Annotated in this window: 25 protein-coding genes and 1 tRNA gene; 17 read left to right on the forward strand and 9 right to left on the reverse strand. The window is 71.0% G+C overall.

The window, feature by feature from the left end:
- Positions 1 to 347: 347 nt before the first annotated feature.
- Positions 348 to 2513, reverse strand: coding sequence for a UvrD-helicase domain-containing protein (locus tag AB0E83_RS11445; protein WP_362109058.1), 2166 nt, complete (start codon positions 2511 to 2513; stop codon positions 348 to 350).
- 86 nt (positions 2514 to 2599) lie between these two features.
- Here AB0E83_RS11445 and AB0E83_RS11450 point away from each other — a divergent pair, with 86 nt between their 5' ends.
- The 9 genes from AB0E83_RS11450 (at position 2600) to drmC (ending at position 22979) form a co-directional block, all read left to right on the forward strand.
- Positions 2600 to 3559 carry a serine/threonine-protein kinase gene (locus AB0E83_RS11450; protein WP_362109060.1) on the forward strand — a complete coding sequence of 320 codons (960 nt, stop codon included), beginning with the start codon at positions 2600 to 2602 and terminating at the stop codon, positions 3557 to 3559.
- 122 nt (positions 3560 to 3681) lie between these two features.
- Entirely contained in the window at positions 3682 to 5217 is a 1536-nt protein-coding gene (locus AB0E83_RS11455; protein ID WP_362109062.1) for a serine/threonine-protein kinase, read from the forward strand.
- A 189-nt stretch (positions 5218 to 5406) separates the two neighbouring features.
- Positions 5407 to 8685, forward strand: coding sequence for a DISARM system SNF2-like helicase DrmD (gene drmD, locus AB0E83_RS11460; protein ID WP_362109064.1), 3279 nt, complete (start codon positions 5407 to 5409; stop codon positions 8683 to 8685).
- Between the two features lie 35 nt (positions 8686 to 8720).
- Positions 8721 to 13013: a DNA methyltransferase gene (locus tag AB0E83_RS11465; RefSeq protein ID WP_362109066.1), complete on the forward strand. Its 4293-nt coding sequence runs from the start codon at positions 8721 to 8723 to the stop codon at positions 13011 to 13013.
- A gap of 43 nt (positions 13014 to 13056) precedes the next feature.
- Positions 13057 to 14691 (forward strand): hypothetical protein, encoded by a 1635-nt coding sequence (locus AB0E83_RS11470; protein WP_362109067.1) that lies wholly within the window; start codon positions 13057 to 13059, stop codon positions 14689 to 14691.
- A gap of 54 nt (positions 14692 to 14745) precedes the next feature.
- Positions 14746 to 16338 carry a hypothetical protein gene (locus AB0E83_RS11475; RefSeq protein ID WP_362109068.1) on the forward strand — a complete coding sequence of 531 codons (1593 nt, stop codon included), beginning with the start codon at positions 14746 to 14748 and terminating at the stop codon, positions 16336 to 16338.
- A 97-nt stretch (positions 16339 to 16435) separates the two neighbouring features.
- Positions 16436 to 20287, forward strand: coding sequence for a DISARM system helicase DrmA (gene drmA, locus AB0E83_RS11480; RefSeq protein ID WP_362109070.1), 3852 nt, complete (start codon positions 16436 to 16438; stop codon positions 20285 to 20287).
- Positions 20284 to 22197: a DUF1998 domain-containing protein gene (locus tag AB0E83_RS11485; protein ID WP_362109072.1), complete on the forward strand. Its 1914-nt coding sequence runs from the start codon at positions 20284 to 20286 to the stop codon at positions 22195 to 22197. The genes drmA and AB0E83_RS11485 overlap by 4 nt, the downstream gene beginning before the upstream one ends.
- Positions 22194 to 22979: a DISARM system phospholipase D-like protein DrmC gene (drmC, locus tag AB0E83_RS11490; protein WP_362109074.1), complete on the forward strand. Its 786-nt coding sequence runs from the start codon at positions 22194 to 22196 to the stop codon at positions 22977 to 22979. The genes AB0E83_RS11485 and drmC overlap by 4 nt, the downstream gene beginning before the upstream one ends.
- A gap of 68 nt (positions 22980 to 23047) precedes the next feature.
- Here the strand turns inward: drmC and AB0E83_RS11495 are convergent, their stop codons facing one another.
- The 4 genes from AB0E83_RS11495 to AB0E83_RS11510 all read right to left on the reverse strand — a co-directional run bounded on the left by AB0E83_RS11495 (position 23048) and on the right by AB0E83_RS11510 (position 32683).
- Complete coding sequence (locus AB0E83_RS11495) at positions 23048 to 26125, reverse strand: DUF3962 domain-containing protein (RefSeq protein WP_362109076.1); 3078 nt, start codon at positions 26123 to 26125, stop codon at positions 23048 to 23050.
- 42 nt (positions 26126 to 26167) lie between these two features.
- Entirely contained in the window at positions 26168 to 29845 is a 3678-nt protein-coding gene (locus tag AB0E83_RS11500) for a hypothetical protein (protein WP_362109078.1), read from the reverse strand.
- Positions 29838 to 30950: a hypothetical protein gene (locus AB0E83_RS11505; protein ID WP_362109102.1), complete on the reverse strand. Its 1113-nt coding sequence runs from the start codon at positions 30948 to 30950 to the stop codon at positions 29838 to 29840. The genes AB0E83_RS11500 and AB0E83_RS11505 overlap by 8 nt, the downstream gene beginning before the upstream one ends.
- 86 nt (positions 30951 to 31036) lie before the next feature.
- Positions 31037 to 32683, reverse strand: a complete 1647-nt coding sequence (locus tag AB0E83_RS11510; protein WP_362109104.1) for a PD-(D/E)XK nuclease family protein — start codon at positions 32681 to 32683, stop codon at positions 31037 to 31039.
- A 159-nt stretch (positions 32684 to 32842) separates the two neighbouring features.
- On the opposite strand from AB0E83_RS11510, the gene AB0E83_RS11515 reads away from it, so the two are divergent.
- Positions 32843 to 34366 carry a serine/threonine-protein kinase gene (locus AB0E83_RS11515; RefSeq protein WP_362109080.1) on the forward strand — a complete coding sequence of 508 codons (1524 nt, stop codon included), beginning with the start codon at positions 32843 to 32845 and terminating at the stop codon, positions 34364 to 34366.
- Between the two features lie 54 nt (positions 34367 to 34420).
- Here the strand turns inward: AB0E83_RS11515 and AB0E83_RS11520 are convergent, their stop codons facing one another.
- Together AB0E83_RS11520 and AB0E83_RS11525 are read right to left on the reverse strand one after the other, a co-directional pair.
- Positions 34421 to 36433 carry an N-6 DNA methylase gene (locus tag AB0E83_RS11520; RefSeq protein WP_362109082.1) on the reverse strand — a complete coding sequence of 671 codons (2013 nt, stop codon included), beginning with the start codon at positions 36431 to 36433 and terminating at the stop codon, positions 34421 to 34423.
- Between the two features lie 492 nt (positions 36434 to 36925).
- Positions 36926 to 36999: transfer RNA gene (locus AB0E83_RS11525), tRNA-Pro, on the reverse strand.
- Positions 37000 to 37104: 105 nt separating this feature from the next.
- Here AB0E83_RS11525 and AB0E83_RS11530 point away from each other — a divergent pair.
- The gene (locus tag AB0E83_RS11530; RefSeq protein WP_362109084.1) at positions 37105 to 37626 is read left to right on the forward strand and encodes a DUF309 domain-containing protein; all 522 of its coding nucleotides are present in this window, start codon (positions 37105 to 37107) and stop codon (positions 37624 to 37626) included.
- Here the strand turns inward: AB0E83_RS11530 and AB0E83_RS11535 are convergent.
- Both AB0E83_RS11535 and AB0E83_RS11540 read right to left on the reverse strand, forming a co-directional pair.
- Entirely contained in the window at positions 37623 to 37991 is a 369-nt protein-coding gene (locus AB0E83_RS11535; protein ID WP_362109086.1) for a DUF488 family protein, read from the reverse strand. The two genes, AB0E83_RS11530 and AB0E83_RS11535, sit on opposite strands and share 4 nt — an antisense overlap.
- Before the next feature lie 29 nt (positions 37992 to 38020).
- A complete protein-coding gene (locus tag AB0E83_RS11540) occupies positions 38021 to 38620 on the reverse strand; it encodes a TetR/AcrR family transcriptional regulator (protein ID WP_362109088.1) in 600 nt (199 codons plus the stop codon).
- Positions 38621 to 38809: 189 nt separating this feature from the next.
- On the opposite strand from AB0E83_RS11540, the gene AB0E83_RS11545 reads away from it, so the two are divergent.
- From AB0E83_RS11545 to AB0E83_RS11570, 6 genes are all read left to right on the forward strand, one after another.
- A complete protein-coding gene (locus AB0E83_RS11545) occupies positions 38810 to 39700 on the forward strand; it encodes a phosphatase PAP2 family protein (RefSeq protein WP_362109090.1) in 891 nt (296 codons plus the stop codon).
- Complete coding sequence (locus AB0E83_RS11550) at positions 39697 to 40794, forward strand: DMT family transporter (RefSeq protein ID WP_362109092.1); 1098 nt, start codon at positions 39697 to 39699, stop codon at positions 40792 to 40794. Before AB0E83_RS11545 ends, AB0E83_RS11550 begins: the two co-directional genes overlap by 4 nt.
- A gap of 106 nt (positions 40795 to 40900) precedes the next feature.
- The gene (locus tag AB0E83_RS11555) at positions 40901 to 41920 is read left to right on the forward strand and encodes an SPFH domain-containing protein (RefSeq protein ID WP_362109094.1); all 1020 of its coding nucleotides are present in this window, start codon (positions 40901 to 40903) and stop codon (positions 41918 to 41920) included.
- Positions 41917 to 42819 (forward strand): hypothetical protein, encoded by a 903-nt coding sequence (locus tag AB0E83_RS11560; RefSeq protein WP_362109096.1) that lies wholly within the window; start codon positions 41917 to 41919, stop codon positions 42817 to 42819. The genes AB0E83_RS11555 and AB0E83_RS11560 overlap by 4 nt, the downstream gene beginning before the upstream one ends.
- A gap of 983 nt (positions 42820 to 43802) precedes the next feature.
- Positions 43803 to 45497, forward strand: coding sequence for a S8 family serine peptidase (locus AB0E83_RS11565; protein ID WP_362109106.1), 1695 nt, complete (start codon positions 43803 to 43805; stop codon positions 45495 to 45497).
- Between the two features lie 223 nt (positions 45498 to 45720).
- Complete coding sequence (locus AB0E83_RS11570) at positions 45721 to 48711, forward strand: AAA family ATPase (protein WP_362109098.1); 2991 nt, start codon at positions 45721 to 45723, stop codon at positions 48709 to 48711.
- Positions 48712 to 48845 lie beyond the last annotated feature (134 nt).

Below are 48845 nucleotides of genomic sequence, written 5' to 3' on the forward strand. Positions count from 1 at the left end.
GGGGCCGTTTCAGATTCCTCTGAAACGGCCCCTCGACCCGCGACTTCGCAAAGTCGGGACGACAGGATTTGAACCTGCGACCCCTTGCCCCCAGGAGTGAGGGTTGGAAATATTTTCCAGATATAGAGGGATCAATCCGGACGCACATGGTGCACACAAAGGTCCGTCGTGCACCATGGCGCACACCGCGCGGCCCCCGACTGATCCCCACGAGCCCGGCGTCGCGCAAGCCACTCCCCCCGATCCCCGGGCATGGTCCCCCGCAGACACGACGGCCAGCCGCCGATGCACCGCCGACGACCATGGACTCCTCATCTCGACCCGATACGGGAAGCATCTTGCACAGCTCAGGGGTGATCGACTCTTTCAAGGAATCGGCTGGGCAATCCGTGGCACGAGACATGGAGTTCTTCTCGCGCTCGAGTGCAGGCCACGAAGAGGAGGCTCAGCTCCGAGGCCAGGTCTTCCCGGTACTGAAGGGGGTCCACCTCTGCGGGAGTGATCGCGGCACGCATCGGCACGATGCCTTCGGCGACACCCAGGACCGCGACACAGCGGAACTCGAGGCCCTTCATACGATGCATAGTGAAGATGCGGACCCCGGGTTCGTCGTCGGCCCGGTCCATGACAGCAGCCGGCACGCCGGCACGCCGCAGAGCGGCTTCGGCATCACGGCCGAGCTGTATGAAGCGCACGGCGACAGCTATGTCCTGCGGCGCGACTCCCGAATCGATCCAGTCCCGGATCCTGGCGACGGCCGCTTCTATCTCGGCCGGTTTCGTGCTGTGGATCTCCAAAGTGGGGCGCCTGCCGTGGAGGGCGGAGCGGTAGCCGGTGAGGGTCTCCTCGTCCGCAGCGTCCTCGGCGGCCGAAGGCCTGGCGGGAGGATCCGCCAGGGCGGTGGACCAGCGCAGGATTTCGTGGGTGGTGCGGTAGTTGATGCGCAAGCGGTGGGAGCGGCCGGTGACGTTGATACCGAGGGAACGCAGGGAGACACGGTTTCCGTAGATCCGCTGGTGGGAATCGCCCGCAATGAACAGGTCGTCGTTGCCCTCGGGCACCAGAGCACGCAGGAAGCGCCACTGAGCAGGGTGCAGATCCTGTGCTTCGTCGACGACGACGTGGCGGTACGGCGCGGCACTGCCATGGGAAGCAAGGAGACGGTGCGCCTCCGCACAGATCTGCAGGAAGGTCCATTCACCGGCCTGGCGCAGCTGCTGCTCGAAGGCGTCCACGGCTCGCCACACCTGGAGTCGTCTGGTGGGAGGCAGCGCGGTGCCGCGTCCCTGCCGAGACGCTTTGAGGTAGGCCTCGGGAGTGCGGATGTCCTGGGCCAGCACGATGTGGCGCCATTCCTGGTCGAAGAAGACGTCCGGCTGGGTCAGTCCGAGGCGGCCCGCAATGCGGGCCCAGCGGGCGGTGATCTCCTTCTGGTCGGTGAGGATCTTCAGCGGCCGGCCGCCACGGTGAGCACGGACCAGGTCGTACGCCAGGGAGTCGATGTTGGCGACAGTGATCTTCGCGCGGAGCCGGGGATCGGAAACGAGGAGCCCAAGGCTGCGTTCGAGATCGGCGGCGAGAGCACGGGTGTAGGTGGTGAGGAGGACAGCGCCGTCGGGGGCGTCCTGCGGCAGTCTCCGGGCCAGTTGGAGGGCGCGGTGCAGGGCGACCACCGTCTTACCAGTGCCCGGCCCTCCGGTGACCCTGACGGAGCCGCGGTAGGTCTCCTGGTAAGCGATGCGGTACTGGCTGGGATGGAGGAAGACCCGCCAGGCGTCGAAGGGACGTTCCAGGATGTCGCGCAGTTCGTCAGGTCCTGAGACGAGGGCGATGCGTCCGCGGGCGTGACGCATCGCCGTGCCGAAGGCGTCTTTCTCGCCGACGAGGGCCTCGGCCTCTTCGCAGGCCGCGGCCGCGGCGTGGGCCTGTACCACCTCGCTGTCGACCTGCTCCGGGGTCATCCCGCTGGCCAGACCGAAGAGCACGTCGTACTGCTGCTCGGGCAGGATGCGGCTCAAGGCCTCCAGATGATCCTCGTCCGGGATGAGCCGGACGATGGGGATGATCTCCTTCTCCACGCCGAGTGAGCGCAGCACCTTGTCCGGGTACTCCTCGACCGGGAAGAGCCGGGCGGGCTCCCGCCCCGCGAGCGTGCGGAGTTCTGCGGTCACGCGCTCCAGAGCCACGTCGTTGCGGATCTCGATGCCCTGACTGGCATCGTTGACCGAGGAACGATGGTGTGCCGCCCAGTCGTTGGCCTTGTCGTGTGGCAACACCTTCAGAAGCAGGTAGGTGTCGCCCTTCTCGGGCTTGAGGACGACACCGCGCCAGAAGTCGGTGATGCGGATGGTGCGGATGCTGGGGTCGCGCTGGTTGGTCAGCTTCTCCAGGTGGAGTCCGGCATGGGTGGCCGCCGCGAACTTCTCGAAGACTTCCGAGACTCGCTTCTGGACCTGTTTGTCCAACGTGACGAACTCCAGGAGGAAGTCTCGATGCATCCCCAGCTGTGCCACCGTGCTCCGGCCCCCGCTCCGCTTCCCAGCCACTCCCTCTCGGATAATCTCGATCACTGTACTGGCCCTCGGAGAGGAGCGAACAGGTGCGCCGAATCGAGAGCGGGTTGCGGCTGGGAGCCCGCTACGAACTCGTGCAGCCACTGGATTCGGGCTCCATGGGGCAGGTGTGGCGTGGACTCGATCTGCGGCTGAAGCGGCCGGTGGCGGTGAAGTTGGCCCTCCCCGGCCTGCCCGGCCATGGCTTCACCCCGGAGCAGGTCAGCCGGTTCGAACGCGAAGCCGAGGCCGCCGCAGGCCTGGACGCCGTCAACATCACGACGGTGTACGACGCCGGTACCGACGTCGGCGACGGGAGCGGGTCCCCACTGCACTGGCTGGTGATGCAGCTGGTGGACGGCGCCACCCTGGCGGACCTCCTCGCCGAGCAGGACGGCGGGCGGTTCGATCTACCCACCGCGACGGCGGTGGCGGCGCAGGTGTGTACGGCGCTCGCAGCGCTCCACAGCCGAGGGTTCGTGCACCGCGACCTGAAGCCGGAGAACGTGATGGTTCGCCGGGACGGGGTGGTCAAGGTGCTCGATTTCGGCCTGGTGAAGGTGCTGTCCGAGGCCGGTCCGCGGTTGACCGCGACGGGCGAGTGCCTGGGCAACCTGTGGTTCGCGTCGCCGGAGATGCTCCTCGGCTCCCGCGATCTGGACGGCCGCAGCGATTTGTATGCCGTCGGCTGTCTGCTCCACACCATGCTGGCCGGGGCCCCACCGTTCCCCTCGAAGGTGCCGATGGCCGTTTTCGAAGGACATACGGAGCTGCCGCCCCCGCCCCTCGCCCCTCTCGATGTCACGGTTCCGCAGGAAGTACAGGAGCTGGTGTCGGGGCTGCTGGCCAAGGATCGGGAGAAGCGGCCGGCGTCGGCCGCCGAGGTGTACCGGCTGCTGATGCCGTGGCTTCCACGTCCCGTGCCGGGAAGGGGGGAGGGGTGGTTCGACGAGGCGGAGGATCCACGCCGCCCCTATGCGCTGCCGCAGGCACCGTTCCCTCTGTGAACCCGTGGGAGCAGCCACCCGTCCGGGCTCGCGACTCAGTGTGACAGCGCGGGTACGAGCAGGCGACAATGCGGCCACCGGCATGAACGGGGTGGCCCGGGGCATCGGCGAGTGGAGCAGTGGTGGGGGAAGCGATCGACGGGCGGTATCGCCTGGGGGACATGCTCGGACAGGGCGGCATGGGCGCTGTGTGGCGTGCCCGGGATCTGCTGCTGGACCGGGATGTCGCGGTGAAGCGGTTGCTGCTGACCGGGTTGTCGGGAGACGACGAGGCCATGCAGCGCTTCGCCCGCGAGGCCAAGCTGACGGCTCGGATCGCACACCCTTCGGTGCCCGCTGTCCACGACTGGGGAACCGACGGCGGCCCGCACGCCCCGGGGCCGTACCTGGTGATGGAGCTGGTGCGGGGCAAGGACCTGCACCGCCTGCTCAAGGAGGGGCGCGGCTTCTCCGCCGCCGAGGCCGCCGACATCACCGTTCAGATCGCCGACGCGCTGGTCCACGCCCACCACCGCGATGTCGTGCACCGGGATCTGAAGCCGTCCAATGTGATGCTCACCGAGGACGGCCGGGTGAAGGTGATGGACTTCGGGATCGCCGCCGCCGTCCGGCCCGGTGCGAGCGACCCGCGGATCACCGGGACGGGCGGCATGCCCGGCACCCCAGGGTTCATCTCTCCCGAACAGATCCAGGGCGCACAGGCCACTCCGCGCAGCGATCTGTACGCGCTCGGCTGCCTGCTTTACGAGGTGCTCACCGGCAAGCCGCCCTTCACCGCCGAGAGCCCCTGGTCCCTGATGTCCCTGCATGTACGGGAACCTGCGCCGTCCGTGGCGGAGAGCCGCAGCGACCTCCCCGGAGAGCTGGTCGCCCTGGTGGCCCGCCTCCTTCTGAAGGAACCGGAGAACCGGCCGTCCACCGCCGAGGTGCGCGCCCTGGCGCGCCGGTGTGCCGCCACGGCCCACGCGCCCGCTCCCGCGCCCGCCCCCACGCTCGTCGAGGCGCCCGCGCCTGTGCCCGCACCCGTCCCTGGGACGGCGGTCGCCCCCACCGTCACCGCCCCCGGCGTCCGGGCTCCGGCATTCCTGCCGCGCACCGAGCCCGGCGCGCCCGCGTCACCGAGGACGGCCCGGATTCCCGCTCCGGCCGGCCTGCTCGACCCGCAGCAGCGGCATTCCCCGTCCGCTCCCCCGCGTCTGGCCGGACCGGTGGGCGAGGCCGTCTCGGTGTCGGACCGGCTGCGGCACTGCCAGGACCTTTTCGACGGAGAACGGTTCTCCGACGCCTACGCGGCTTTCCATCGGCTCGGCGCCGAGCTTCGGCGCGGCCGCCCGAAGGCCGACCGGGACGTCCTGGCCTGCCGCGCCGGTGTCGCCGCGTGCCTGGCCATGCTCGGCAAGTCGGCGGAGGCCCTTGCCGATTTCGACGCGCTGCTGTCGGTCCAGGAGCACGTCTTCGGCACGACGGGCCGGGAACCGCTCGACACCCGTTTCCGTATCGCGGAGCTGAGAGCCGCCATGGGGCAGACTCGGGCGGCACGTGAGCTGCTTGCGGACCTTCGCGACCGACAGGCGGCGGTCCTGGCCGACGACGACGAGAGGCACACGCGCGTCATCGGCTTGCTGAGGCGCCTGGACCGAGTGCTGGGCACGGCATGAACCCCCGGAGGCAACCCACTCATTGCCGGTGAACTAAGTTCACAGATAACATGTGGAGTGGCGCTGTTCTCGGCGACCTGGCGGATGCGTACGCCCGAAATGCGTACGCTGTCGGCAGCGGTTCTCGCGCCTCGCCGCAGATGACACGTACGCCCCACCGAACCCGAACGACGACAAGGCGGAACATTGATGGTGCGCACCGGCGGGCCGACCGACCCCGGGGCCGTCTCGGTATCCGAGCGGCTCCCGAACGAGGGCGAACTGGTGGAGGTACGCGGTCAAAACTGGGTGGTCGCCCGGGTCGATCCGTCAGTCCGCCGTGAGCTCCGGGAAGACCGGCAGGACGGCACCGCCGTCGAGGCCCCCACCGCACTCTCCGCCCGTGCCGCCACCCTGGTCCACCTGGAGTCGGTCGCCGACGGCCGCTTCGGCGACACCCTTTCAGTGATATGGGAGGTGGAACCGGGCCGCCGGATCCTCGACCGAGGCTCCCTTCCCGACGTCTCCACCGGCCGTTTCGACGCCCCCGGCCGGCTGGCGGCGTTCCTGGACGCGGTGCGTTGGTCCGCTGTCGCCTCCGCCGATGTACGCACCCTCCAGGCGCCCTTCCGGTCCGGCGTCGCCGTCGAGCCGTACCAGCTGGAGCCGGTCGCCCGAGCGGTACGCGCCCCTCGTGTGAACCTTCTCCTCGCCGACGACGTCGGCCTCGGCAAGACCATCGAAGCCGGCCTGGTCGTGCAGGAACTGCTGCTGCGCGGCCGTGCCCAGCGCGCGATGATCGTCTGCCCGGCGGGGCTGACTCTGAAGTGGCGCGACGAGATGGCCGAGAAGTTCGGCCTCGACTTCACCATCGTCGACGCCGCGGCCTGTGCCCGTCTGCGTCGCACCCACGGTTCGGCCGCCAACCCGTTCCGGGTGCACCCGCTGACCATCGTCTCGCTGCCCTGGCTGCGCGGTCCCAAGGCCCAGCGCCTGCTCGACGAGGTGCTGCCCACCGGGGAGAAGGCCCCGCAGGAGTCCGACGGCCAGCGCTTCTTCGACCTCCTCGTGCTCGACGAGGCGCATCACGTCGCCCCGGCCGCGCCCAAGCAGGTCTACGCGGTCGACTCCCAGCAGACCAAGCTGATCCGCCGCCTCGTCCCTCACTTCGAGCACCGTCTGTTCCTCTCCGCGACGCCGCACAACGGCTACTCCGAGTCCTACACCGCGCTCCTGGAGCTCATCGACGACCAGCGATTCATGCGCGGTGTCGACCCCGACGACGAGGCCCGCAAGGAGACGGTGGTCCGTCGTCTGAAGTCACAGATCCGCAACCCGGACGGCAGTCCCCGCTTCCCCGTGCGGCACACCCGCGAGATCCCCGTGGACTACACGGAGGTGGAACGGGAGGTCCACGGCCTGCTCTCGTCCTTCGCCGACCTGCGCAAGCGCCGGATGGCACCGAAGGCGCGCGGTGGCCGACGCGCGGCAGACCTGGTGACTCTGCTGCTCAAGAAGCGTCTCTTCTCCTCCCCGGTCGCCTTCCTGCACACCGTACGGATCTACCTCTCCCATCTGGAGGAGACCGGAGGACGCGCTCGCACCGCTGCGGAGAACGTCCCGGAGTGGCTGGAGGAGCTGCACGACCTGGTCGCCGACCTCGACGACGAGGAGCTGCTGGGCGTCGAGGACGACGCGCTGACCCGGTCCACCAGCCTCACGCCGGAGGAGGACAGCCAAGAGCTGGAACTCCTGCGCTCCATGGAGAACTGGGCCGTCACCCACGAGGCCTCCCCGGACTCGAAGGCCGACGAGCTGATCGTCATGCTCAAGGCGGTCTGCATCCCGGACGGGCGGTTCTGGACCAACGAACGCGTCGTCGTCTTCACCGAGTACCGCGACACCCAGCGCTGGCTGGTGGATCTGCTGCGCCAGCAGGGACTCACCGACGGTGGCCGGGTCTCCCAGTTGCACGGCGGCATGAACGCCGAGGAGCGCGAAGAGGTCCGCCTCGCCTTCCAGGCCGACCCGGCCACCGAAGAGGGCCGGGTGCGCATTCTGATCGCCACCGACGCCGCCGGCGAAGGCATCGACCTCCAGAAGCACTGTCACCGCCTGGTCAACTACGACATCCCCTTCAACCCGAACAAGCTGGAACAGCGCATCGGCCGCGTGGACCGGTGGGGCCAGAAGCGCGATGTGGAGATCACCCACTTCATCGGCTCGGGCTGGGAACGCGCCTCAGCCGGCTCCTACGAGGCCGACCTGGAGTTCCTCTCCCGGGTCGCCCAGAAGATCGCCAAGACCGAGAAGGACCTCGGTGAGGTCAACGCCGTCCTCGCCGACGCGGTGCAGCGCCGGATGAGCGGCGACCACTCCCCCGTCGACATCGAGAACGCCAAGGCCCGGGCGATCCCCGGTCGCCGCACCGGCGGCACCATCGCTCCCGAGCAGAACGTCACCGGGCAGTCCGAGCGTCTCGCCGAGCAGTACGACAAGACCCGGGACGTGCTCGGCCTCTCCCCCGGCAACATCAAGCGGGTGGTGGACGCCGCGCTCGACCTCAGCCACCAGCTCCCTCTCGTCCAGCACTTCACCGAGAACTTCGACCAGCCGCTGTGGGAGGTGCCGCCCCTTTCGGGCACCTGGGAGCGCGCCACCCGGGGTCTGGCCCACAAGCTGCGTCCCGGCGAACACCGCCCGATCACCTTCGACCCGCTGGTCGCCGCCCAGGGCCGCGACGACGTGGTGCTCGCCCACCTGCGGCACCCTCTGGTGGCACTGTCCACCCGGCTTTTGACCGCCGCCGTGTGGAACGCGGACGCCGTGGGCCTCAACCGGGCCGCCGCCGTCGTCAGCGACGACCCCCGGGTGCAGACCACCATGGTCTCCGCCTACGCTCGCTACGTCCTGGTCGGCGCAGACGGCACCCGTCTGCACGAGGAAGTGCTGTGGGCCGGCGGCTGGTTCGGCGACACCGGCCGTTTCCGCCGCTGGGAGTCGGTGAACGCCCAGGGCGAAGTCCTGGCCGCTGCCCTGGACTCCGGCACCGACGCGTCCTCCTTCCTCGGACCCGAGCTCGCCGACACCTGGTCGCGGTTGGAACGGCCGCTGTACGACTCCTTGACCGCCCGTGCCCGCGAGCGTGGGGACTCGCTGAAGGACCGCCTCGCCGAGCGCCGCGCCGAGGACGAGAAGCGGATCACCGCCACTCTGGACCGGTTCGAGGCCGGTCTGCGCACCAAGCTCAAGGAGGAGGGTGACGACCAGGGCGAACAGATCGCCCTCTTCGGCTCCCGAGAGATCAGCGCCGCCGAACAGCGCCAGTACCAGCAGGACCGCGAGCGCTGGCAGCAGCGTCTGGAGAACCTGCCTGCCGAGCGCGAGCGCGAAATCGCCCGGATCGCCGACCGCTACCACGAGCCGCGCGCCCACCTCTTCCCTGCTGCCGTCGTCTTCGTGATCCCCGCAAAGGAAGCCCGCCGATGAGTGCCCGCCGTACCTCCCGCACCGCCTCCAGGGGCATGGCCATCGCCCTGGCCAAGGCACGCGACGGCCGCGGACAGCACCAACGGTGGCTGGACCTCACCGAGGTCTCCGGTCCCTTCCTCACCATGCCGGTGCTCCTGGAGGCCTGGCCCCAGCTGGATCCCCTGGAGAAGGAGGAGCGCCCCAAGCTCAGGGCCCGCCATGCCGACTGGCAGGACGACACCACCGCCGGCCGTGACGAGTGGGTCGGGTACGTACTGCGTTCCCTGCTGGAGTGGGGCGACGCGCTGACCCTGCGGCGCGGCGACGGTGCTGCCGGCGACCTCGTCCTCGACTCCCTCGCCCTGCCCGTCCCGGAGCACGACACCGCCGTCCGCCCGGATTTCGCCCTCTCCGAGCCGGGCGCCCCACTGGCCGGCGAGCCGGACGCCGACTCCGCCGCCAAGCGGGTCCGTCTCCTCGGTCTGGTCCTGCCGACGGGCACGGCGCCGAACGCACGGGTGCCGCACGACGACTGGGCCGCCACTCCTGCCGATCGCCTCGCCCGCCTCTGCCGGCATCATGACGTACCGCTGGGTCTGGCCACCGACGGTCGCTGGTGGTGCCTGGTGTGGGCACCGATCGGCGGCGTGACCACGACCGCCGTGTTCGACGCGATCGGCTGGGGCGAGGCTGCCGAGCGGGACGTCGTCCGGGCGTTCCGCTCCCTCCTCTCGCGCCGCCGGTTCTTCTCGTTCGACGAGCCGGAGACCCTGGTCGGCCTGCTGAAGAAGAGCCTCGCCGCCGGTGACGACGTCACCGACGCGCTCGGCGTCCAGGTGCGGCAGGCCGTGGAGCTGCTGGTGGACGCGATAGGGCGTGCGGACGTACGCGCCGTGGAGAAGGGCGCGCCCGGCCTCCGGGCCGAGGGGGTGGCAGCGCGGGACGTGTACCGCGGCGCAGTCGCGGTGATGATGCGGATCGTCTTCCTCTTCTACGCCGAGGAGCGCGGCCTGCTCCCCTCCGACAACCCGGTGTACGCCCAGTCCTACTCGGCCCGCTTCCTGCGCGACGAACTCAAGCAGCGCGCGGACGCGGACGGCGAGGACTCCCTGGAGCACACCACCTCCGCCTGGCACCGCCTCATCGCCCTCTTCCACGCCGTGCACGGCGGCGTGGACCACCCCCAGCTGCGCCTGCCCGCCTACGACGGCTCGATCTTCGACCCGCGCACCTATCCGTGGCTGGAGTCCCGCTCTCCCCTGCTGCCGATCGACGACCGCACCGTCCTGCACATGCTGCAGTCGGTGCAGGAGGTCCACGTCGGCTCCGGAAAGGACCGCGAGGTCCGCACGCTGTCGTTCCGCGCGCTGGACGTCGAGCAGATCGGTTACGTGTACGAGGGTCTGCTCTCGTACGGGGGTGAGCGCGCCGTCGAACCGATGGTCGGCCTCATCGGCCCGGCCGGCAGCGAGCACGAGGTACCGCTGCGGGAACTGGAGGCACTGGCCGCGCAGACGCGCGAGCCGAAGGCCCTGGCGAAGAAGATCCGCGAGCAGTGGAAGGAGCCGAAGCCGCCGGCCTCGGAGTCGGCCCTGGCGAAGGCGCTGGGTCCCTTCAAGGATGTCGAGGAGCAGGCGGAGGCACGTCGACTCCTCCAGGCGGTGACGCGCGACGCCGCACTGACCGAGCGCCTGATGCCCTTCTTCCGCATCATCCGCCGGGACCTGCGGGGGCTGCCGGTGGTCATCCACTCCGGCGCGCTCTTCGTCACCGAGTCGGCGCTCCGCAAGAACACCGGGACTCACTACACCCCTCGTTTCCTCGCCGAGGACGTGGTCCGGCACGCTCTGGAGCCGTTGGTGTACAGGGTTGGGCCCCTTCAGACGGCGGACGAGTCGAAGTGGGAGCCGAAGTCGGCTGAGGAAATCCTGGAGCTGAAGGTCGCCGACATCGCGATGGGCTCGGCCGCGTTCCTCGTCGCCGCTTGCCGCTACCTGGGAGACCGGCTCGTCGAGGCCTGGGCACGGGAGGGCGACGAGCGGGCGGTCGCTTTCCGGGAAGGGCGCGCGGTGGAGGCGGTGACGGCAGCCGACGCCGAGTCGGACCCGGTGGTCACCGAGGCCCGTCGGGAGATCATCGAGCACTGTCTGTACGGGGCGGACATCAATCCGATGGCCGTGGAGATGGCCAAGCTGTCGCTATGGCTGGTCTCCATGGACCCGAAGCGTCCCTTCACCTTCCTGGATGACCGGCTGGTGGCCGGCGACTCGCTGCTGGGCATCTCCAGCATGGAGCAGATCGCGGGCCTCCACCTCAAGCCGAAGCGCCAGGACGACGTCTGGGCGGCGGACGCCCGGGCCCGCGTCGACGCGCTGACGCGCGAGCGCCTCGCCATCACGGCCATCAAGGGCGTCGACCTGGAGGCGCTGCGCAGGAAGCGGGAACGGCTCGCCGAGGTCAACCAGCACGCGGAACGGCTGCGGCTGGTCGGTGACTTGTTGGTGGGCGCGGGGCTGGGGACGTGCGCGTCGGGGCGGATGCCCTGGTACGAGCGCGACGCCGGCGAGGACGCCGAACGGTTGCGTGACCTGTTCCCCTACGCGGCGCAGCTCGCGGCGGCGGTCGTTGCGGACGGGGTAGCCGACAACGCGGAAACAGTGCAGGTGGCGCGGGAGACGGCCCGGGACTGGCTGGCGGCGGAACTGCCGGACGACGGGCTGGAGCGGACGCCGTTGCACTGGCCGCTGGTGTTTCCTGAGGTGTTCACGGAGCGGGGAGGCTTTGACGCGATCGTCGGGAACCCACCGTTTCTGGGCGGGCAGAAGCTGACGGGAGCCATGGGCGAGGCATACCGCGAATACCTCGTCGAGTACCCAGCGAAGGGGCGCCGCGGCAGCGCCGACCTGGTCGCATACTTCGAGCTGCGCGCGCACGAAATGCTCAACAGCGGAGGCCAGACTGGTTTCGTCGCCACCAATACCCTTGCGCAGGGCGACAGCCGCGAGGTGGGCCTCGACCAGTTGGAGCGGGCGGGGGTCGTCATTCGCAGGGCAGTGAAGAGCGCCCCGTGGCCATCCCGCTCCGCCCAACTTGAATATTGCGCAGTGTGGACCAGCTGCGCCGCACTGGGCGGCGACGCCGTCGCCGTACTCGGCGGACAGGCCGTTTCCGCTGGGATCTCTACGTCCCTCACCCCCGCAACCCGACAGGCGTCGTGGGGCGAGTCCCTGACTTTGAACTCTGCTGTCGCATTTCAGGGCTCTAACATCCTTGGCCTGGGATTCACGCTCCCCGAGGACGAAGCCCGCGCCTGGATCGCAGAGGACGAGCGGTATGCGGAGGTGTTGTTTCCATACCTCAACGGGCAAGACATTAATCAGAACGTGGGACACTCCACGGATCGATGGGTCATCAACTTCCAAACATGGCCACGTGAGAAGGCAGCGGAGTATCCCAAGGCCTACGAAAAGGCCGTTAGGGATGTAAAGCCAGAGCGTGCGCAGAACAACGACAAGTCGCGTCGTGAGATCTGGTGGCGTTTCACCCGCCCGGCAATGGATCTTCAAGAAGCCATCGTCGGCCTTGACCGGTGCATCGTCATCGCCCTCGTCAGCAAGTCCGTGATGCCGGCCATGGTCCCGACGGGGCAGGTTTTCAGTCACGCGCTCGGAGTGTTCGCCTCTACCGACTTTGCCCTATTCGCACTTCTCAGTAGCACCCTCCACTATTGGTGGGCCATCGACCGTGCCTCCACCATGAAGGGCGACCTCCGCTACACCCCCACCGACGTCTTCGAAACCCTCGTCCGCCCCCCACTCACCGAGCGCCTCCGTACCGCCGGCACCCGCCTCGACTCCTACCGTCGCGACCTTATGCTGCGCCGCAACATCGGCCTCACCGACACCTACAACCTGGTCCACTCCGCCGCCTGCCAGGACGCCGACATCGTCGAACTCCGCCGCATCCACGTGGAGATCGATCAGGCCACCGTCGAGGCCTACGGCTGGCTGGACCTCCTGGACGAGTCGGGCGCGACCGAACCCACCGATCCCACCCACGTCCGCGTGCCCCTCGATCACGGGTTCCACGACACCGACCAGGGCCCCCGCTACACCATCGGCCTGCTCGCCCGAACCGAGATCATCGACCGGCTTCGCCAGCTCAACCATCAGGCGTATGCCGACGAGGTCTACCTCGGTCTCCACAAGAAGCCGAAGAGCCACCCGGACATGCCTTCGCCCTCCCAAGAGGCGATCCGCAAGAAGGCCGAAGGGCGTAACCGCTCCGCCGAACCCCTCAACTTCGAGGACGGCAGCATCGAACGGTCGGACGGCATGATCTTCTGAACGGGTTCGGCTCCCGGCCCACTCCATCCTGCAAGAGGTCTCCTTGTCCACGATGTCCTCTGCCGACCACCGTCTCGTCCAGACGGCGGTGGTCGGCTCGCCCGGCTCGGACCATCCGGTGATTCTTCCGATGGATGCCCACGAGCTAAGCCGCTGGCGCTCCCTGCACCCCTCGTACACCTACTACTGCGGTATCCAACTCGGCGGTTGCGGCTGGAAGCTGACCGACAAGTTGTACGGCGACAGGGTCTGCCACTTCGCCCACGTCGAGGGCGGTCCGACCTGCACCCGTACCGCCCTCGGCGAGTCCAGCGCGGACCACCTCTTCGTCAAGCGCGGCATACGCCGCCTCATGGACCGTCACAAGATGCGCGGCACTGTCGAGACTCGCGACTTGGGCACAGGGCCCGGCGATGTGGTGGAGGTCCGCATTCCCGGAGCGCGCCGTCGTCTCCGCTTCCAGTTCTCCCCGCTCGACTACGGGAGTTGGCGGGATTCCACGCCCGCACCGGGCGAGGAGATCGACTCGGTCGACTGGTTCTTCGGCTCCGACGGCCCTCTGACGAAGAACCTCCTCGACCGCCACAGCTACACGCTCCGGTTCCGTCTGGACACCCATGGCGGCGAGCGCCGCGTGTCGGTCGGTGCCCACTACCGCGACGAGCCCGCCGTGAGCGCCTGGACACCACTCGACGCTTGCGAACTTCGGCCTGAGGGCCTGTGGACGCCTGCCGTCGAGAAGATCCGTAAAGCCCCGCCCGCGCTCCGCGCTGCCGGCTTTCCGCTCCAGTCCGGCTTCGTCTTCGCCTTCGCTCCGGAGGCCCCGGTCCCTGACTCGTTCCGCTTCGGCGAACCCGGGCGCCGTCTCGTCATGGCCGATGTGAAGCCGGTCGCCAGCCCCATCATCCGGGCGGTGCTCTCCCTGCCCGACGATATCGAGATCGCGCTCTCGGGGCATGTCTACCGCTCGCCCGAGCACGCACGCCTCCTCGTCACCGAGTCCGGCACCTGGGCCGTCCGTCTCGACCGCTACGTCCGCCTCAACGCCAACGAGGCCGACCGGACGGGCCTCGCCCGCATCGCTCCAAGAACCGTCGCCCCGGTACTTCCCAAGTCCCGTCAGCAGAGTTCGGAATCTCCCAAGATCAAGGCGATCCGAGATCCTCGCGAAGCACGTCCCAACAAGCGGCGAGGTCAGCCCGCTGCCACCCCTTCCGTCCGTCAAGCCGAGGCGCCCACGACATCCTCCTACATGCTGCCTCGCATGGACGCCATCTCTCGAACCCGCCGACTGCTTCGCCGCGCCGCTGCTGAGCAGGAAACGATCGCATGGCGGAATGTCGCTGCCGGCCTGGGGCGTCCCTACAGGGAACTCTCTGGAACGAGTCTCGTCGACTTCCTCGCCCAGGTCGACTCACCGCTCTGGGCCAACACGCCCGTGCTCACCGCTTTGCTCACCGAGAACGATGGGCCTCTGAGCTGCTTCCCAGACGTCCTCAGGAAGCTCGGGGTCCAGGGCGCTTCGAGGCTCTCGCCCACCTCACCGGCACTCAGGCGGTGGATCCAGCGTGAACGCGAACGCGCCTTCGCCATGCAAACAACGCCGAGGCCACCGCTTCCTCCTCGCATCGCCCTCAACGCGGGGGCGCGACGACGGAAGTCCCGCAACAGGGTGTAGGTGGCCGAGCATCGAGCTGTACGACAGAAACAGAATCGACCACAGGGGGCAGCAATGGACCAGTTCGAGGCGTCGAGGGCCAGTTGGTTCATGACGACGTACGGGAGCGTGGCCGAGGTTCTCGACCTGCTCTCTCCCGAGATCGCGACGATGATCCCCGACGACCTCGGACCGAAACGCCTGGTCGCGGCCACCGCGCTCGCCCAGCTCGCGCAGATGGATACTCAAGGTCAGGCCCCCGGGACCGCCGCCGACTTCCTGGAGCGGCTCTCCGGAGGAATGGCGTACCAGGGCGAGCGACCGTTCGCAGCCGTGCTGGAGCTGTGGGGTGCTTTGCGACAGCCGACGATCTCCCTGCTGCACGCCTGGTGGCGGGTGCCGCTCGGTGAAGGGCTGCTCGCTTTCTGGGCTGAGCGGCGGGCGGCGGTCACGGGATGGTCGCGGGTCCATGCCGAGCTGCGCGAGCGGTGGTCGATCGACACCGACCAGATCTGGCGGCGCAACCTCTCCGGGTCCGAAGAGACCCACAACTGGTGTGGTTTCTTCGAGGCGCTCGACGCCAACGTGACGGACCCGAACCACGCCCGGTTGGGTCGGGCTCTTCTCACCGGGTTCGACGGCCTTGAGGAGGAGATCGAGCAGATGGCGTCCGAGCGCGGTGATGCTCTCGCGCGCGCCCCCCACCTGGACCACGTCCACCGCATGCGCTGTCTCGCAGCCGGGATCGGAGAGGTGGCGCGGCTCAACGCGGACGGGCTGGGAAGCGTCGGGCTCTCGCCCGAGGAGCGGGACCTCAAGGCTGCGCTCACCGATATCCACCGGGTTGCCGAGCTGTACTCGGACTGGGTGAACAAGACATTCGCTCCCGGCCTCACCCCTCTGGAACGTGCCCTCCTCGACCTGGGCGGTGAGGAGGCCCAGAAGGCCGATGCCTACCTCGATGCGTTCGCAGAAGTGATGTGCGTCCCGGCCGTCGGAGCCCCGGACACCCCGGTGTTCGGCGAAGTGGACTTCGCCGGACTCGCGCCTCACGAGCGCCCCGACGTGCCGGCACCCCGGTGGATGGCTCTGGCTGCCGACGCCCTCACCAGCTCGCCCTTCGGGGCAGCCATGGACGCGGCCTCGCAACCCTGGTGGATCTTCGCGGTGGAGAGTGGATTGATGTCGGCGGCCGCCTTGGAGTTCAAGAGTGACGGGGCGGTGCGGATGGGATGCCTCGATGCCGAGAGCGTCAACGATCTCATCGTGCGGTTCCCTGCTGGGCATCCCTATGAGCGCACCCTCGCGATGCGTTTCCAGTACGACGAGAACGACCCGCTGTCCATGTGCCATCTGCTTACCCTGTCCCGTACCGGTCGGACCAGGTTGGCGTTTCTTGCGCAAGGACGCGGCGGATGGAAGGTGCTGCGCCTGGTGGGCCTCCCCGTACAGGACGAACTCGCCACGCTGATGCGCCGCAAGGCCGTCGCCGAGCTGGACCGGCTCACCGGCCGGAGCCCGGAACGGCTCCGCCGGCACCTCGAGGACTTCATCGGCCCCCACGCCACCCCCAAGAACAAGAAGCAGAAGGAAAAGCCGCAACGTCCCCCGGCGCCTGCCGAGTCCGTGGACAGCGCGCTGTTCCCGCTTCCGGACGCCCTCTTCTGAGTCCTCTTGTCAGACCCCGCCGGTAGCCTCGATCTCGGCGGGATGCCCTCCTCCCACCCTTCACCGCACCCTTCGCACCCTCGCAGAAAGGCCCTTGATGGCGACGCAGTCCTCCGCCGCGGGCGACACCCCCCACCCGATCGACAACGTGCCCCAGACGTTCAAGAACGGCGACTCCTACGACGTGCGCGACGGCCTGGAGAAATACATCTCCCAAGACCTGCTCGGCCCGTGGGACGGAGACAGTGAGGAACTGCCGCCGCACTCGGCCGGCCCTCGTGACCGGTACCTGGTCGGCATGCTCGGGCCGCGTCCCGACTCCTCCGAGACCCGCGAGAAGATCGCACGGGCAGCCGCGCAGAGCGCGGACAGCGAGGAGAGCGGCGATGAGGGGCAAGAGGAGAGCGGGGGGCTGTCCGAGCGGCTCACCCCTCAGGCCGCCGGCCGGATCTGGGCGTCCTCGATGGGGCTGTCGTTCGTCGTTCCGGTGTCGGTCGGCCTGCTCGGGGTCACGGCCCGCTGGGGCAAGTACAGCCTCACCGAGCAGGTGGGGGAGAACGGGCGGATCGCCCGCGTCTGGGGCCGGGAGCCGATCGAGCGGCCCGAAGACATCGACGTCACGGTGACCGGCGGACGCACCCTCGTCCTCGACGGGGACAAGGACTCGGGTGTTCATCTCGACGTACAGGTACGGGAGCGCGACTCCGGAACCAGCGGCGAAGACCTGCGCGTCGTGGAGGTGGCACTGGTCAATCGCCAACCGGAGGGCGTCGGGCGGGAGCGCGACAGCCAGTGGTTGTTCCAGACGAGCCTGGAGGTGGTTGCCTTCCCCGATGGGAAGGCCGCGGTCTTCCAGCCCATCGACGACCCGCTCGACCCCCGCTCCGCCGACCCCTATGAGGACGAGGCCGAGGAGCGGCGGCTGCGTCTCCTCTACCGTGACGAGCTGCGCCACGCCCTGGGACGCAATGTCGCCGTGCATGCCGACGTCCGCGCCGGTGAGCGTCATGCCCATCGGCTTCGCACCACCTGGCTTCCCACCTACGACGTGCGTGCGACCACTGCGCCCACCGACCGCGAGCAGCCACTGCTGTCAGGCCTCGAACTCGGGATGGACGAACTGGCGGCGCTGGCCGTGCCCGCCCGGCGTGCCGAGCTGAGCGCGGCGCTCGCCCCACTGGCCGACGGCTACCACGAGTGGCTTGCCGAGCAGCGGGCCAAGGCCCGATCGCTCCCCGAGGATCTACGGCGGGCCGCCGAGGCGGCAGTGGACGAGGCTCAGGACGTCTGTCATCGGATCGCCTTCGGTGTCGCGACCCTGGAGACCGACGATGACGCCCTCGCCGCGTTCCGTTTCGCCAACCGGGCGATGGCGCTTCAGCGCCGCAACTCGGACATCGCCGCCGCCCGTACGGGACGGGAGACCGAGGACGCCTCCTATCGCGAGGCGTACGCAAAGGTACACGGCCAGGGCAAGGAAGGAGCGAGCTGGCGTCCGTTCCAGCTGGCGTTCGTGCTGCTGAACCTGGCCTCGCTCAGCAGGCCCGACCATCCGCACCGGTCCACCAGCCGCGAGTCCCTCGTCGACCTGCTGTTCTTCCCGACCGGTGGCGGCAAGACCGAGGCATACCTGGGCCTCACCGCCTTCACGTTCGCACTGCGCCGCCTCCAGGGGGTCGTCGGCACCGGAACCGATGGGCGGGACGGCAGCGGCGGTGTCTCCGTCCTCATGCGGTACACACTGCGTCTGCTCACCGCCCAGCAGTTCCAGCGGGCGGCCGCCCTGATGACCGCCTGTGAGGTACTGCGCCGGGAGGAGGTCGAGCGGGACGCCCGCTGGGGCGAGACGCCGTTCCGGATCGGCCTGTGGGTGGGTACCGGTGTGTCTCCGAACTGGTTCGAGGAGGCGCGGGACCAGATCGCCGGTGCCAGGGAGTCCGCGAGTGACAAGCACGCCCGGGTCATCCAGGTCCTCACCTGCCCCTGGTGCGGGCAGGGTCTCACCGCAGGCAAGAACATGAAGGCCGACGAGGAGAGGCGCCGGGTACTCCTGTTCTGCGGCCGGTCCGAGGGCGAGGACCGGTGCCCCTTCTCGTACCGGAAGAAGGGTGACGAGGGCATCCCCGTCCTCACTGTGGACGAGGAGATCTACCGGCTGGCGCCGGCCATGGTCATCGCCACGGTCGACAAGTTCGCCCAGCTGCCCTGGAACGGGTACGCGGGTTCCCTGTTCGGCCGGGTGTCCGACTGGTGCCCGCGTCACGGGTACCGGCATGCCGATCTCGACGAGAAGACCGGCTGCGGTGGCCGCCACAACAAGAAGGGCGAGCTCCCCGCCACCGTGTCTCAGCCCGTCGGCCGACTGCGGCCGCCGGACCTGATCATTCAGGACGAGCTGCACCTGATCTCCGGTTCCCTCGGCACCACCGTCGGCCTCTTCGAATCGGCCGTCGACCAGCTCTGCACCTGGACGTACACCGCTCCGGACGGCACCGCGCACGAGGTCGGACCCAAGATCGTCGCTTCCACCGCGACCACCAAGCGTGCCGCGGAGCAGGTCCTCGGGGTCTTCGGACGACGGGTGACGGTCTTCCCCCCTCAGGTCCTCGACATCGGCGACACCTTCTTCTCACTGCGTGTGGAGGCCTCCCGCGAGCAGCCGGGCCGCCGGTACCTCGGCATCTGTGCCCACGGCACGCGACTCAAGGCAGCCGAGATCCGGGTCGCGGAGATCCTGCTGCTGGCCGCCCAGCAGCAGTTCGACGACTACGGTGCGCCCGCCGACCCGTACATGACGCTCGTCGGATACTTCAACGCCACCCGTGAACTCGCTGGTATGCGGCGGTACATGGACGACGACATCACCACCCGGATCCGTACCGGAGGCACACGGCGCGGGGTGCAGAAGCTGGCCAACCGGCTGCCTGTTCGCACCCGAATGCTGTCGGTCCTGGAGCTCACTTCGCGCATCTCGTCGTCCGACATCGGCCAGGCACTGAAGAAGCTGGAAACGCCCTTCGACCCGGAGCTGGACACCACCACGCGGCGAGAAGCCCTGCAGGCGGAGTTCGTGGCGGCGGCCAAGGAGAAGCGCAGTCCCCGAGTCCCTGTGGAGCATGCCTTCAGTCACGCGGTCGACACCGTTCTCGCCACGTCGATGCTCCAGGTCGGTGTGGACGTCTCCCGGTTCGGGCTGATGCTGGTGGTCGGACAGCCGAAGAACACCGCTGAGTACATCCAGGCGTCCTCGCGGGTCGGCCGGGACCGCAAGCGCCCCGGTCTGGTGGTGACTCTCTACAACTGGTCCCGGCCGCGCGACCTCGCCCACTTCGAGGACTTCGGGCACTATCACGCCACCTTCTATCGGCAGGTGGAGGCGCTGTCCGTCACTCCGTACTCGCGGCGAGCACTCGACCGTGGCACCGCCGCAACGTATCTCGCGGCGCTCCGCCAGGCCGAGGCGGACACCTCCCGCAACACGGACGCCCATGACGTCGATCTGTTCGGACCGGCCGCTTCGCGGGTGGATGCCCGGCTCCTCGAACGGGCGGAGCGGGTCGGCGGCACCAAGGCACGCGGATATCTGAAGGAGCGCATCGACACCCTCAAAGACGCTTGGGCGGAGGAACGCCTGAAGGGCGGCATCCTCGGCTATCGGACAGCCAAGGCCAAGGACACGAACGTCCACGGCCTGATCCACCGCGCCGACGGCTCGAAGTGGGACGTCCTGACCGTCCCCATGTCGATGCGCGAGACGGAGAACGAGATCAACCTGCTGCTCCCGGCCGGCGGGAACCTCGTGGATCAGCCCACCTACGGGGGGCCCGAATGGACCTTCCGACCTGGTGACGGCGGGGGCACGGGTGGTGACGGGGCGGGCGAGCCCGTCGATGCCGATGAGTTCGGACGGGCCGAGGGGACGCCGGCGAAGGAACGGGGACGACGATGAGCACGAATTACTACCGACGGGTTGGTACGGCCCGGCCCAGCCATCTGATGTACACGGCCGGCATCGGCTCGTTGGTCGACCTGCCCAACTTCTCGGTGCTCGTCAAGGGGTTGGAAGCCTGGAGCCACGCCGGCCTGGGCGGCGCCGAGTACATCCTCGACGAGCCCCGGCTGCGCACCGCTGTCAACCGGCGACTCCAACTGTTCGGCAACCAGCAGGTGACCGAGCTGCGGACCGCCCCGTGGCAGGCCGGCAGTGACACCGATGCCAAGGGATGGCACGTTCAGGGCACCGGGGTGCCGGTGACACCGTTTCCCCAGTGGATGCGCTGCACCCGCTGCAACCTCCTCGCTCCCATCGACAGCGAGGCGTTCGAGCTGCGCAACAACAATCCGCGCGCCCCGCACGAGGCCCAGTTCGTGCACGTCCAGTGTGTGACGCGCGGACGTGCCCCGCTCGCGGTCACCGCGCGCTTCACCCTGGCCTGTGTCAACGGACACCTGGACGAGTTCCCGTACGCGCACTTCGTACACCGCGGCCAGCAGTGCGCCAAGAGCCCGCGACCGCTGCTGAGAATGAACGATCACGGTGGCAACGTCGCTGCCAATGTGTCCTTGCAGTGCGCGGCTTGCCAGGAAAAGCGCAACATCCGTGACGCGATGGGTGAGCGCGGCGCCCGCGAACTACCGCGCTGCCGGGGTCGGCATCCGCATCTGGCTTCCTTCGACTCCGACGGGTGTGACGAGGACGCGGTGCTGATGGTCGCGGGCGCGTCCAATCAGTGGTTCCCGCTGACCATGAGCACCCTCGCACTGCCGCCGGCACCTGACGCGGGCCTGGACAAGGTACTGGACGCACGCTGGGCGGACGTCCAGCAGATCGCCACGCCGGAGCTCTTCGACGCCTTCTCCCAGGCGCCGATGTACAGCTTCCTCAAGGAGTACGACCGGGACGCGTTCGTGGCCGCCGTCAAGGCCCGACTCTCCGGCGACAGCGAGAAGGACTCCGCGGACTCGGGTGCTCCCGACCTTCTCGGCCCCGAGTGGGAAGTCCTGGCGGGCGACCGGCTGCCCACACCGTCCGACGACTTCACCATAGAGGAGACCGACGTCACCGGACCGACCGGCGAGCTGTTCGCCGCTGTCCGGCAGGTCCAGCGGCTCCGTGAGGTCCGGGCACAGATCGGCTTCACCCGTCTCGACGCCCCCGACCCCGACAACCCGCAGATCGCCCGACCGGTGCGGCTTTGGCGGGCCCCGCTGAACTGGGTGCCCGCCAGCGAGGTTCGCGGCGAGGGCATCTTCCTGCGGGTGCGTGAGGACGTGTTGGGGCCGTGGGTCGAACGGATGGCGAAGTCCGAGATCATGGCGGCACACCGGGAGGCGTACCAGCGGTTCCGGGAGAACCGCCGCTCGGGCCGGCTCACCGCGAGTGCCGAGTTCGACTCCATGGCAGGCTGGCCGGGCGAGCGCTACCTCGCCCTGCACACTCTGTCGCATGCCCTGATCCGCACCATCGCCCTGGAGTGCGGATACAGCTCAGCCAGTCTGGCCGAACGCATCTACGCAGGTGACGAGGGAGAGCCTCGGGCGGGAATCCTGCTGTACACCGCTGTACCGGACTCCGAGGGAACGCTGGGCGGCCTCGTGTCGCTGGCCGAGTCCCCCCACTTCGACCGGATCGTGCGACGGGCGCTCAAAGATGCCGGACGCTGTTCCTCGGACCCTCTGTGCTCCGAGCGGCTGCCCCGCACGCCGGCCGACTATCTGCATGGCGCCGCGTGCCACGCCTGTCTGTTCGTCTCCGAGACGACCTGCGAGCGCGGTAACCGGTACCTCGATCGACGTTTCCTCGTCCCCCTCAACGACGACGCCGACGAAGTGCTCACTCCGGCCACCCTGCTACCGTGAGCCGGCTCGCCTTCGAACGCGCGGCCGAGCAGGCCGCCTTGCTGCTCGGCCAGGTCCGAACCAAGGATCTGGCCGGGCTGCTCGCACGCGGCCGGGGCATGGAGCACGCGTTGCTCGCTCTTCCCCAGGCCGCTTTCAGCGAGGCCCTGCACTCCTTGTTCCGCGCCGCTGAGCAGGACCGGGTGCCGCTGCCGGAAGCAGCCGCCTATCTGCGCGGCTTCGCAGCCGGGTCGCGATCCGCACAGGACGCGACGGAGGTACGGACGGTGTGGAGCGGCCCCGCCACCCCGGGCGTGCCGGTGCGCTCCACCGCCCGTGTCCTGGTGGAACTGGTGACCGGCGCTCGACGGGAGCTGCTCGCCATGACCTACTCGGCCCGTCCGTACGCCCCGCTGACCACGGCGCTGACCGACGCCGTCGCCCGGGGGGTGGAGGCGCACGTGGTGGTCGAGACACGCACGGGCGCGGGCGGTCTGCTCGACGGACCGGAGCCGGCCGCCGCGTTCCGTTCCGTACCGGGAATACGGCTGTGGCACTGGGCCGCCGAGGCGCGAAAGGAGCGGGGCGCCCGACAGCACGCCAAACTTGCGGTCGCCGACCGGCGGACTCTGTTGGTGGGCAGTGCCAACCTCACAGAGTCCGGGGTGAGGCGAAACATCGAAGCCGGTGTGCTGGTCACCGGCGGGACCGCGCCCGAGCGTGCCGCGGAGCACATCAGGTCGTTGCAGCGCCGGGGGGTACTTGTCCCGTTGGCACCCGACGGTTCCGGCTGGCCCCCATGACGCGACCGGCTGCGGGGGCGGATCATGATCATGATCCGCCCCCGTAGTCGTATGCCGTTGACCGGCCGTCAGGCGTCGAAGAGCGAGAGCTGCCCCTCCTCCTCGTGTTCGTCCAGCTCCTCCCACTCGTCGATCTGCACAGGTGTGTCGAGCCCCGCCGCCCCCTGCGTCGCGGGGTCCGCGTCATCGAGGGGGTCGCCGACAGCGCAGGAGTCGTTCGGTCCGTCCGCCGTGGCCTCGACGAGGGTGGGCAGGACGTATTCCTGGGCGAGTCCGGCAAGGTGCAACGGGAGGGGGTGGGCCAGTGCCTGGGGGTAGTCCGGCGGCTGGCGCAGCAGGTGCACGGCCATGGCGAGCGCCTCGGGGTCGTCGCCGTCGTCGGTGTGGCAGCCGAGTACGGCGAGTTCGACGAGGCCGGGCATCCAGGCCGGGGTGCCGGTGTCCACCGTCGGTTCGCCCTTGCGCTTGCCCTGGGTGATCAGGCGGGGGGCAAGCTTGTCGGCCTGGACGGCGGAGTCGCGGAACTGCACCGGCTTCGGAGTGGTGCTGTAGAAGACACGGCCGGAAGGGGACTCCTCGGGGACCCACAGGTGGGTCCCGATGCCGTTGGGTCCGTCACCCGGGTTGATGCCCCACCACTGCGCGGTCTCGCGTCCAGTGGCGGTGCGTACGCGAACCAGACGCAGATCGGGATGGAGCCGCCGGGCCGGGGCGCGACCATCACGCAGACGGTCGGGCTCAGTCCGGCCGTCCTGCAGCCATGTCCAGTGCGAGCGCGCGTTGACGGCATCGGCGAGGAGCATCGTCGGGGCGCGGTGCAGCGTCGGACGGATCGCCTGCAGCCACTCCTCCGCTTCGCGTCGCTGCTGTTCCCGGTCCTTGTGCCAGCTCCCCCGCCGGGCGGGAGCGGCACCGTCCTCCTCTGTACGTGGAGCAGGCAGGTGGGGGGTGACCTCGGCAAGGCGGGTGAGTCTCAGCAGCATCTTCGGGTACGGCACCCACGCGCCGGCTCCCCCGTCGGCCAGCCGGTCCCATCCCTCGACCCGGGCGAGTCCGCTGCCCTGTCCCTTCGGGGTGACTAGGACTGCCACCGGTTCGTGTGCGGGCCAGCGATTGCGCGACGTGCGGTTCTTGCGCACCATCCACACGGCCGCGTACCGCAGGCCCTCGGGAAGCCCTTCGGTCAGGGCGTGTTCGGGGTGGACCCGGGCACCGAGCTGGCGCAGACCGTCGTCCCAGGCCATCAGGGCGCGATGGGCCATGTTGCCGACCGAGTTGTACCCCTTGACCTTCTGTGGCAGTGCGATGAACTGGGTGACAAAGCCGGCGTCCGCGCAGCCCAGCCGCAGGGCGAACTTGGGGTCGGCGCCGCGACCGAAGTCTTCGGCGCGGGCGAGCTCCACGAGGGCGAGACCGGGTGCGTCGCCGGTGCGGTCGCCGGTGAGCCAGTCCGCGGTCGCCGTCCGGCGGGCGTGGACGGCTGCCGCGACCGCGTCGCGGCTGGGGCGGTGTCCGCCCGTGGGAAGGTCGAGGCCGGCGGTCAGAGCGGTTCCACTGCGCTCCCCCGTGCGTACGACCGGCCGTAGGCAGCGAACACGCACGGTCAGTTCGGGGCTGTGCCACTCGTGCACGACAGGGTTTCCGGGTGCGGCGGCCTCGTATGCCGACTCGTCGAAGTCACTGCCCCCGGTCCCCAGGCCCTCAAGCCCCAGCCGGTGCCGGAGGGCTTCGAGCGCGGCGTCACGCAGATCGGCTGTCTGCCACAGCAGACGTGCCTCCAGCACAGGTCGGCCAAAGGCATCGGAGGGGGAATAGGCCGCAAGCGCGTAGGCGGCTGCGGCCCGGCGCTCCGCGCAACGGCGGGCTTCCTCGTCTTCCTTGAACTCCTTCTTCACCGTGGCCGGCGGCGCGTTGACGGGCTTCGGCCCGGAGAGTCGGGAGTTCTCCATCGGACGGGCGGCACGGAGCTCCTCGGGCAGGGCGGCTTCGGCCCATGCTGTCAGTTGTGAGCACTGGTGCGCCATGAAGCCCGTTCCGACCTCATGGCGCCCCATGGCGGGCCGGTGGACGATCGCGGCCCTCATGCCCTGGGTGAGCCACTGTTCGGGATCGGTGAGGAGGGCCTCTGCGTCGGGGAAGACCTCTCCGATCGCGAGGCCGGCGAGGAGCTGCGCCGGGCCACCGTTCACCCACGTGTCGGAAAAGGCACTGGTCTCCCGGTCCCTGATGCGCTTGAGACGAGCCACCGCGTACCGCTCGCTCAGCGGTACGCCCGGTAGCACCGGCACCTTCGGGCGGAGCAGGACCGTGGTGGCCGAGCCCCAGGGCAGCCGGAGCCGGTGTCCGCCGCCGTCGACGGCGGCACGCCGGGTGGCCCAGCGGCGGACCGTCCAGTGCAGGTGGAAGCGGGGCAGCGGATCGAACGGCACTGTCTGCAGAGCGATGTTGAGGACGACGGAGAACCAGCCGGTGCCCTTTCCGGGCTCGGGCTCGTACGGGAGGGGCTGGGAGACCAGTTCGGCCCCTTTGTCCCGGCGCCCTCGCGGCATCGCCCGGAAATGCAGACTGCCGCCCTCGTACGGGTAGGGGCCGAGGGCCAGGATCCGGCGGGCGAGCCAGTCCGGGGTGAGTGTGAACTGGTCGGGGTCGACGCAAGCGGTGCCGCCCGGCGTCTGCTTGCGGGGCAGCAGTTCACGGGTGACGTGCTCCCACCGCGGCGGGTGGGCTCGCAGCTCGGCGCGTACGTCCTTCAGCAAAGCCCGGTACTCGGGGTCCAGGGCGAGGTCGGGTCGGAGCTCGCCGAGCCAGCGGTCCACCAACGTGGTGAGCACCTGTGGGGGCAACGGATCGGGAACGTCCTCGGAGGCGTAGAGCCAGCGGGCGGGTTCCCCGTCCTCACGCTGGTGGAAGGGGCGGGGCATGACCAGGACGTCGGGGGCGTATGCCTGGAGGACCTGTTCGAGGCGGTAGGTGGGGGCCGTCCGCCAAGCGGTGTCCGCCGAGTCGCGGCCGACGTTGCAGAGGCCGAGGACGGCATCGCGCCATTCCTCGGGGAACGGCAGGGCGCGGTAGCGGGCGCTGTGGGAAGCGTCGGAGTCGGTGGGAAGCCAGGTGGCCGTGCCGATGTGACGGTAGTTCACGGGCATGGGAGGACTCCTTGGTGGGTGGGGTGACGAGGGGGTTCCGAATCAGGCGGCCGTCGGTCGGCCATGACTTTCGAGGCTGCTCAGGGCCGTGTGGAAGGGCTGATAGAGGAGGCGGGCCAGCTGTGCGTCGGCTGGGTCGACTGTTGCGGAGCCGGTGAAGTACGGGGCGAGGATCGTGCCGAGGGCGTGGAGCAGCCCGTCCGCCCGGGGTACGGCTTGCGTGTCGGAACGGGGAGACAGCGACTTGGCGAGTGAGGGCGCGAAGGCCGCGTCGACGAACACCACGCGAGCAGGAACGCCACCGCGCACCAGGCGACCGATGACCTGCCACATCGTGACCAGCTGATCCCAGGCGAACGCCCGCTTCTCCCAATCCGCGAGGCGCGAGTAAACGTACCGCCGGGACAGGAGGCGTCGCCATTCCTCACGGCCTTCATGCCTCAGCGACTGACCGGCCTCGTCGAGGGAGGACGCCTTGGTGACGAGTTCGGTGAACGTGGCCGGTCCGGTGCGCCGGTCGTCACGGGGGATGTCACGCGCGAAACGAGTGATCCAGTCGTTGACCGCAAAGATCGACAACAAGAGGTCATCGGGCCGCGGGTGCGGACGGACCAGGAAGAGGGCGGTGCCGAAGGCCGCCTTGGAGCGGCTGTTGAGGATGTTGTGACCGCGCTCGACCGCGAGGAGTGGAGCGACGAGCACTTCCGCGGCGGGGTCGTCGGCGAACCTGGCGAGGTCACCGCGCCGCAGGGTGGCCCCGGGGTGCCCGCTGTCGTCCTTGTGCCCTGCGAGGCCGGTGCCGTGCAGGGCCTCGCCGGGGTCGGCGTCGTCGGGGACGAGGACCTTCACCCGTCCGTGCCAGCGCTCCTCACCGTCCAGAGTGTCGGCTACGGCATAGGCCTCCCGGTAGCTTCCGACGAGCAGGAGGGCCCGGCGGCGGTGGTCGTCGGCAACCTTGGCGAGCTCCTGGTCCAGAGGGCTTGCCGAGCCCGAAAGGCCGGGGCGGGCCAATCTGGCGGCCATCGCCCTGGCCTGGGCGATCCGGTCCTTGAGACGCGTTCCCGACAGGCTCATGGGCCTGCCCTTGTCGTCGTAGAGAAAGTGCGTGCCGAACCGGGTGCGGGCCACGGCCTCCAAGGACTCCTCCGAGGGTTTCAGGACGGCGGCGACCGGGGCGAGGACGTGGGCCCGGGTGGACTCGCCGGCCCAGCTGGTGCCGGACATGAGGATCACGTGGGGGCCCCCGCGGCCCGTCGCCGGGTCCGCTCCCAGTTCGTGCAGGCGCAGCAGGAGCTCACGGCCCACTCCGGTGCAGCGGAAGAAGCGCAGAGTGCCTCCGGTGCGGCCGATGTCGTCACGGTCCTGATCGTCGGGGAGGTACTGGAAGCCGAGCACATTGCCCATGGGGGACTCGGGAACGATCGGCGCGTAGTCGAGAGGAGTGCGGCGGGCGAGTTCCTTGCCTGCCGCGTCGAGGCGGAGTGCGGCCTCCACCTGGGGCCACAGGAAGGTGAGCCGGTCGAGGCGCTGGTGGAGGGCGCTCAACAGGAGGGTGAAGCCGAGGCGACGGCAGGTGGTGTCCCACCACTGCTCGCCCGCGCTGCCCTCGGGGATCCGGTCCCGGCACGGGGTGCCGGACAGCAGTTCTTCCGCGGCCTCGCGCAGACGGCCGTTCGTCCGAGCGAGCGACTGACTGTGGAGCAGGTCCTGGGTCACCTTGACGAGCTTGCCGATGAGCGGGGCCTCAAGGTCAGGTTCACGGTCGCCGAACGGATCGTCCCGGAAGGCGTCGAGAACAGCGGCTACGGCGGCCCGGCGCGGATCGGGGACGAGGGGTTCGACGGCGTCGGAGGCGGGATCTCCGCCGTCATCGTCGTAGCCCTCGTACAGGTGCGTCTCGTCCTCCTCCGCCCTTTCCGGCTCCCCGAAGTCCACGCGGAACCATTCGTCGAGCAGCTGCTGCTGAAGGGTCCACGGGCTGAAGTACTCCAGGTCGATCCACTCCCGAAGGTCCTCCTCCTCGATCAGCTGGCGACAGAGGGGATCGACCGCCGTCGTGACGCTCGCCAGTGCTTTGTTCCACAGATGGACCTGCCGGTCCGTGAGGGGCAGGCGGGCATTCCGACAGAGTTCCTCGATCTTGTGCGTGTTCAATCGGTCGAGCCAGGAGGACTCCAGGCCCGGCTGGACGAGAGTGGCGGTCGGGGCGAAGAGCTGGTCGAGGCGCATCTGAACGCTGTCGGCCTCGTCCACCACGATGATGTCGCTGCGCAGGGAGGCGAGTTCGAGCTGGCGCAAGCGCTCGTCGTTGAGGTGGGAGGGGACGGGGCTCTGCACGAGGCTCGCAGGGTTGGCGACCCAGATCGGGGCGTCCACTTGGGCGCGGGCGGTGGCATGGCGGGGGCACTCCGCCCAGACGGGGCAGCCGTGCGGGGTGCTGTCCTGGTCGTCCTCCGGTTGCCTCACCGGGGTTCCCGGCGAGGCAGTGGTCACGACGGTGCGGAGCGCGTCGAGGGGGTCGGCGGACACCCGATCCTCCTCATAGGACTGTGACTCGGGTACGAGCGCGGTGCAGGGGGCGTCCGCGTAACGGAGCGGCTCCGCATAGTCAGTGCCTCGCAGCCCGCCGACCAGGCACACCGTGCTCAATGCATCGAAACCGGGGTCGTCGTGGTCCAGGAGGTTGTCCAGTCCGCGAGAGGCCAGCCTTCGATGCATCCGCTGCACATGGGTCTCACGGGTGCTGTCGCCAAGAAGAGGCACCGCGTTCAGGCCGAGCGCGGTGAACAAGCCGCAGAGCCGAAGCTGCTCCGCGACGTCACCGACCACAAGAGTGGTGCGGAGGGGCACAGGAAGCCGAGCCGCCCATACAGCGAGCAGCGTCATCAGGGTGCTCTTGCCGGCTCCGACCATCCCGACGAGGTGAAACAGGCCGTCCACGCGCATCTCGTCGCTGTCCGTGAAGCCCTGACCGTCGGCGTCCCGCGGAGCGAGCCGCAGTTCGGCGAGGCGCCGCTCCCAGCCGCCCGGGTGCTCGACCGCCTCCTGTCGTTCGGTCTCGTCCATCCAGCGCGCGGTGGCCGAAAGGTCGCGGCGGGTGATGGTGATCGGGGCGGAGCGGCCGGCTCGGTCGGCGGTCAGGTCGTGCCCGCGCGGACGGTCGAAGACCAGGTCGGCCGGAATGGTGACGGACGAGGCACGGCGGAGTTCCCGGAAGGAGCTGCGTCCCGCGGGGGCGAGTGACAGCGGGCGGCGCACGAATTCCGGTAGTCCGGAGAGGGCTCGGTCGTAAGCGTCGATGCGACCGGGTGCGACGACCGGCAAGAGAGGAACGGGCGGGGCACCCAGGTCGGCGGCGGGCACCTCATAGGCACGCAGGTGCGCCGGGAGCAGGCGGTAGGATTCGAGGGCCTGCCGCCAGGCGTGGCCACGACGCAGCGGCCACAACAGGTGGCGGGCCGCGGCCAGCATCACTGTGTCGCCCGGGTTGTTGTCCTGGGCTCCGGAAAGACCGGCGACACGGGCGAAGGGGTATCCGCCGAACAGGGTGTAGGCGCCTTCGGCGGGCTGCCCGGCGTCCAGCCGCTCCAGCAGTCGAAGACCGAGTTCGACCTGGCAGAGGTGTGTGGCGGTGAACCCCCTGGGCACTCCGGGCTGGGCGAGGAGGGCCGGTTGCAGTACCTGGCTCACCGAACGGTGCCAACTGCGCTGATCACGCACGGCCGTTCTCCTTGAGTGTGTCGTGGGAGTGCGGCGTGCGTCCTCTGAGGGCGGCGCGCCGGACGAGTTCCGTGTCGGTGAGCAGCTCGGGGGCGCCCTGCGCATCCTCACAAGCTCGCGCGAAGACCTTCACGTAGTCGGGGCGGGTGTCGATGCGATGCTGGGGTACCACCCAGAAGGCCTCGTCGTAGGGCGGTGTAGGAGGCACCGGTGCAGCCGCCTTGCCCAGGAAGTACGGGCTGGCCCAGTCCTTGACATCGACGGCCCAGCGCAGGCCGTCGGGGAACGTCACGCGCAGGTCATAGGCGTCGAAGCCGGGCCACATCTCGACCTCCAGTCCCATGGCCCGCAACGCGTGCTCCAGGTCGACCTCGGCCCGGCCCGGCCCCGTCACGAACTGCCGCAAGGGACGCTCCAGTTGCAGGAGGGTGCCGGCCTCCTCGCCATTCGTGATCCGGCCCAGGGGCGGCGCGCCGGCCCTGCGACACCGGTCGCGTTCACACCACCATTCGGTATCGCCGAGCGGTGTCAGCAGGGTCAGGCAACGGCCGCACTGGACGAAGTGGCCGTCTCTCCGGTAAGCCCGGGGAACCGGCTGGTACACGATCCGGATCAGCTCGTGGACGGGTTCGAGAAGCATGTCGCCGAGCACGTCGAACATCTCGGCCGCCGTCAGGACGGGGCGCCGTACCAGCAGTCCGCGGAAGGAGCTGTAGGCGTCCTCCTCGCCGTGTTGACGGCACAGCGTCAAAGCGGTGTGCACGATCTGTCGGTCCCGGTGGTGGAGAGCGGGATCAGCACCTCGCTCGGCCCACTCGTGGCACAACTCGGTAGGCCTTCCGGAGCGGGGGTCGAGGAGCAGGTCGTCGGGACCGACCGTCCCCTCGGCCAGCCGGAGGGGCCAGTCCTCCAGGGGGATGTCCTGACAGCGTGCGACGAGTTCCCCGAGAGATGCGGGCGGCCGCTCGCCGGCGAGCAGGCAGGCTACGGCGGTACGGTCCAGGGCGTGCTGGGCCACCGCCGGGTAGGGCAAAGTGAATCGGTCAAGGGCGGATTGCCCCTCGAGGACGCACAGGGCTTGGGCCAGGGTCCTCAGCAGAGGCACCCCCTGGTGCGCCGACCAGGAGTCGATGTCCCCTTCTGTCGTCCGGAGCCCGGGACGGCTTCGCTCGTGCTTCCTGTTCGTGTCGTTCATCGCGGCTCCCCGTTGAGGCGGGCACGTCCGGTGGCGCACCACCTGTGAGCTTCGCAATGCCCGCAGTCATATCCGGAGCGAGGAGCCTCCGGATATTCGGCGGCCGCCGCCCAGGGAACCGCCAGGTTGCGTACGACGGTGCGGGCCTGCTCGATCGTGGCGGGGTCGAAGGGGTCCAGCTCCTCCTCGGCCGACCCGTCAGGGCGCAGCGTCTCGAGTTCGACGCGTGAGCGGCGCGGATCACCGGTCAGTGCTCCCGACGCCACGAAGAGAACGGCGAGGGCGAGCTGGGGGTGGTCCTCCATCAGCTCGTCGGCCGTGCCGTACCGGCGTGCGCTGGTCTTGCTCTCGCGGATCACCACTCCACCCCGTTCGGTGTACACCAGGTCGCAGTCGGCCAGCACCACGACATCGGCCTGGGGGTCGTACACGGTGATCCGGTGCTGTGGAAGGCAGGTGTCCTCCGGACCGATCCTGTCGAAGGGGCAACGCGCACGGTGCTTCTCGAGCATGGCGAGGGCGGGCGCGAGTTCTTCTCCGTCCAGGCCGGGGAGGGCTTCTGGCATCGGAACGTCCCGACACGACACGCGACGAGGATCGGCGTGGCGCTCGTTGAGCCATGCGTCCACCGCCCTGCCTCGCCGGATCGCCGCGTTCTCCGTCCTGAGTTCGCGGAGCTTCAGGACCCTGGTGAGGTGGTAGCGGGCAGGGCAGTCCCTGTAGGCGCGCAAGTCCGAGACGGAGACAGTGCGGCGCTTGCGACCGGGTGTGGGGGCCGGAACACCGAGCAGACCGGGAGTCCGCTTCAGCTCGGTGCACCCCGACAGCGCTTTGCAGTCGGCACAGTCGCCGCCCGGCCGACGATCGATACCCGAAGTGGCCGGGGTGACGCGGGGGGCGACGTGCCGATCGAACAGGACCCGGGCCTCACGCCCCGTCCAGTCCGCGGCGATTCCGCTCTCCTCGGCGCGCAGTACGGAGATCTTCCCGTCGCCGAGTCCGACACCGATGATCCGCACCCGGTCGGGCCCGGGCGCGTCCGGTCGCAGCGGAATCCGTTCGGCTGCGTACGTCGCCGTGTCACAGGGTCCCCCGTAGGCGAGTACGCCTGCCGCCGCGGCGAGTTCGGACAGGGGGCGGGTCGGCCGGAGTGCGCCCAGATTCGGCAGCCAGAGCTCGCGGACGGAACCGTCGGGTGTGGCGTACTGCCGCCCCCATGCTTCGAGTTCATATCGCCGCACCCCTGGCGCCCCTCCCTCCCTGCTGGTCACCCAGCGGTCCGCGACGGGGACCGTTCGGGGAAGGCCTGCGGTCTCCTGCTCGCGGAGGAAGCGTTCACGGACAGCCAAGTAGGTCGCCGCCGCCTCCCGGCCCCATGTCTCGTGTGCGGGCGCGACGGTCGCGTCGTCACGACGACGGGCCGGTCCACGGGGGAACTCGACGGCGTTCACCAGGGTTTCCCACGGGGTGAATCCGAAGTCCACTACGGGCGAGGTGCGCCACCCGTCCGCCGTCGAGCGGAGCCGGGGGCGCGATTTCACCGCCTTCTGGAGGGGGCAAGCTTCGTCCTGCTGCCTGAGTGCGGGAAGCCCGACCCGCACCAGCGAGTCGTCTCCGGTCACACCGAGCGGTTTCTGCCACATCGACACAGCGGACTCCTGAGCTTCTGAGGACGGTCAGGAGAAGAGTGTTGCATGCTGTGAACACAGTCAAGGGCCGAATTTGCCATTCGGTATGCCGCACGTCTGTACTCTTGCTCCTGGGCAGGCACCGCACCGGCAGGAGGAGGAGGCGTGCGGCCGATGGACGCACCGGCGAACGAGCCGTCATGGCTTCTGGACGACAGGTTCGAAGTCTCCGGAGGTCCCCGTAGCGGCGGGATGGGCCAGGTTTACCGCGCCGTCGACCTTCGGACTTCGAGCACAGTGGCGGTGAAGTTCCTTGCCCCCAGCGGGCTGGACGAGGCTGGTGCCCTGGTGCGCCGCAAGCCCACCGCCGGCGATCTCAGGCGCTTCTCCCGGGAGTGCGCCATGCACCTCCGCCTGGGCGGCCAAGGGGTGCCCGCCCACATCGCCCACCGGACGACCGGCCCGTCCCCCTATCTGGTCACCGAGTACGTAGAGGGAACGGACCTCCACCGGTTCTTGAGGAGCAACCGTCCGTCGTTCACCGCTTCGGTCTCCGTGCTCTTCCAGCTGGTGGAGGTCCTCGCCAGGGTGCACGGATGTGATGTCGTGCACCGCGACGTGAAACCGATGAACATCCTGCTCGGGGAGAAGGGCGAGATCTCCCTCGTCGACTTCGGCATCGCCCTCCCGCTCACGCCGGGGGTGACCCGGCACACCGAGGGCGGACGCACGCCCGGGAGCTCCGGATACAAGGCTCCCGAGATCATCCGTGGCGAACGCAATCCCGGCCCCGCAGCCGATCTCTACGGGGCTGGGTGCACCTTCTTCCAACTCGTCACCGGCAGACTGGTCTTCGAGAGCGACGGGGGCGGGTACACCCTTGAGAAGCAGCACTGTGAGGACACCGCCCCGCGGCTGTCCGACCTGCTGCCCGAGGGTGTACCACCCGAGATCGACGATCTCGTCGCACACATGCTCGCCAAAGAGCCGACGCTACGCCCCACCGCACGGGAAGCAGGGGATGTCCTCGCCCCCCACCTGCCCCGGCTCGGCACGCTGCCGCCGATCCCGCTCTTGTCCCCCGACCCCACCCTCCCCTTTCGAGAGGGAAGCCAGACCGCCTCTTCCGGATCCCTCATCACCCCCGCCGCGCGGTCCTCCTCTTCGGCCCGTCCTGCGGTCCGAAGGCAACCCCCAGGACACGTGACGCGCGCCGAGCTCCGCGAGACCCTGTCCGCGGCCTCCAGGGAAGTGCGTCAGGGCGAACCGGGGGAGAACGTCCGGCACCTCGCTACCCTCCTCGACAAAGCCCGTCGCAAGTGGAGCGACGGAGACAGAGAGGTACTGACCTCCATGCTGATCTGTGCGGACAGCGCCCGCATCGTCGGGGACGTACTGACCGCCGGCTCCCACTACCGCACCGTAGAACGACTCACGGACACCGTCTCCCCCGACTCCCCCCTGTTCTCGATTGCCCTCACGGCACGCCTCGGTGCCGCGGAATGCCGGCTGGCCGAGGACGAGGAGGGAGGCATGGTTCTCGCCGTGTGGCTGGAGGCGTGCAAAACCCTCATCGCCATGGGCCGGTCCGCTCCCGCCGACCTGGTGGACCGCTGCCTGGAGACGGGAGCCGATCTCGCCGAGCGGGGGCACGCGGAGACCGTGGCCTCCTGGTCGCGCAGGCTCAGCGCCCGCTGAAGCCGTCCTCGCAGCTTCCCGTACGGAACCGAGCAGCGACGGACGCCCGCCCGGTCAGGGAAGACGCAGGCGCCCGCCCGCCAACAGCGTGGCGAGCGCCCCGCTCAGCCGACCGCCCACGGCACTCAGCTCGGCGATGCCTTCCTCGAAGGCGGTCAGTTGGCGGTGGACTTCACCGAGTGCGCGCTGGTCCTCCAATGGAAGTCGTAGGACCCGCAGCCGCCGCACGTCAATGCGCGATGAGACGGACGCGTGGGTTCCCGCTTGCCGTGCGTTCGCCGGAACCCTGAGACACGCGGCGAGAAAGAAAGGGTCCAACAGGTCTGCTGCACCTCTCAGCCGATACAGGTAGGGGCCGAGCAGATGAGGAGCGCTCGTCTCCACCCAGGCATCAAAACCGAACGCCGTAACGACGACGATTACGTCGCCGAACTCGGTGAAAACAGCCTTGCCCTCATCCTCTAGTCGGCGCGCGGTCTCTGCGTCCAACCATTCCTGGTCCCGCACGCCTTCCTCCGCCGAAGTAGGGGCCGTCAGAAGTTCCACCACCCCGTCCCTCGTCTCAAGACGCCCGCGCTGCACCTCGTCCGTCGGCGGGGCGACCCCATGAACGATCGACACCGCGCCACTGCGCTCCAGTTCCGCCACGGTCACCGTCGGCGGTTCCTGCACCGACTCGGTGACGGTGAGCGGTCGCAGCACTGCCCCGACGTCCCTCATCCTCAGTGCGGAGGCGTCCAGCCCGGTCCACATCCGGCGCAGGTCCACGGCCGAGACGGCCAGTTCAGCGGGGACGTGCCGAGCCGGGGTCAGGTCGGTCTCGTCACCCAGCAGTTCAACCAGGGGAACACGCCCGGTACGCTCGACGTCGTCCCCACGCAGAGCGGCACGGGAGCGCTCCAGGATCTCGTCCCAGTCAATGACTGCCGCGCGGCCACCCGTCGACGTCGTACGGCAATCCGCCGCGTCCACGAAGACCACCGGATCGGTCTTGCCCTGTCTCGGTGGCGCCGTCAGCAGCCACAGATGCAGGCCCACGCCATAGGGCGAAGCGGCACCGGCAGGTAGTGCGATGACTCCCCGTACGGCGCCGGACCTCACCAGCGCGGCTCTGATCCGCCGTCCTGCGCGGCGAGCGGCGACTGCGGGGGGCAGCAGCACGACAGCCACCCCGTCCTCTCCGAGTTCGGAGAGGACATGCTGAAGCCAGGCCAGTTCGGATTCGGTGCGAGGTGGTTGCCCATAGTGCCAGCGCTGGTCCGTGGCGAGCTCGCCGTGCCCCCACTCCCGCTCGTTCGACGGTGGATTGCAGAGGACCACGTCTACCGGTTCCCTCACGAGAATCGGATGCCGCAGGGTGTCCCCCGAGACAACTTCGCGTCTCAGCTCGGGAAATTCCAGGGAGAGACGTGCCCGCGCCAGACCGGCGAGGACGGGATCGATCTCGACTCCCGTGAGCAGCATTCCGGCCGGCGCACCCCATTGGCGTGCAGCCGCCGAGAGCAGATTGCCCACCCCACATGCCGGATCCATGACGTGTTTTACGTCGACGTCGCCTCGCAGCTCGGCGGCGATCGCCGTCATGGTACGGGCGAGTTGGGGTGGGGTGACGGTGACCTGTCGCACATGCGTGGAGAGCCAGCGTTGCAGAAGTTCGGTGAATCCCGCGGCCGATGCGTCCCGTTCAGCCAGCCGCAGCGCCTCGTCGACCAGCGCCTGCTCCCCGACCGTCAGACCGGCCGGACCTGCTGCCCCCGGATCCTTCACTCCGGCGAGGCGCTCGCCGATCGCTGCGACAACCAGTCCCATGCGGTCCCGGTCACCCAGGTCCTCGACCCTCGGCCACAAACGCTCCCAGCCGGCCGACGACTCGTCGACCTTGCCGTGGCGGATCAGCCATGCTTCTACACCATCCAGAGAGAATTGCGGGCTCGCGTCGGTGCCCCCCACAGGGACGGGGAAGTCATCGTGCCGCCTCCGCCAGTTGCTCACGGCGGCTCGCCCCACACCCGCGAGCCGTGCGATCCCGGCCAAAGTCAGAGTCACCGGTTCGTCGTACTCGGCCATGTAGCCTTCCTTGGATGTTCGATCCCGCGGCAGCAGGGGAGGGCTTCCAGCGTATTACGTCGCCGATCGCGTGCGACAGCACATCTCATCTCGCATGTTGACTCTGCTTACAGATTCATGCGGCAGCAGGTCAGGCAGGCGCACGAAGCGGAGCACTCTGTTGAGACCCGGGAGGACACCGCGGAGGGCGAGGTCTTCGTCATCCCCGGCGCCAGATACCCCCGGGCACGGAGGAAGAGATCACAGCCTGGAGCAAGCAGAACACAGCTGGCCACAAGCACCCCCGAGTGGGAAAGTTCCGGCAGGTCCTGCCGATGACGGCGACCGATAAGGTCCTCAGGCGCGAACTCGCCGCGACGCAGCAGAACTGAGCGGCACGGCAGCCACACCCCGATCGGTCAAGTGCGCTGGTCCCCATCTGGTCCCCGAAAACGGTCGAGGGGCCGTTTCAGATTCCTCTGAAACGGCCCCTCGACCCGCGACTTCGCAAAGTCGGGACGACAGGATTTGAACCTGCGACCCCTTGACCCCCAGTCAAGTGCGCTACCAAGCTGCGCCACGTCCCGGTGCCCGTCGGCGGCGGGGTTTCCCGCGTCGGCGTGCAGGAGAACATTACCCCACTCCGGGGGGAGAGATCACGCGGCGGGGGGTGGGGGGCGGAGAATGGCGGGATGAGTGGTGATTCCCGAGGGGCTTCGCAGGGACGGGACCGTGACGCGGAGGGGCGGGCGCGGAACGCGCGGCCCCGGGACGGGCTGGGGCGGCCGCTGCCGCGCGGGGCCGCGGGGGTGCCGCGGCAGCCCGAGGGGGTGGTGCGGGGGGCCGCGGAGACCGTGCGGGAGGCGCAGCGGCTGCTGGACGCGGGGATGCCGTTCCACGCCCACGAGGTCTTCGAGGACGCGTGGAAGTCGGGGCCGGAGGGCGAGCGGGAGCTGTGGCAGGGGCTGGCGCAGCTGGCCGTGGGGCTGACGCACGCCGCCCGGGGGAACGCGACGGGCGGGGCGCGGCTGCTGCTGCGGGGCGCCGGGCGGGTCTCCGGGTACGCGGACGGGGGCGGGAAGACGTACGGGATCGACGTCGCCGGGCTCGTGCGGTGGGCCGGGGAGCTGGCCGGGCGGGTGGAGCGGGGGGCCGTCGAGGGGGCCGCCGCACCGGACGCCGCCGCCGAGGCGCCCCGGCTGGCGGGCGGCTAGCCGGTCAGCTCGTCCCTGAGGACGGCGGTGTGGCCGGTCCCGGGGTGCCGGGCGGCGGTGAGGAGGGTGACCGTGCCCCTCGCGGCGAGGGCGCGCAGGTCCTCCAGGGCCTCGGCCGCCCCGGAGGCGGCCAGCTCGGCCTCGTAGCGGCGGCGGAACCCGTCCTCGTCGCCCGCGCCGGGGCCGTGGTACCAGCGGCGGAGTTCCGTGGACGGGGTGAGGGCCTTGGGCCACGCGTCGACGCGGGCGTCGGCCTTGGCCAGGCCGCGCGGCCAGAGGCGGTCGACGAGGACCCGGGTCCCGTCGTCGGGGGACGGGGGTTCGTAGACGCGGCGGACGCGGACGTCGGGAGCGGTGGCGGGCATGGTCCCAGGGTGCGCGCGTCCGGCGCGCGTCACCCGTCGACGCGCAGGACGGGCAGGAGGACGGCGTCGACGAAGGCGCGGACGGAGGAGGCATCGGAGAAGCGGTCCTCCAGGAGCCGCTCGATGCGGAGCAGGCCCATGAAGCTGGGCGCGACGAACGGGATGGCGGGGTTGTCGGCGGCGACCTCGCCGCGCTCCACGGCGCGCTGGACGACCGCGTCGATGGCGGCGACCTCGGGGGCGATGACGGTCTCGCGCAGGGCGGTGCGCAGGTCGGGGTGCTGGAGGTACGCCTGGACGACGGCCTCCATGAGTTCGGTGTCGCGCTCGTGGCGGGCGGTGGCGAGGCGGGCGGCCTCGTGGAGGTCGCCGGCGAGGGTGCCGGTGTCGATGCCGGTGAAGACCGCGCAGCGGCGGGAGGCGAGGGCGGCGGTGACGAGCCGCGGCTTGGTGCCCCACTGCCGGTAGAGGGTGGCCTTGCCGCACTTGGTACGGGCCGCGACGCCCTCCATGGTCACCGCGTCGTAGCCGCCTTCGCGCAGGAGGCAGAGGACGGCCTCGTACAGCTCCGCCTCGCGCTCCGGCGTGATCCTGCTGCGGCGGGCGGCGGTGGCGGCCTGCGTGGACATGGGTTCCTCCCGGCGACCTCCGGGGTTCTCCGCGCGACCGGGAACCCCTTTTCTCTGCACATCCGAGAGTAGGGGGCGCACAATCGAGACGCAAACGTATCGATACGCTTGCGTCTCGATGGGATCGGATCTAGAGTTCCTCCGTTTGTTGCAGATTTGACCGACTTGACGGATGGGAAGTGCCGCGCCATGGCTACCCGGATACGCGGGACGGGCGGGCCGCGTCCCGCCCCCCGGGCGGAGGGCGGGCGGCCGCCCCTCCCGCGCGAGCTGCTGCTCGTCACCGGCCTCTTCCTCGTCTACAAGTTCGGCCGGCTCCTCGCCAACGGCCACGAGTCGAGCGCCTTCCGCAACGCCGACCTCGTGTGGGACGCCGAGCGGGCCCTCCACCTCCCCGGCGAGGGCGCGGTCCAGCAGCTGCTGCTGCACGGCGAGCCGCTGATCCGGGCCGCGAACACCTATTACGCGGCCGTGCACTTCCCGGCCACGATCGCCTTCCTCGCCTGGCTGTACTGGCGCCGCCCCGCCCACTACCTGTGGTCGCGGCGGGTCCTGGCGCTGGTCACCGGCGCGGCCCTCGCGCTGCACGTCCTGCTGCCGCTCGCGCCGCCCCGGATGCTCGCCGCCACCGGGCTGGTCGACACCGCGCGGGTCTACGGCCCGTCCGTGTACGGCGCCGTCCCCGAGACGGACTCGATGGCGAACCAGTTCGCCGCGATGCCGTCGCTGCACTTCGGCTGGGCGCTGATGGTCGCGATCGGCCTGATCGCCGCGACCCGTTCGCCGCTGCGGTGGTGGTGGCTGCTGCACCCGGCGGTGACGCTCCTCGTGATCGTCGGCACGGCCAACCACTACTGGCTCGACGCGATCGCCGCGGCGCTCCTGCTGGGCCTCGCGCTGCTCGTCGTACCGGCGCCCGCGCGGCCCGCGGCGCTCCCCGCCGAAGAGTCCGCCGCCGGAGCATCTCCCTCCGAAGAGCCCGCCGCCGAAGAGCCTCCCTCCGAAGAGTCCGCCGCCGGAGCGCCCGTCGCACCGCCCGCCGCCCGCTCCGGGGCCGTGCCGGCCGGGGCCCCGCGATGAGCGCCGGCACCGTGCTCGCGGTGCTCCTCTCGCTCGTCTCCGCCGCCGGGTACGCGCTCGCCGCCGTCGCCCAGGCGCGGCTCGCCGCCTCCTCCGCCGCCCCGCCGGGACGCGGGGCGCTGCGGGCGCTGCTCGCGCGCGGCCAGTGGTGGTGGGCCGTCGGCCTCAACGCCGCCGGGGCCCTCGCCCACGTGGCCGCCCTCCACTACGGGCCCCTGACGCTGGTGCAGCCGCTCGGCGCGCTGACGCTCGTGGCGGCGCTGCCGCTGGGCGCGTACACGGACCGGCGGCGGGTGACCCGCACCGAGTGGCGGGGCGCGCTGTGGACCCTGGCCGGCCTGGTCGGGCTCGTCGCGGTCACCGGGCCCGCCGCGCCCGGCGAGGCGCTGAGCCTGCGCGAGGCCCTGGCGGTCGCCGCGGTGACGGCGCTGCTGATCGCGGCGCTCGTCGGCGGCCGCCCCGGAGCCGGACGGCGGGGGGACGGCGCGGAGGGGGGCGTACGGGCCCGCGGGCTCGGGCACGCCACCGCCTCCGGGGTCGCCTCCGGCGTGGGCTCGGCGCTCACCCAGACCCTCACCGCCGCGCTGGCGCTCGGCCTGCCGGGGGGCCGGCCCGCCTGGTGGCAGACCGCCCTGCTGGCACTGCTGATCTCGGCCTTCGCGATGGGCGGGCTGCTCCTCTCGCAGACCGCCTACCGGGGCGGACTCGCCGCCCCGCTGGCGGTGGTGAACCTGTCGAACCCGGCCGCGGCCGCCGTCATCGGCGTGGCCCTGCTCGGCGAGACCTTCCGGGCGGGCGCCTGGGGCTGGCCGATCGCCGCGGCGGCGGCGCTGCTCGCGGCCCGGGGAGTCGTCCTCCTGACCACGGGAGGCTCCGCGGGCCCGGAGCCGGCCCGTACGGCGGAGCCCCTGGCGGGCCCGTCGCCGGATCCGTCGCAGGAGCCCGTACGCGTACCGGCGCCGGCCGCCCCCGCGGAGCCCGCCGGCGCGTCGCCCCTCGGCGGCCGCCCGGCGCCCGAGCCGGGGACGGCGAGCCTGGCCGGGGCGCTGGGCGGGGCGCTCGCCCCCGTACCGGAGGCGGAGCCCGCGCGCTGACCGCGGCCCCCACCCCCTCGGCGTCAGCCCCACACCCCCTTAGCGTCATCTTGACGAAAACCGGAATCCGGTTCTATCGTCATGGTGACGACAAGGGGGTTCTCTCATGGCCGACATCACCCGGCGGGCCGGCTGGCGCCACCTGCGCTCCGCGCCCACCGCCCACATCCGCCACCAGCGGCGCGGCCGTCTCGCGCACGACGGCGCCGGGCTCAGCTTCTGGTTCCGGCCGCTGGGCGCCGCGCTCTCCGAGGTGCCGGTGGACGACCGGGAGCTCGCGATGGCGTTCCACGCCCGCACCGCGGACTTCCAGGACGTGAGCGTGCAGTCCTCCGTCACGTACCGGATCGGGGACCCCGCCACCGCCGCCGCCCGGCTCGACTTCTCCATCGACCCGGACACCGGCGTCTGGCGCGGCACCCCGCTGGAGCAGATCGCGACCCTGCTGACCGAGACCGCCCAGCAGCACGCCCTCGACGTGCTGGCCCGCACCCCGCTCGCGCAGGCGCTGATGGACGGGGTGGCGGCGGTGCGGGAGCGGATCACCGACGGGCTCGCCGGGGAGCCGCGGCTGCCGGCGACCGGGATCGAGGTGGTCGCCGTCCGCGTGGTCGCGATCCGCCCCGAGCCCGAGGTCGAGCGGGCGCTGCGGACCCCCGCCCGCGAGCAGATCCAGCAGGAGGCCGACCGGGCCACCTACGAGCGCCGCGCCGTCGCCGTCGAGCGCGAGCGGGCGATCGCCGAGAACGAGCTCGCCAGCAAGATCGAGCTGGCGCGGCAGGAGGAACGGCTCGTCGAGCAGCGCGGCACCAACGCGCGGCGCGAGGCGGAGGAGTCCGCCGCGGCCGACGCGGTACGGGCGGAGGCCGAGGCCGTACGGAAGGTGCGCCTCGCGCGGGCCGAGGCGGAGGCGGCGCGCGAGGTCGGCGCGGCCAGGGCCGAGGCGCAGACGGCCTGGCTCCGGGCGCACGCGACCGCCGACCCGGCCGTCCTGCACGCCCTGGCCCTCACCCGGGCCGCCGAGCAGCTGCCCCGGATCGAGCACCTCACCCTCTCCCCCGACGTCCTGACCGGCCTCCTCGCCAAGCTGGGCGACGGCGGCAGCGGCGGCGGAGCGGGCGCGTGAGCCTCGCGCCGCGGGCGGTCCTCGTGCACCGCAGGACGGAGTACGAGGAGCTGCTCGCCCGGCACGGGACGCACGGGCAGGCCGCGTTCCTCCTCGGCGCGCGCGGGCGCTCCATCGACGAGGTCCGGCTGCGGCACGAGCGGGCGCGGCGGGCGCTGACGGCCGTCGCCGGGGCCGTCCCGCTGACCTGGCGGCAGACCACGGTGGAACGCGCCGACCTGGACCGGTTCCTCTTCGGGCCGGAGGACGTGGTCGTGGTGGTCGGCCAGGACGGGCTGGTCGCCAACACCGCCAAGTACCTCGCCGGACAGCCCGTCGTCGGCATCGACGCCGACCCGGGCCGCAACCCGGGCGTGCTCGTCCGGCACCGGCCCTCCGACGCCCGGCGGCTGCTGCCGTACGCGGCCGGGCCGGGGGTCGCGGCCGACGAGCTGACCATGGTCGCGGCGGCCACGGACGACGGCCGGCGGCTGCTCGCGCTCAACGAGATCTACGTGGGTCCGCCCGGTCACCAGACCGCCCGCTACACCCTCGACACGGAGGGCGCGGGGGAGACGGCGCCCGAGGCGCAGGCGTCCTCGGGGGTGCTGGCCGGGACCGGCACCGGGGCCACCGGCTGGCTCCGTTCGCTCTGGCAGCAGCGGTCCAGCGCGCTCGCCCTGCCCGCGCCGGCCGAGCCGGGCCTCGCCTGGTTCGTCCGCGAGGCGTGGCCGTCCCCGACGACCGGGACCAGCCGGGTCGAAGGGCTCCTCGGGCCCGCGCAGGGCCTCCGCCTCACCGTCGAGTCGGACCGTCTGGTCGCCTTCGGCGACGGCGTCGAGTCGGACGTCCTCGACCTGACGTGGGGCCAGACCGTCCGCCTCACCGTCGCCGACACCCGCCTCCGCCTGGTGTCCTGACCGGCTCCGGGTCGACGCCCGACCGACGCCCGACCCGCGTCCGACCGGCGCCCGACCCATGTCCAACCGACTTCGGACCGGCTTCGGACCGGCTTCGGGCCGACGCCCGACTGACTCCGGGGCGACTCCGGGGCGCGGGCCGGCGGTGGCCGGGCGGCCGGGCCCGGCGGGGCGCCCGTCCGGCGGGAGAACCACCGCCAGTCCAGTTTCGACGCTTATCAGAGAGTTACCCGTTATGTGCTACAACTCCCTTCGCCCGCGCGGCCGGTGACCGTGCCGACGACCGGCGCCCGGTCACGGCACGGTCCGGCCCTCCCGGTCCGGCCCCCTCGGTCCGCCCCCCGCAGAGCGAGGCGCGCGAGCGCGGGCCCGGCGTCGAGGCCCTCACACCCCGCCGGGTCCCCTCCGAATCCCCGCCGAATCCCGCCGAATCCCGGCCGACCCCCGCCGACCCCCGGCCGGATCCGGGGCTGCCCCAGCCGTCACCAGCCCGCCTCCCCCGCCCCCCGAAGGCCCCCTCCCTCAGGCGCGCTCCCCCCTCCAGGGCCCCTCCCCCAAGGGTCCCCCTCCCCACCCCCGAGGGGTGACAAGGGTTTTCCCCGTATCGCGTTCACCTCCCCGTTCCCTACTGTCCTCCGCACCGGCGGATAACATCCCCCGCATCGCACCTGACAGGTGCATGCGGGGAGACCACCACCGGTGACGGCCTTGACCCGGGCCGTCGGCGCCGGTGGCGGCGCACGGGCCCCCCAGCCCAGGAACCACGGACGCGACCCCACTTCGCCCCGCGACTTCCGCGCCGCCGCCACTGCTCCGCACCTACGTCGTACTCGAAAGGGCCACCCACTTTGAACGGTTCCAGGCGGAGAGTCATATCCGTGGTCGCCACCGCCGCGATCATCGGTGCCACTGCCACCACCACCGGGGCGTTCGCCGCCGCCCCGGCCGCTCCCACCCCGAAGCCGGCCCCGGCTTCGCAGGCGATGCGGGCGCTCCCCAGCGCCCCCGTCGAGAAGGTCATCGTCACCTACAAGAGCCAGGCCGCCGAGGCCGGCTCCAACACGGCCGCGAAGACCGACGCCGCCGAGAAGGCCGCGAAGACGGGCGAGGAGCTCGCCTTCGAGCGCCGCCTCGCCGGCGGCGCCGCCCTGGTCGACCTGGGCGACTCTGCCACCGCGCAGGACGTGAACGAGGTCATGGCCGCCTTCCGTGCCGACCCGTCCGTCGCCGCGGTCGAGCCGGACATCCGTGCCTACGCGATGGCCGTCACGCCCAACGACACCGACTACGCCAAGCAGTGGGACCTCTTCGAGGCCACCGGCGGCATGAACGTGCCCGGCGCCTGGGACAAGACGACCGGCTCCGGCGTCACCGTCGCCGTGATCGACACCGGCTACGCCGCCCACAGCGACCTGGCCGCCAACACCGTCGCCGGGTACGACTTCATCTCCACCTCCTCCGACGCCCGCGACGGCAACGGCCGCGACGCGGACGCCAAGGACGAGGGCGACTGGAACGCCACCGACGGCGAGTGCGGCACCGGCTCCCGGGCGTCGAACTCCTCCTGGCACGGCACCCACGTGGCCGGCACCATCGGCGCCGTCACGAACAACACCAAGGGCATCGCGGGCATCGCCTACGGCTCGAAGGTCCAGCACGTCCGGGTGCTCGGCAAGTGCGGCGGCTCGTCCTCCGACATCGCCGACGCGATCACCTGGGCCTCCGGCGGCACCGTCCCGGGCGTCCCGGCCAACGCGACCCCGGCGAAGGTCATCAACCTGAGCCTCGGCGGCGCCAGCTCCACCTGCCCGAGCGTCTACCAGACCGCGATCAACGGCGCCGTCTCGCGCGGCACCACCGTCGTCGTCGCCGCGGGCAACAGCAACGCCAACACCTCCGGCTTCACGCCCGCGAACTGCTCGAACGTCATCACCGTGGCGTCGACCAGCCGCGAGGGCAACCGGTCGTACTACTCCAACTACGGCACCCTCGTCGACGTCTCGGCCCCCGGTGGCGAGACCCGCCGCGCCACCGACACGCCCGGCACCGTCACCACCCCCGAGAACGGCATCTACTCCACGCTGAACTCGGGCACGACGACCCAGTCGACCGAGAACTACAAGCCCTACCAGGGCACCTCCATGGCCGCGCCGCACATCGCCGGCCTCGCCGCCCTCCTGAAGTCGGCCAAGAGCACGCTCACCCCGGCCGAGATCGAGTCGGCGATCAAGACCAACGCCCGCCCGCTGCCCGGCACCTGCTCCGGCGGCTGCGGCACCGGCATCGCCGACGCGACCAAGACCGTGAACGCGGTCACCGGCACCACCCAGCCCGGCACCGTCTTCACCAACGCCGACAACGTCACGATCTCCGACAACACCACCGTGTCGTCCTCGATCGCCGTCACCGGCCGCACCGGCAACGCCCCCGCCGCCCTCAAGGTCGGCGTGGACATCAAGCACACCTGGCGCGGGGACCTGGTCATCGACCTGGTCGCCCCCGACGGCACGGTGCGCAACCTGAAGGCGTCCTCCTCCTCGGACAGCGCCGACAACGTCCTCGCGACGTACACGGTCGACGCCTCCAGCGAGGTCGCCAACGGCACCTGGAAGCTCCAGGTCCGCGATGTGGCCACGGGTGACACCGGCTACATCGACTCGTGGAGCCTCACCTTCTGAGCCTTCGCTCCACCCGCGTGACACCACCCCCCACACCAGCATCACCGCTGGTCAGCGACGCCCTCGTGGTCTACACCACGGGGGCGTCGCGCTCATCCGGAAGAAGGCCGTGCCCGGAACCCGCTGTCCGCATGCCGGACACCACCCCTGGACGGGGCCGGTCGGCTCCGTATCCTCTGCGCAGGGCTCATGGGCGGGGCCCACGGGCGGAGGTGACGACCAGGTGACGACGGTTCCGCACGGCCCCCTGCCCGCACGCGTCCCCGGCACCCCCGGGCCCCCGGCACCGGTGGGCCGCGAGGAGCTGCTGGCCCGTCTGGAGACGGTCCTCCACGCCCGCGGCCGGGCCCTGCTCACGGGGCCCGCCGGCGTCGGCAAGACCGAGGTCGCGCTGGCCGCCGCCGCCCGGGCCGAGGCCCGCGGCGAGACCGTGCTGTGGCTCGCCGCCCTCCCCGCCGACCGCGCGATACCCGGCGCCGCCGCGGCCGCCCTGGTGGCGTCGGTGGCCTCGACGGCCGCCCGGCCGGGCCCGCGCCCCGAACCGGTCCCCGCCGGGGAGGACGGACCGCCCGGCACCCCCGGCCCCGGCGCCCCGGGCGAGCCGCCCTCCGGGGTCTTCGCCGCGGGCCTCTTCGACGACCTGCCGGGACCGCAGCGCACCGCCGTCGCCATGCTCTGCCGCGAGGCGCCCATCCAGCAGGGCGGCTGGGACCCGATCGCGCTGCGCCTGGGCATCGCGCGGATCCTGCGGGCGCTGACCTCCCGGGGGCCGGTGCTGCTCGTCGTCGACGGCGCCGAGTTCCTCGACCCCGACAGCACCGACCTGCTCCGCTTCGCCCTCCACCTCGCCCCGCCGTCGCTGCGGGTGATCGCGGTCGAGACCCCGGAGCCGTACGGGGACGCCCACCCCGCCGGCGGGCCGCGGACCGGCACCGGCGCGTCCGGCCGGCCGCACCCGGGGCACGCGGCGCACTCCGCGCACCTGTGGGTGCCGTCCGAGGCCGATCTGCTCCTCGTGCCGCCGCTCCAGGCCGACGAGATCGCCGAACTCCTCATCCACCACCGGCTGCCGTCCCGGATGGCCGGCCGCATCCACCGCGCCAGCGGCGGCAATCCGCGGCTCGCGCTCGCCGTCGGCCGCTCCCTCGCCGACGCCCGCACGCCGGTGCACCACGCCGAGGCGCTGACGCTCTCCGGGCGCGCCCGGGACCTCGCCCGGCAGTTGCTCGGCACCGCTCCCCCGCCGGTCCGGGCCACCCTGCTGCTCGCGGCGCTGGCGCTGCGCCCCTCGGCGACGCTGGTGCGCCGGGCCGGGCGGCCCAACGCGGAGGCGGACCTCGCGGCGGCCGAGCGGGCCGGCCTGGTGTCGCTCGCCGAGGACGGTTCGCTCGCCTTCACCGCCGGGCTGCTGCCGTCCACGCTGGTGCACGACGCCTGCTGGGCGGAGCGCAGCGCCGGGCACGCGGCGCTCGCGGAGGTCGTGGACGACCCCGTGGAGGCGGTACGGCACCGGGCGCTGGCCACCGACCGGCCGGACGAGGAGCTGGCCGCCGAGGTGGCGGCCGCGGCGGAGACCGCCCGGCGGCGCGGCAACAACGCGCTCGCCGCCGAACTGGCCCTGCTGGCCGCCGAGTCGACGCCCGGCCGGGACGGGGACCGGCGGATCGCCCGGCTGGTGGACGCGGCCGAGGAGGCGGCCCGGGCGGCCCGGGCCGACCTGGCGATGCGGGCCGCCACGGACCTGCTCGCCCGGGACGCGTCCCCCGCCGACCGGGTGCGGGCCCGCCTCGCCGTCCTCGACACCGCCGGGCAGGGCCTGACCGACCTCGACGACATGTACGTGCACGCCATGGAGGACTCAGAGGGCGCGACCGCGCTCCGGGCCGCCGTACAGCTCCGGCTGGCCGTCAAGTACGTGCTGGCGGACGGCGATCCGGAGCGGTCCCGGACGGCGGCGATGGAGTCCGCCGCGCTCGCCGCGTCGGTGGGCGACCGGCGCACCGCCGCGCAGGCGCTGACCGTGCAGGCGCGCATGGAGCGGGCGCTGGGCTCGCCGGACGCGGAAGCGGTCCTGGCGCGGGCCCGGGAGCTGGAGCTGGCGGAGCGGCCGCTCGGCATCCGCAACGCCGCCCAGATCCTGACGATCCGTCACGCCCTGTTCGACGACCGGCTGACCGACGCCCGGGACGACCTGAACGCGCTGCTGCCGCTGGTGCAGCGGCGCGGTTCGGTCGAGGACGCCATCGAACTGTTCCGCACGCTCGCCGAGATCGAGTCGCGGATCGGCGCGTGCGCGGCGGCGCTGGCGCACGCCGGGCAGTCGCTGGCGCTCACCCTGGAGGCCGGACTCTCGCCGGGGCCCGCCTGGTACGCGCTGGCGCTGGCCGAGACCGCGGGCGGCAGTCTGGGCCGGGCGGCGAGCTACGCGCGACGGAGCGTGCAGGCGTCGGAGGAGGAGGGCGACCGGGTCTTCCTGTCGCGCAGCCGGTACGCCCTGGGGCGGGTCCAGCTGATCAACGGCGACGTGGCGGCGGCCCTGGAGACGCTGCGCCGGGTGGAGGCGGACGAGCGGGCGCAGTCGACGGTCGACCCGTCGATGCTGCGCTGGCACGAGGAGCTGGCGGAGGCGCTGCTCGCCCACGACGCGGTGGAGGAGGCCCTCGCGCTGCTCGCGGAGGTGCGGCCGGTGGCCGAACGGCTGGGCCGTTCCACGGTGTTGCTGGGGTGTGACCGGGCGCGGGCGCTGTGTCTGGCGGCGGAGGGGCGGACGGACGAGGCGGCGGAGCTGCTGACCCGGACGGCCGGCCGGTTCGCGGAGGCGGGGCTGCCGCTGGAGCAGGGGCGGGCGCTGATGGCGCTGGCCCGGGTGGAGCGCAAGCGGCGGCGGCGTTCGGCCGCGCAGGCGGCGCTGCACGGGGCGGCGACGGTCTTCGAGCGGGCGGGGGCGGCGCCGTGGCTGGCGCTGGCCACGGAGGCGCCGGCCGGTGAGCTGCCGGGCGCGGCGTCCGGCGGCGAGGAGGCGCCGTCGGCGCTGGCGTCCCTGACGGAGGCGGAGCTGCGGCTGGCGCGGCTGGTGGGGCAGGGCGCCTCGAACCAGGAGGCGGCGGCGAAGCTGTTCCTGAGCGTGAAGACGGTGGAGGCCCGGCTGACCCGGATCTACCAGAAGCTGGACGTGCGCTCCCGCGCCCAGTTGGCGACGGCGCTCCGCCCCTGAACCGGGGCGGAGCGGCGCCGGGGGCGCCCCCCCCCGCGGGCCCCCGCACCCCCCCCACCCGCGTCCGCCAGTGCTTGCCCGCCAACTCCGTGTCCTGATCCGCGACATGGTGAAGGTAGGCGAGTGCCGACGGT

The sequence above is a fragment of the Streptomyces sp. NPDC035033 genome (assembly GCF_040636735.1).
Taxonomy (GTDB): Bacteria; Actinomycetota; Actinomycetes; order Streptomycetales; family Streptomycetaceae; genus Streptomyces.

Bases quoted from the DNA above. Each gene is read 5' to 3' on its own strand.
- drmD (WP_362109064.1), top strand. From the start codon at position 5,407: ATGGTGCGCACCGGCGGGCCGACCGACCCCGGGGCCGTCTCGGTATCC.
- AB0E83_RS11465 (WP_362109066.1), top strand. From the start codon at position 8,721: ATGGCCATCGCCCTGGCCAAGGCACGCGACGGCCGCGGACAGCACCAA.
- AB0E83_RS11475 (WP_362109068.1), top strand. From the start codon at position 14,746: ATGGACCAGTTCGAGGCGTCGAGGGCCAGTTGGTTCATGACGACGTAC.
- drmA (WP_362109070.1), top strand. From the start codon at position 16,436: ATGGCGACGCAGTCCTCCGCCGCGGGCGACACCCCCCACCCGATCGAC.
- AB0E83_RS11485 (WP_362109072.1), top strand. From the start codon at position 20,284: ATGAGCACGAATTACTACCGACGGGTTGGTACGGCCCGGCCCAGCCAT.
- AB0E83_RS11495 (WP_362109076.1), bottom strand. From the start codon at position 26,125: ATGCCCGTGAACTACCGTCACATCGGCACGGCCACCTGGCTTCCCACC.
- AB0E83_RS11510 (WP_362109104.1), bottom strand. From the start codon at position 32,683: ATGTGGCAGAAACCGCTCGGTGTGACCGGAGACGACTCGCTGGTGCGG.
- AB0E83_RS11515 (WP_362109080.1), top strand. From the start codon at position 32,843: ATGGACGCACCGGCGAACGAGCCGTCATGGCTTCTGGACGACAGGTTC.
- AB0E83_RS11520 (WP_362109082.1), bottom strand. From the start codon at position 36,433: ATGGCCGAGTACGACGAACCGGTGACTCTGACTTTGGCCGGGATCGCA.
- AB0E83_RS11530 (WP_362109084.1), top strand. From the start codon at position 37,105: ATGAGTGGTGATTCCCGAGGGGCTTCGCAGGGACGGGACCGTGACGCG.
- AB0E83_RS11535 (WP_362109086.1), bottom strand. From the start codon at position 37,991: ATGCCCGCCACCGCTCCCGACGTCCGCGTCCGCCGCGTCTACGAACCC.
- AB0E83_RS11540 (WP_362109088.1), bottom strand. From the start codon at position 38,620: ATGTCCACGCAGGCCGCCACCGCCGCCCGCCGCAGCAGGATCACGCCG.
- AB0E83_RS11545 (WP_362109090.1), top strand. From the start codon at position 38,810: ATGGCTACCCGGATACGCGGGACGGGCGGGCCGCGTCCCGCCCCCCGG.
- AB0E83_RS11550 (WP_362109092.1), top strand. From the start codon at position 39,697: ATGAGCGCCGGCACCGTGCTCGCGGTGCTCCTCTCGCTCGTCTCCGCC.
- AB0E83_RS11555 (WP_362109094.1), top strand. From the start codon at position 40,901: ATGGCCGACATCACCCGGCGGGCCGGCTGGCGCCACCTGCGCTCCGCG.
- AB0E83_RS11565 (WP_362109106.1), top strand. From the start codon at position 43,803: ATGCGGGCGCTCCCCAGCGCCCCCGTCGAGAAGGTCATCGTCACCTAC.